The organism is Donghicola sp., assembly GCF_025210255.1.
Taxonomy (GTDB): Bacteria; Pseudomonadota; Alphaproteobacteria; order Rhodobacterales; family Rhodobacteraceae; genus Donghicola; species Donghicola eburneus.
Map to the genome: position 1 here is coordinate 1 of NZ_JAOARZ010000024.1, position 55611 is coordinate 55611.

Consider the following 55611-nt stretch of genomic DNA (forward strand, 5'->3'; position numbering starts at 1 on the left):
ATGAAGGAGAGGCGGTGCCGACAGGCTAAGAAACGTGGTCATGCCACAAGGGTCAGACGTCGTGCACCACCCCGTCGCGGGTCCTGGCCGGGACACGTGACGGGACCACGCTACCAGATCCGGGATACAGAAGGGTCAGGACGCAGGGCAGAGACGACGTCATCGTGGTACACATATATGGCTGCGTAGCCTTCCCATTCCATGCGGTTCCCGACCCGTGTGATGCGGCCATCTCGGATCGCTTCGATGATCTCGATCGGCCGCACTTTCAGGCGCTGCGCCGATTTGGAAATATGCTCCCAGCCATGCTGTGCCTGCCGGAGCTGCTGGGCACCGATCAAGAGACTGTCCAGAAATCTCTGCCCCTGAGCCGGGTGCCAGACCGCTTTCACATCTGTCGCATCGAGGTCGGGCGCCAGAACGCCGTCCTCGACTAACAGGTTGAATTGTGAGCGCGTGGCGTTGATGGCGACAGCCATGTCCTTTGCCGTGATGAGCTCGGTCAAACTTGCCAGAATGGGCTGGGCCGCTATGGCATCGAAGACTTCCCATGCATCAGGTTTCCCCTTGTCTGCTTCAGGCACGATTTGCGCAGCGGCCAAAGCCTTGCGCAGACGCCGCTGGTCGATCCCGATCGCCTGCGCAGCCGTACGAACGGAATGCAACCGGCGCTCTGTGACAGGCTGGCCAAGAAGCTCATCGCCAGGCCCCAGCGGCCATGTCGTGGCCATATGTTCCCGCAGGATATTCTGGTACGGTGCATAGTCTGGATGGTCTTTGTAATCGTAGGCGAGCCGCTCGTAGAGCTTTGGGAAGATGGCCTTCGGTCCATCATGCGGAGAGCCGGGTTTGCGCTGCAGTTCCACGAAGGTGTCCCGGATGGCATCCTCTCCGTGACGGGCGACTTGAAAACCCATTTCGTAGAGGACCGGGCGGTCCTCTGGTGCGATGCGTGACTGGGGAATATCCTCAAGGCGCAATCGTGCCGCACCAAGCAGATGACAGAAATTGGAGGCTGCGTGTAGCGGATGCCCATCCAGCCAACTCGCTGGGAATTCGGTGCCCGCCAATCGGGCCTCGATCCACTGATCGAAATCGAACAGCTTCCGCGGATTGCCGTCGAGACTCCCGGACAAGATATTGTCTTTGATCGCCTCAAGAAGAGGCGCACTGTCGAACCTCTTGAGTGGGCTTGGCTCGCGCCACAACGGAATCAGCGCACTTTGATGGATGAAACAGACCGACACATGCGGGACCAGCCAATGCCCTCGCATCTTCATTTCGCCGGTCTGTTGAAAGTCCTCCCTGAAACACTGCGGGCATCCGCGCATGACTGGCGTTTGAAGATCTTTGGTCGGGAAACTATGCCCCCTAAACACCCTTGTTCCCTTGCCGACCAACTGCGGTGACCAAGCTCGGATGTCCGATGGGAGCTCCTCTCCATGCTCGGCGAGGATTGCGATAGCATCATCCGTATTCTGGAGAACTGCCGTGAGCGACGTGCCCTTGTCCACGCAAAACGTTGTAGCATCCACCCAGAAGTGGGCAGCGCGACGGGAGATCCAGGATGCGACGGTCTCTCTTGAGGGGGGCTGTGCGAGCATGGTCAGTCGATCTTCTGAGGCTTACTCCCAGATATGCCAGAGAAAAACGAATGCAAATGGTCATCCACTTCCTAGGCACTTATTGTCTCATCGCCGGAGTGTGATCCCATCCATTACAACCGGCCCATACGTGCCAGACGTCCGGCGACCAGTCGCGGTGTGCAGCTTCACCAGACCGGACTTTCGAGGCCTCCCGCAGCATTTCTGACAGTCCAAGGTCGGCAATGCGCAGATAGCGCCTTTGCAAAGTCGGGGTGATCGAACGCGACTTCTGGCCTGACCGGCCCTAAAGCGGCGCTGTTGCACAAATCGGGGTCTGAGCGTGGCTCCCCTTTCCCCCGGACGGACCTATCCTACGGGCTCTGTGACGGGTAAGCCGAGGGTGGTGTAGCCATTGAGCACGGCGATACGCACTTGCAGCTCTGCGACCTGGCGGTCGAAGTCTCGGGCCATCAGGGATTGGCCGAGCAGCTTGATGCAATTCATCTTGGCCTCGACGCGACTCCGGCGGTGGTATCCGCTCCACCGTCGCCAGATGGCACGACCCAGATACTTTGAGGCGCGCAGGGCTTCGTTTCGAGCGACGGCACCAGAGCTTGTCGGTTTCCACGCCTTCGCGTTCTTGCGGGGCGGGATGACAGCAGCGGCGTCACGGGCAGCGATTGCCTCGTGGCATTTGCGGGTGTCATAGGCGCCGTCGGCAGTCACGGATCCGATCTCTTCGTCTGCCGGGATCTGATCGAGCAGGTCAGGCAGGACGGGTGCGACACCGATTTTTCTGCCCGTGACCTCGACGGCCCGCACCTCCAGCGTTTCCTCATCAATGGCGATATGTATTTTGCGCCAGATACGTCGTTTGGGGCCTCCGTGCTTGCGAGCGTTCCACTCGCCTTCACCCTCGGCCTTGATGCCGGTGCTATCGATCAGTAGGTTCAGTGGACCTGTACCGCCGCGATAGGGGATGCTGACGTTCAGGGTCTTCTGGCGGCGGCATAGGGTGCTGAAGTCCGGCACGGCCCAGTCCATCCCGACCAGCCGAAGAAGGCTCTGCATGAAGCCTGTCGTCTGTCTCAGCGGCATGCCGAACAGCACCTTCATGGTCAAGCAAGTCTGGATCGCGGCATCGCTGAAACTCGGCTGCCGCCCACGTTTCCCGGTCGGACGGGGCTTCCACACCATGTCGGGATCGAACCAGATCGTCAGCGAACCGCGCCGCCTCAGTTCTTCATTGTAAGCCGACCAATTTGTGGTCTTGTACTTCGTAGGGGTCCAACTGCTCATGCTATCCAGCTATCATGCTGGATTCATGTGGTGAATCCCTCAACCGATTTGCGCAACAAAGCCGATCCTAGGAAAAACTATTTCCTATAGTTTTCGCATTCCAGACCGGAGGCCTTGGAAAAGGTACGGTGGAATTTGGAAAGCTGACGCTATTACCCATCAGAGAAAATCCAATGATTTCAATGGGCCATTTTGGCGCTTTGGAAAAATTAAGGTGTAACTGACACTCCCTCTTGCACCTGATGCGCGATCCAAAGACAAAGAGGGCGGATCAAAAGGCAGGTTGACCGGCATAGACGGCGCTTTGTAACCCGTGCTATCGCTTGGAAAACCAAGAAATCGGGCACTCATGACGGCACTCAAGGAATATCAGCGGCTAGAAGCCGTTGGGATATGGCGTGAAAACCCAAAATCCCAGCGGCACAATGTCGTGGTGTCGTTGGGTGACGCAACTATTGTGATCATGGACATGCAAAGCCGTCCTTTGACTCATTGGTCCATTCCTGCGGTAGAACGCGCCAACCCCGGCGTCTTGCCCGCGGTCTACCATCCCGATGGCGATCCCAGCGAAACGCTCGAAATTGCCGCCGATGAAATCATGATGATCGAGGCGATCGAAAAGTTGCGTAGTGCAATCGATCGGTCCCGCCCGAAACAGGGACGTCTGCGGTGGGGCTTCCTTACCGCGCTTGCTGCGGGGCTGATCGCACTCTCGACGCTCTGGTTGCCGGACGCTTTGCGAGCCCATGCGACCAACGTCGTGCCCCGCGTGAAGCGGGCCGAGATTGGCACCGCTCTGGTTAACCGCGTCATGCGGATCACCGGTCCGGAATGCCGCGACAGCCTTGGGGCACCTGCTCTGAACCGGCTGGGGGCCAAGCTGTTGGACTCTACGCCGCGGCGCAGGCTGATGATCATTCCAGGCGGACCCCGCCGCGCCTTTCACCTACCGGGCGGCGCGATCCTGCTGCACAAAACGCTGGTCGAGGATTACGAAGATCCGAACGTCATGGCAGGCTTTGCTCTGGCAGAAAAGCTGCGCGCAGGACGCAAGGACCCTCTGGCCGCAGTTCTGGAGCACAGCAATCTGCTGGCCGTCACGCAACTGCTGACCACAGGCAGCCTGCCGACCAGCGCGCTGGATGCCTATGCCGAGTATATCCTGAGTGCCGCGCCAGATCCGATTGACGCCGACCGCCTGATCGCAGCCTTCAAGGACAAAGGCGTCGCGACGACACCCTATGCACGTGTTCTGGGATCAGAGGACCCGACGACAGACACGCTGATCGCGCGTGACCCCTATGCAAATGAAATGTCCCCGCAACTGCTAAGCGACGGGGACTGGATAAGCATTCAAGGCATCTGCCAGCGATAAGCTCAGCGGATATAGGCGTCCGAAAAACCTGCTTTGCGTGCGGAGGCGAGTGTCTGTTGTAGCGTGCCGCCGGGGACAGCGCCGACCATCACCACCTGCTGACCATTCCGCATGTTCAACACTCGCACGGGGAACCCTGCAGCTTGGAACCGGCCAGCGGTGCGTTGAGCGTTGGCCGCGACCGAGAATGTCGCCACTTGTACGTAGCGGCCTGCCCCTTGGGGGACAGTAGGCGCAGGCGTTGCGACCTGAACAGCCTGGGCTGTGCGATCAGAGCGCAGGTTACGCGGCGTTTTAGTATCCCAAACCTGATTGCTCTGCGCGTTGCCTTGAGCCGTGCGCGGGCCGCGATACGGGTTCAAGCGGTCATCCTGCCACACGCGGACGTAGCCCTTTGGCGGAGTGGGCAGCGGCTGGTTGGCGCCACCAACGCTTAGAACTTTGACCGGAGCTGCGGATTGCGGGCCGCAGCGCACACCATCGGCGTTGGTGTATTGCGCGCTCACGCCTTGCCGCTCGGGACATACGCTGGTCGCAGCCGTGGGCCGAGGCGCAGGGGCAGCAGCGGTTCTAACCGCCTGCCCCGAAGTGACGGATGTCGGCGCAAGAACCGTCGCTGGCGCAGCAACCGTCGGGCGTGCCACTACCGTGCTGGCAACTGTTGCCATCGGCGCATCACGCGACGTGCGAGTCGTTGTGGCAGGTGCTGTTGTCTTGGGGCCTGAGAAGACCGTGGGCGCAGGCGCTGGGCTCGGCTTGGCGCGCGCCACCTTGGGCGCAGGTGTCGGCGCGGGCTCGGCCACGGCTGCTGCGCGGGCAGGCTGCGGCGCGGGCTTGGCTTGCGTCGGGGTGGGTGTGGGGGCTGCAGGTGCCTCGACCGTTTGGGTCGGCGTGCGGAAAGTTGGCTGAAGCCCGCAAACCTGATCACGGTTGCGGGTCATACGAGGCACCCAGTCCACAGTCGGGCCGACGCCCACGCGAATGTAGGCACAGCCTTTGTTGTCAACGAACTGGCGTCCCTCGAAATCAGAGGGCGGAAAGTTGACGGGTGTCTGCGCCAGAGCAGCACCCGAGGACAGCAAACATGCGGTGGCAGCCGCAAAGAGCTTATTCATTCTAAACCCCCAGTAACACTGTGCACAGATTGCACAGTGGTTGGGGGTAACGCAATAACTACCACATCACTTAGTGCCAAACATCCTGTCTCCGGCGTCGCCAAGACCCGGAACGATGTATCCGTGTTCATTCAGACGCTCATCCAGCGAGGCTGTGACGATCGGAACATCAGGGTGCGCCTTGCGCATTGTTTCCACACCCTCTGGCGCAGCCAAAAGGCACATGAAACGGATGTTCTTGGCCCCTGCCTTCTTTAGCATATCGATGGCGGCGACGGCCGAGTTTCCGGTTGCCAGCATGGGGTCCACGGCAATCACCAGACGTTCGCCCATCGCTTCGGGCACCTTGAAATAGTACTCCACCGGCTCCAGTGTTTCCTCATCGCGATACAGTCCGACAAAGCCGACGCGCGCAGAGGGTACCAGTTCGAGAACGCCGTCCAACAGGCCATTACCTGCCCGCAGGATTGAAATCAGGGCCAGTTTCTTGCCATCCAAAACCGGCGCTTCCATCGGACACAAAGGGGTTTCGATGGTCTCTTTGGTCATCTCCAGATTACGCGTGATCTCGTAGGCCAAGAGCTGGCTGATCTCGCGCAGGAGTTGCCGAAAGACACCTGTGGGTGTTCCCACTTTGCGCATATGGGTCAGCTTGTGCTGGACCAGCGGGTGATCGACGACAGTCAGGTGGGGCGGGTTGGATTGGTCGATCAAAATGCGTCCTCCAGTCGTTTGGTCAGCGCGTCTTTGGTGGCTGCATCGCAGAAAGCAGCCGCAACGGCATTGAGGGTTATTTCTTTGAAATGGCGGGTGTCCCAGCCAAAGGTTTCTGTCAGTCCGGCGTACTCTTGCTGCATCGTTGTGTGGAAGAAAGGCGGATCGTCAGTCGATACCGTGACTTTCACACCATAAGCGCGAAGCCGCTCAATCGGGTGGCTTTTTAGATCGGGGTACACGCCAAGCGCGACATTTGAGCCCGGGCAAACCTCGAGCGTGATTTCCCGTTCGGCCAGATGTTCGACGAGTCGCATATCCTCGATGCAGCGTACGCCGTGGCCGATGCGGGTGACTTTCAGATCGTCGATGGCATCGCGCACCTCTTGGGGGCCGCGCCACTCACCTGCGTGTGTGGTCAGGCCTAACCTAGCCTCGCGGGCGCAGTCATAAGCCCACATAAAGTCCCGCTGGTGGCCCGCGTTTTCATCGCCGCCCATGCCAAAGCCGGTCACGAAATCACCGGCTGTTTCGGCGGCGCAGATCGCGGTTAGCTTGGCTTTGTCCGGTCCGAAATGGCGGATGCAGGTCACGACGCCGCGCATGGCGATCCCATATTTCTTTTCAGCCTCGGCAGCACCGTCCTGAATGGCGTGCAAGTATTCGGTCCACGCGCCCACGTCCGCCCCGCCACAAAATTCGGGCGACAGGAAGCTCTCCATATAGATGACGCCATTCTCAGCAGCATTCTCGAGCACCGACAAGGTCAGGCGGCGAAAATCCTCGGGGGATTTCAGAACCGTGGTCGCAGCCTCGTAGACCTGTAGGAATTCGAGGAACCCTTTGTACTTGTAGGCCCCGCGCGCGTCGAAAATCCCGCTGATGTCAGTTTTCTTTTCGAACGCCAGTTGGCGGATAAAGCCCGGCTGCGCGGCCCCTTCGATGTGGGTGTGCAGTTCGACCTTGGGCAGGTTGACTGGCGGATGTTCCATCTCTTCTTCTGTCATACAAAGCTCCTTCCCGGCCCTTGGGCGGGGACATTCAAATGTGCCGCGATACTGGCAGCCACATCGGCGAAAGCAACCTGTCCGATAGGCTTCGGCCCAAGGCCATAGCCCAGCACCGGCACCCTTTCACGAGTGTGGTCAGTGCCGTGCCATGTTGGATCATTGCCATGATCGGCCGTGATAATCAGCAAGTCGCCCTCGCGCAGGCGCGGCAAGATCGCCCCAATCCGCGCGTCGAACCACTCCAGCGCACGGGCATAGCCGGACACGTCGCGGCGGTGGCCATACAGGCTGTCGAACTCGACAAAGTTAGCAAAGGTCAGACTGCCTTCGGGCGCATCATCAACCAGCCGGTCCAGATGGTCCATCAGCTGCGCATCGCTGCCTTTGTGCAGTTGGGTGATCCCCTGCATTGAAAAGATGTCGCCAATCTTGCCCACGCCGATCACTTCGCGCCCTGCCCCGCTGACCCAATTGCACAGGGTCGGGCTTGGCGGCGCGAGCGCGAAATCCTTGCGGTTGGTCGTGCGGGTGTAGCCTGTTGCGGCATCTCCGATGAACGGCCGCGCAATCACGCGGCCAATCTTCATCTCGTGCAATATCGGCGCGATGTCCGCGCACAGCTTTAGCAGACGTTCTAGACCGAAATGCTCTTCGTGCGCGGCGATTTGGAACACGCTGTCGGCAGAGGTGTAGCAAATCGGCTGTCCGGTTCGGATATGCTCTTCGGCCAGTTTGTCGATGATCGCTGTCCCGCTCGCGTGGCAGTTGCCAAGGATACCATCGGTGCCCGCCGCTTTGGCGACCTCTGCGACCAGATCACTTGGAAACGCAGGAACGGTGTCGGGAAAATACGTCCAGTCCCAAGGCACTGGCACCCCCGCCAACTCCCAGTGGCCGCTCGGGGTATCCTTGCCACGGCTGATCTCGGTCGCCGAACCCCACAGACCAGAAGGCACTGCGCCAAGACCCTCTGCCCGTGCGCCGCTTGCCAATTGAACCGCGGCAGACAAGCCTAGCGCGTCCAGTACGGGCGACGCCAGCGGTCCACTCCGTCCCTCTTCGGCGCGGCCAGCGGCACAGGCTTCGGCGATATGCGCCAGGGTATTCGCGCCGGCATCCGGAAGATCGCCGTTATAGAATTGATCCGCATCCGGCGCGCCGCCGATCCCGACCGAGTCCATTACCACCAGAAATGCGCGGGTCATGCGGTGATCCTCTCGACAACCAAAGGCGCGGGGTCGACCGCTTCGCCGATTTGCACCGCCGCAAGCACAACCTGCGCCGCGCGGTCTGCTTCGGCCTCGGTCCGCGCATGGATGCGAGCGATTGGGGCGCCGCGATCCAGCCGCTGCCCCAACCGCACCATGTCCGATATTCCGACTGATGGGTCGACCTGATCCGTCTCGACCAACCGGCCGCCACCTAATGCGACTACGGCAGACCCCAACGCCTTGCCGTCCATGGCAGTCACAACGCCCGCCTCGGGCGTGTACACCTCTTGGATCACGGTCGCTTCGTGCAACAAGGCAGCCCACTCGCTGGCGAATCGGCGCGGCCCGCCTTGGGCTGCGATCATCCGCTCGAAAACCTCGGCCGCTGCGCCACTGGTGACCACGGTTTGCATCTGGATGATTCCCTGCGCGACAGTCTGTGCCAATCCGCCAGACACCAAAACCTCGGCGCCCAAAGCACAGGACAGATCAAAGAGCGGCCCACGCGCAGCGCCTGTCAAAACCGCCATCGCCTCGGCAATTTCTAAAGCGTTACCCATGGCGGAGGCCAACGGTTGGTTCATGTCAGAGATCAGGGCAGTCGTTGGACACCCAGCCGCATTTGCGGTGCTCACAAGAGACTGCGCTAGGTCTCGCGCGGCCTCGGGCGATGTCATGAACGCGCCCGTGCCCCACTTTACATCCAGCACCAGTGCGCCAAGCCCTGCCGCCAGTTTTTTGGACAGGATCGAGGCCGTGATCAGATCAAGGCTATCCACGGTCGAGGTCACATCCCGTACCGCATAGAGCCGTTTGTCCGCAGGCGCGATGCGCCCCGTTGCCCCGACAATCGCGCAGCCCACTTCTGCGACCTGACGGCGCAATCGCGCCTCGGACAGATCGGTGCGCAGATCGGGGATCGCCTCCAGCTTGTCCAGTGTTCCGCCAGTGTGCCCTAGCCCGCGGCCAGAGATCATTGGCACATACGCCCCGCACGCCACGAGCGCAGGCGCGATGATCAGGCTGGTGCAATCCCCCAGCCCGCCCGTCGAGTGTTTGTCCAGCACCGGCCCGTTCAAATTCCACTGCAGACTGTCGCCGCTGTCACGCATGGCCAAAGTCAGCGCGACGCGCCCCTCTTGCCCCAGCGCGCCAAGACATACGCCCATCGCAAATGCGCCAGCCTGTGCATCGCTGACCTCGCCAGTGCCAAGCCCGAGCGCAAAGGCGCGCAGGTCTTCTGGCGCGGGCACACGGCCCGCCCGCAGGTCAGACAGCAGACCGCGGGTGTCCATCAGGTGCGTTCCATGTGGCTTGCGTCGAACATGCCCGGCAGCAAATCTCCGATCGTGGTTTTGAATTCCGCGCCATCTAGTGTGGCCAGCGTCACCGGCGTATCGACCTTGCCAAACTCGGCCAGTTTCTGACGGCAGCCACCGCAGGGCGGCACGGGCGTCGGGCTGTCCGCGATCACATAAACCTCGGCGATGTCGCGGCTGCCGCCCGCTGCGCACATGGCCGCGATCGCGCCCGCTTCGGCGCAGGTCCCCTCGGGATAGGCGATATTCTCGACGTTGCAGCCTTGATGCACGATGTCATCGTTGGCCCGAACGGCCGCCCCGACCTTGAAATTCGAATAGGGCGCATAGGCATTTTCACGCACTTTCATCGCATCATCGCGCAGGGACATCGGGGCTCTCCACCGTTTGATCAAATGGTCAAAGGCAGTGAACCGTGTCGCACCGAAATTGGCAAGTGCCTGACCGGCGGAACCACGCCACGTCACCGCCTTTTTGCGGCAGTGCGGCGAAGGTTTTACAATTCGCCATCTTTAAACGTGACAGAAAATAGTTTAACGCTAAACAAAAATTCCCAAAGGGGACGCGTCATGTCAGAGCAACAGAATGAAACGCTGCGTCAGGCAGCTCTGTTTTATCACGAACATCCCAAGCCCGGTAAGCTTGAAATTCGCGCAACCAAACCGATGGCCAACGGCCGCGACCTGAGCCGCGCCTACTCGCCCGGCGTCGCCGAAGCCTGCCTCGAGATCAAGGAAGACGCGCAGAACGCCGCCCGCTACACATCCAAGGGCAACCTGGTGGCAGTGATTTCAAACGGCACCGCAGTTCTGGGCCTGGGAAATATCGGCGCGCTGGCATCAAAGCCCGTGATGGAAGGCAAAGCCGTCCTCTTTAAAAAGTTCGCGAACATTGATGCCTTCGACATCGAGGTAAACGAAAGCGACCCCGAGAAGCTGGCTGACATCGTGTGCTCGCTGGAGCCGACGTTTGGCGCCGTGAATCTCGAGGACATCAAAGCCCCCGACTGCTTTATCGTCGAGAAAATCTGCCGCGAGCGGATGAACATCCCCGTCTTCCACGACGACCAGCACGGCACCGCGATCGTTGTCGGTGCAGCCGCCACGAACGCGCTGCACGTGGCGGGCAAGAATTTCGAAGACATCAAGATCGTCTCGACCGGCGGCGGCGCGGCAGGTATAGCTTGTCTGAACATGCTGCTGAAGCTGGGTGTGAAACGCGAGAACGTCTGGCTCTGCGACATTCATGGTCTGGTGTACGAAGGGCGCGATGTGGACATGAACCCACAGAAGGCAGCCTTTGCCCAGAAGTCTGACCTGCGCACTTTGGAAGACGTGATTGATGGCGCGGATATGTTCCTTGGCCTGTCGGGCCCGAACGTGCTGAAGCCCGAGATGGTCTCGAAGATGACCAAGCAGCCGATCATCTTTGCTCTGGCGAACCCCAACCCCGAAATCCTGCCCGATTTGGCACGCGAAGTGGCCCCTGACGCGATCATCGCGACGGGCCGCAGCGACTTCCCCAATCAGGTGAACAACGTCCTGTGTTTCCCGTTCATCTTCCGCGGTGCGCTGGACGTGGGCGCGACCGAGATCAACGACGAGATGCAGCTGGCCTGCATTGACGGCATCGCCGCCCTTGCCCGCGCTACCACCAGCGCAGAGGCTGCCGCCGCCTATCAGGGCGAGCAGCTGACCTTTGGCGCGGACTACCTGATCCCAAAACCGTTCGACCCGCGTTTGGTAGGCGTCGTCTCCAGCTCGGTTGCCAAGGCCGCGATGGCAACCGGCGTAGCGACCCGACCACTGGATGATATTGAGGCCTACAAAGAGCGTCTGAACCAGTCCGTGTTCAAATCCGCTCTGCTAATGCGCCCCGTGTTCGACGCCGCCCGCTCGGCCTCGCGCAGCATCGTCTTTGCCGAGGGCGAGGACGAGCGCGTCTTGCGTGCCGCCCAAGCGATCCTCGAAGAAACCACCGAGAAACCGATCTTGATCGGTCGCCCCGAAGTGGTCGAGATGCGCTGCGAGCGTATGGGCCTGAACATTCGCCACGGACGCGACTTTGATTTGGTGAACCCCGAGAACGACCCGCGCTATCGGGATTACTGGGAGACCTATCACCAGATTATGTGCCGCGACGGCGTCACCCCCGATCTGGCGCGAGCGATCATGCGCACCAACTCCACCGCGATTGCCGCCGTCATGGTGCAGCGCGGCGAAGCAGACAGCATGATCTGCGGCACGTTCGGCGAATACCGCTGGCACCTGAAATACGTGGAGCAGATCCTCGGCAGCAAGAAGCACCGCCCCCACGGTGCCCTGTCGATGATGATCCTAGAGGACGGCCCGCTATTCATCGCGGATACCCACGTCCGCTCGGAGCCCACACCCGAAGAGATCGCGCAGTCCGTCATCGGCGCGGCGCGTCACGTCAAACGCTTTGGCTTGACCCCACGCATCGCGCTCTGCGCCCAGTCACAATTTGGCTCGACCAACTGTGATACTGGCCAGCGCATCCGCGCCGCGATCGACATTCTGGACAGCTTGCCGCGCGACTTCATCTACGAAGGCGAGATGAACATTGACGCCGCGCTGGACCCCGAGCTCTGCGCGCGCGTGTTCCCGCAGAACCGTCTGCAAGGCGCGGCGAACGTGCTGGTCTTTGGCCATGCAGATGCAGCATCAGGCGTGCGCAACATCCTCAAGATGAAGGGCGGCGGACTTGAAGTGGGCCCAATCCTGATGGGCATGGGCAACCGCGCCCATATCGTGAACCACTCGATCAGTTCGCGCGGGTTGCTGAACATGGCTGCGATCGCGGGAACACCTGTAGCGCACTACGGTTAACCCGATAGCCCGAATTCACCAATGGACAGCACCGGCCCGCCGGTGCTGTTCTCGTTTAGGGTCAGGTGATTCTCTGAACACACGCGGATTTGCAGCCCCACGGGGCTGAGGTTTGCAAATTGACAGATTTCTGACCGCACAGCTGAAAAGTTGAAAAGGGTTTGCAAACCACATGATGCTGCACCTGCGGCATTTTGCAAATTCGACCCAATGTTGACGGTAACGCGCTTGCCCAAACGCCCCTCGGTGCCCTAGCACTTTGGCGGAGGAGAATTTGGAGGAGCACGGCATGGGCTATCAGGATATTTACAAGAGCTGGCAGGACGACCCCGAGGGGTTTTGGATGGCTCAGGCCGAGGCGATTGACTGGGACCAGAAGCCCACCAAAGCTTTGCACGACGACAATGCCCCCCTGTACGAGTGGTTTGCGGATGCCAAGGTAAACACCTGTTGGAACGCCGTAGACCGCCACGTCGAGGCAGGCCGTGGCGACCAGACCGCGATCATCTATGACAGCCCCGTCACCCACACCAAGCGCGAGATCAGCTACTTCGAACTGCGCAACCGCGTCGCTGGCTTGGCCGGTGCACTGCGCGCCAAGGGCGTCGAAAAGGGTGATCGCGTCATCATCTACATGCCCATGATCCCCGAGGCGCTCGAGGCCATGCTGGCCTGCGCCCGTATCGGTGCGATCCATTCAGTCGTGTTCGGCGGCTTTGCCGCGAACGAACTGGCGGTCCGGATCGACGATGCAAAACCCAAGGCGATCATCGCAGCGTCCTGCGGGATCGAGCCCGGCCGCGTGGTTCACTACAAGCCCCTGCTCGACGGCGCGATTGAACTGGCGCAGCACAAGCCCGACTTCTGCGTGATTTTCCAGCGCGAACAAGAAGTCGCCCATCTGGAAGAGGGCCGCGACTACAACTGGCACGGCTTCCAATACGGCGTCGAGCCTGCGGAATGCGTTCCGGTCGAGGGCAATCACCCCGCCTATATCCTTTATACGTCGGGCACTACGGGCCAACCCAAAGGCGTGATGCGTCCCACCGCAGGCCATCTGGTCGCGCTGAACTGGACCATGAAGAACATTTATAACGTCGAGCCCGGCGAAGTCTTCTGGGCCGCATCGGACGTGGGTTGGGTCGTGGGTCACAGCTATATCTGCTACGGCCCGCTGATCACCGGCAACACCACCATCGTGTTCGAGGGCAAGCCCATTGGCACCCCAGACGCAGGCACCTTCTGGCGCATCATCGACGAGCATAAGGTCAAATCGTTCTTCACCGCGCCGACCGCCTTCCGCGCCGTGCGCCGCGAAGACCCGACCGGCGAGTTCATCAAGAAGTACGACCTGAGCGGACTGCGCGCCGTATATCTGGCGGGCGAACGCGCGGACCCCGCGACCATCGAATGGGCCCAGGAAAAGCTGAATGTTCCGATCATTGACCACTGGTGGCAGACCGAAACAGGTTGGGCGATCGCCGCGAACCCGCTGGGGATTGAAGAGCTGCCTGTCAAACTCGGCAGCCCCTCGGTTCCGATGCCCGGCTACGATGTGCAAATTCTGGACGAGGCCGGTCATCCGGTCGAGGCAGGCACCCTTGGCGCGATCGCGATCAAGCTGCCCCTGCCCCCCGGTACCCTGCCGAACCTGTGGAACGCCGAAGAGCGCTTCAAGAAGAGCTACCTGAACACCTTCCCCGGCTACTACGAAACCGGCGACGCGGGCATGAAGGACGAGGACGGCTACCTCTATATCATGGCGCGCACCGATGACGTGATCAACGTCGCGGGCCACCGTCTGTCCACCGGCGGCATGGAAGAGGTCCTGGCCAGCCACCCCGACGTCGCCGAATGCGCGGTGATCGGCGTGGCGGACGAACTGAAGGGCCAGCTGCCCCTTGGCTTCCTGTGCCTGAATTCCGGCTGCGACCGCGACCACGCGGATGTGGTCAAGGAATGCGTCAAGCTGGTCCGTGACAAGATCGGCCCCGTGGCTGCCTTCAAACTGGCTGTCGTCGTGGACCGCCTGCCCAAGACCCGCTCGGGCAAGATCCTGCGCGGCACCATGGTCAAGATCGCAGACGGCGAAGAGTTCAAGATGCCCGCCACCATCGACGACCCCGCGATCCTCGACGAGATTGCGACGTCTCTGAAAACGCTCGGCTATCCGGCCAGCTAAGGCATCGAAGATTGGACAAAGGCCACCCCATTACAGGGTGGCCTTTTTCGTTTACCCGTGGGCGCGCTCGCCATGGTGATGCTCATGATGATCCCCGTGATCAGTCATCCGCGGGTCCATCATGCATTCCTTAATGCCGTGACGGATCAGCCAAAGGTTCACCGGCCACGCCGCCACCAGACCGCAACTGAGCGACAATACCAACGAAGACCAGAACAGCGGCTGATGCGGTCCGGCGTTGCCTGCCACCAACAGATCGACAGTGATCGCCACAACCTCCATCACAAAAATACTGGGCGTCTCGGAAATCACTGCGTCCTTCAGCGCCGATTTCAGCCCGACCCCGTCTTGCAACAGCGGCCCAACTGTCAGCGCATAGCCCGCTACATAGGCCAGCATAAATGTCACCAGAACGACCACCCACTGGCTCGCCCCAAAAATGCCGACGGTGATCAGCAGACCCGTCAGTTCCCCCAGCCCGCAACCAGAATAGCAGTGCGCAACCGACCGGAAGGCCCGGCGATAGTCGCCGTCATCCGAAATCTCTTTGCGGCCCGAGAACCAGTAGATCGTCAGACCGATCGGCCCCGAGTACAGCACCGTGAAGCTCCAAACGAGCTTCATCAGGGACATCAGGTGACTGTTGTTCCCATAGAGGTCGATTTGCAGAACGATCTGAGAAACGACCACGAGGCAGCCCCACGTGACGAGAAACGTCGGGGATGACAAAGGCGTCACGAGTCCGTCCAAAATGCTCTCCTGAAAAATATTTCAGGAAGCCGACGGAAGCCTTAGACGAATTGTTCCCGGATCAGGCGCTCTTCCAGACCATGGCCCGGATCGAACAGGATCTTGTGTTTGATTTCTGGCGCGACGTGGATCTCGACCGAGGCGACGTTGGTGACGGACGCCGAATCTGCATCCGCCATGACCGGACGTTTCCCCGAATCAATTACATCGAACCGGACGACGGCCCGCTTGGGCAGGAGCGCCCCGCGCCACCGCCTGGGACGAAACGGCGCAATCGCCGTCAGCGCCAAAACGTCTGCGCCAATCGGCAGGATCGGACCATGCGCCGAATAGTTGTACGCGGTCGACCCCGCTGGCGTGGCGACCAGCGCGCCATCGCAGACCAATTCTTTCATCCGCAACCGTCCGTCGATCGTGATTCGCAACTTGGCCGCCTGAGGACCATTCCGGATCAAAGAGACCTCGTTGATGGCCAAAGCCTCGTGCTCTTCTCCGTCAACGGTCACAGCTTTCATGGCCAAGGGATTGATGATCTCTTCTTCGGCGCGCGCCAGACGGCCGGGCAAATCCGCCTCGGAATATTCGTTCATCAGAAAGCCAACCGTGCCGCGGTTCATCCCGTAAACAGGCGCGGGCAGGTCTTGGGTCGCGTGCAAGGTCTGCAGCATAAACCCGTCGCCTCCCAAGGCGACGATCACATCGGCCTCTTCCAAAGGGACCTCTCCATAACGGCGCACCAAAGCCTCTTTGGCGGATTGCGCAATCGGGGCGGAACTGGCGCTAAAAGCAATTCGGATCGTCATACCCTGTTTCCTGAAGGAGAGGTCGGTTCCGAAACAACCACAAGTTTCCCCGAAGTGCCAGCATTGCCGCGGCCAAGATGCACTAGGTCGTTTTACGATCTTTGCCTTCGTGACACTTTCCTATAGGAACAGCGCCAATCACATCCTTTGGCTTCGGAGGCACCCATGAACGCCCCTCACCGTGACAATGGCTTTTTCACTGAATCGCTGGAATCCCGCGACGCTGACCTGTTCGGCGCGATCCGTCAGGAACTGGGTCGCCAGCGCGACGAGATCGAACTGATCGCGTCCGAGAACATCGTATCGGCTGCTGTGCTCGAAGCACAGGGTTCGGTCATGACCAACAAGTACGCCGAAGGCTACCCGGGTCGCCGCTACTACGGTGGCTGCCAATACGTCGACATCGCCGAAAACCTGGCGATCGACCGCGCCAAGCAGCTGTTCGGCTGTGAGTTCGCCAACGTCCAGCCCAACTCGGGCTCGCAGGCCAACCAAGGCGTGTTCCAAGCGCTGATCAAACCCGGCGACACCATTCTGGGCATGAGCCTTGATGCCGGTGGTCACCTGACCCACGGCGCCAAGCCGAACCAGTCGGGCAAGTGGTTCAACGCAGTCCAGTACGGTGTAACCCGTCAGACCCTCGACGTGGACTACGACCAGATCCAGGAACTGGCCAACGAGCACAAGCCCGCCCTGATCGTGGCTGGTGGCTCGGCGATCCCCCGTCAGCTGGACTTCGCGAAATTCCGTGAAATCGCGGACAGCGTTGGCGCCTACCTGATGGCAGACATCGCGCACTTTGCGGGTCTTGTGGCTGCAGGCGAATACCCCAACCCCTTCCCCCACGTGCACGTTGCGACCACCACCACCCACAAGACCCTGCGCGGTCCCCGTGGCGGCATGATCCTGACCAACGACGAAGCCATCGCCAAGAAAGTGAACTCGGCGATCTTCCCCGGCATTCAGGGCGGCCCCCTGATGCACGTGATCGCGGCCAAAGCGGTCGCCTTCGGCGAAGCGCTGCGTCCCGACTTCAAAGAGTACCAGAAGCAGGTCATCAAGAACGCTCAGGCATTGGCTGACGAGCTGCACAAGGGCGGCGTGGACACCGTGACCCACGGCACCGACACGCACCTGTTGCTCGTTGACCTGCGCCCCAAAGGCGTGAAGGGCAACGCGACCGAGGCCGCTCTGGGCCGCGCGCACATCACATGCAACAAGAACGGTGTTCCATTCGACGACGAAAAGCCCACCATCACCAGCGGCATCCGTCTGGGCTCGCCCGCCGGCACGACCCGTGGCTTCGGTGAGGAAGAGTTCCGTCAGATCGGCAAATGGATCATTGAAGTTGTCGACGGTCTGGCTGCAAACGGCGAAGAGGGCAACGGCGAAGTCGAAGCCAAGGTCCGCGGCGAAGTCGCAGAACTCTGCGCACGCTTCCCGATGTACCCGAACCTCTAATCTAGCGGAGCGCGGGCACGCCCGCGCGCTCGATTGGTTTTCAGGCCGCCTTACGGGGCGGCCTTTTTATTTAAGTATTTGAAGGCAAAAAGACGCGAAAACCCGCCCTTCTTTTTGCGATAAATACTCAAGTCACGACCGTGGTTTCACGCGCAACGTCGGATCAGCTTGGCGCGGATCGTCGGGCCAAGGGTGTTTGGGATAGCGCCCGCGCATGTCTTTCCGCACATCTTCGTAGGAGGAATCCCAGAAGCCGGGGATATCCATCGTCGTTTGAACGGGACGCCGGGCGGGAGAGAGCAGCGTCACGCGCAAAGGCTGCCCTGCCACTGTCGGATGGGTCGTTTGGCCGAACATCTCTTGCAGGCGCAATTCGATTGCAGGGTGCTCTCCGCTATAGTCGATCGGAATTTGTCGACCGAGGGGCGTGGTGAAATGGGCTGGCGTCTTTTGATCCAGCGCCTGCATCTGAGCATAGTCGAGCCGCGCTCGCAGCGCGGGGAGCATGTCGAAGTTCTTCCACGCGCCGGACGTTTTCACACCTGTCAGATAGGGTAGCAACCACTCTTCAGCATCGGCCAATAGGTCGGCATCCTTCATCGAGGGCAGGCTCGGGTCCTGAGGGCGAGCGAGTTCCACGCGGGCGGCGAACCGACGGGCAGCGTCGGTCCATGGCAGGGGCAGTTGGCGCACACCATCCAGCATAGCGCGGGCGACTAGGGCGGGGTCCGGGTTCTGCCAGATGCGGTCGTCCAGCGCGATGGCGCCGAGGCGTTCTTGCTTCCGGGCGATCACGCGGCCCTCTCGGGGGGACCATTCGCAAATGTCTTGCCACGCGATGCGGTCTGCGAACAGGGCACGCAGGTCTGATTGGCGGATCTCAATGGCTTGTCGGATGCGAGCTTCGCGGCGGTCTCCGTCCACATCGGTGATCACGAGAAAGGGCGCGTTGGCGGATGGGTCGGCTTCGTCATGGACCGATCCGTTGCCGCCGGACATCAGGTAACGCGGGGCGCTGCCTTTACGGCGGGCGCCGATGCGGTCAGGATAGGCCAGTGCAGCCATCTCGGGCAGGCTGAGGCCGCGAGCTTCGGGAGCGTCTTTGGCCAGACGTTTGGCCTCTTGCTTGATGCGCTCCAGCGTTGGGCGGTGGGGCCGATAATTGCGCTCTTCCATGAACCGGCGTGTGTCGCGGATGGCCTCGACGCGCAGGGACAGGTCCACCGGGGCGCCGCGCAGGGGGTCTCGGTCCGCCAGCAGTGCGGCCAAAGGCGCTGCATCGCGCCCGGCGACCATCAGCATATGGGCCAGTCGCGGGTGCAGCGGCAGACGGGTGATTTTCTGGCCATGCTCCGTGATCCGCCCGTTGTCATCCAAAGCACCCAGCAATTTCAGCAGCGCGGTCGCTTCGGCATAGGAGCCCGCGTTGGGCTGGGTCAGCAGGGGCAGATCGGCGGGGTCCGCGCCCCATTGGGCCAACTCCAACACCAACCCTGAAAGATCAGCGCTTTCTATCTCGGCAGGGGGGAAGGGGTGCAGTCCCCCCTCTTGGCCGCGCGTCCAGAGGCGGTAGCAGGTACCCTCGGCGACGCGACCCGCACGGCCAGCGCGTTGGGTGGCTTCGGCTTTGGTGACACGTTCGGTCACCAGGCGGGACATGCCAGAGGCTGGATCGAAGCGCGACCGGCGGGCGCGGCCCGCGTCGACCACCACGCTGATGTCCTGAATGGTCAGCGAGGTTTCGGCGATAGACGTGGCCAGCACGATCTTGCGGCCCGACGTGGCAGGCTGGATCGCCGCACGTTGGGCGGCAAAGTCCATGGCCCCGAAAAGGGGGCGCACGACGCAGCCGTCCGGTAGACGACCGTTCAGCAGCCCTTCGACGCGGCGGATTTCCCCTTCGCCGGGCAGAAAGACCAGAACGCCGCCTTCGGTTTCGCGGACCGCTTGGACGACCAGATCGGCGGTGGCTTCGGGAATGCGGGCTTTGGGGCCAAGGGGACGGTCCAGCCAGCGGGTTTCCACCGGATAACTGCGGCCTTCGGAGGTGATCATAGGCGCATCCATCAGGGCCGCTACGGGTTCGGCGTCCAAGGTTGCGGACATGGCGACCAGCATCAGGTCATCGCGCAGGGCACCTGCGACTTCCAAACACAAAGCCAGTCCCAGATCGGCGTTCAGCGACCGTTCGTGGAATTCGTCAAAGATCACCGCGCCCACGCCTGCCAGTTCGGGGTCATGCTGAATGCGGCGGGTCAGGATGCCTTCGGTCACGACCTCTATTCGGGTCGATTTCGACACCTTTGATTCGCCGCGCACGCGGTAGCCCACGGTTTGGCCCACAGGTTCACCCAAGGTCTCTGCAATACGCTCGGCAGCAGCGCGAGCGGCAAGGCGGCGCGGTTCCAGCATCACGATGCGCCCGCCTGTCAGGCCCGCCTGCATCATCGCCAACGGCACCACGGTCGTCTTGCCCGCGCCGGGGGGCGATTGCAGCACGACACGGCCGCGCGCACGCAAGGCTTGGATCAGGTCATCGAGGGCGGCGTGAATGGGCAATTCGGTCATATAGTGCTTATGACGCAGGTGTTAGCGCCCGTCCACGGGTGGACAGCACCCTGCCCCCTTGGCACAAACGCCAGCGAGACGGAGGAAGGGTTTGGCAATGAACATCACCGACATGGGCGATCGCATTCTGGCAGGCGACCGGCGGGCTTTGGCACGGGCCATCACGCTGGTGGAAAGCGGACGGGCGGATCACCGCGCCCAAGCCACCGAATTGCTGGAGTATCTGCGCCCCTCGGGACGTCAGGGCCTGCGCGTCGGCCTGTCGGGCACGCCCGGTGTAGGGAAGTCCACGTTCATTGAAAGCTTCGGCATGATGCTGACCGCCATGGGGCTGCGCGTCGCGGTGCTGGCGGTGGACCCCAGCTCGGCGCGTTCCGGCGGGTCCATTCTAGGGGACAAGACGCGGATGGAACGGCTCAGCCGCGACCCCATGGCCTTTATCCGCCCCTCTCCCAGCCAATCGCACCTTGGCGGTGTGGCCCGTCGCACGCGCGAGGCTGTCGCCCTGTGCGAAGCCAGCGGCTTTGACATCATCCTGATCGAGACCGTAGGCGTCGGCCAGTCCGAGACCGTCGTGGCCGAGATGTCCGACCTGTTCATCCTGCTGATGGCACCTGCGGGGGGCGACGAACTTCAGGGTGTCAAACGCGGGATTATGGAGATTGCTGACATTATCTTGGTGAACAAGGCCGACGGCGATCTGAAACCCGTCGCGACCCGCACCCAAGCCGATTACGCCGGTGCCCTGCGCTTGCTGCGAAAGCGCCCGCAAGACCCCGAAGGCTTTCCCAAAGCGATGTGCGTCTCCGCGCTCGAGGAAAACGGCCTGCAAACCGCATGGGACGAGATGCAGACCCTGTCCGGTTGGCGCCGCGACCAGGGGTTCTTTGATCAGCGCCGCGCAGATCAGGCCCGCTACTGGTTCGAAGAAGAGGTCCGCCAAACCCTGCTCGCGCAGTTGACGGCCCCCGGCCCCTTGCGCGATAAAATGCAGGTCCTTGGCACAGAGGTCGCGGCAGGCGAGACGACGCCGAGCCTTGCAGCGCAAGAAATGTTGAAAACATTGGGCCTAAGTGACGGGTGAATCGCTTGACGTTCCCCTGAATCTCACCTACACGACCGCGATACGGATTCCGGGGGCGTAGGTATTTGCGCCCCTTTGATATTCGAGGGCGCAGTGGCGCCCAGCCACTGACATCGAGATCGAAACGAGGAAAGTAACATGTCGCGCCGCTGCGAACTGACCGGTAAAGGCCCCATGACTGGCAACAATGTCAGCCACGCAAACAACAAAACCCGCCGTCGTTACCTGCCCAACCTGAACGACGTGACCCTGCAGTCTGAGACTCTGGGTCGTGGCGTGAAGCTGCGCATTTCGGCTGCTGCTCTGCGGAGCGTCGACCACCGCGGTGGTCTGGACGCGTTCCTGGCAAAAGCAAAAGACACCGAGCTGTCGTCGACCGCTCTGAAGGTGAAAAAAGAGATCGCAAAAGCACAGGCTGCAAACGCCTAATCTGCTTTTAAGCGCTCGAGTAAAAGGGACCCTGCGGCCATTGGCGCAGGGTCTTTTTTATGCCCCGCCTTGTGGCGGCTTCACGGTCTGCGTAAATCTTTGGCGATGAGAAAACTCAGTCTCCATATCTTCAGCCTGCTGCTGGCCTGTCTCATGGCGTTCACCGCCGTGCACATGGGCTATATTCGCGGGCAGGCCCCCGCTGTGGGGCAGATGGAGCTGTGTACCGGCACGGGCCCAGTAACTGTTGGCGTTGATGCCGATGGCAAACCTGCCAGCCTGCACTACTGCCCGGACTGTGCGCTGACCCTGCTGGCCGCGGTCGCTCCGTGGCAGCCCGAGACCTACGCGCCCTCTCATCGAAGCATCGCCTATTTCCCTGTCGAGACGTGGAATGCCCACAGCGCAGCCGCCCCGCAAGCCTGCGCCCGTGGACCGCCTGTTCTGGCCTGATCCCAACCTCAGACCAAAACACCCCATACTCTAACAAGGAAAATCCTTATGACTTTCGCACTCAAGGCGATTGCCGCTCTGTCTGTCTGCGCCCTGCCCCTGACCGCTGGCGCTGAAATCTCGATCAAAGACGCCTATGCGCGCTCGGCCTCTCCGGTCGCAAAATCCGGCGCTGCGTTTTTTGTGATTGAAAACACCGGCACCGAAGACGATCAGCTGATCGACGCGCGCTCGGACGCCGCGAAAAAGGTTGAGCTTCACACCCATATCGATGCGGGCAACGGTGTCATGCAGATGCGACAGGATGAAGACGGCTTCCCCGTCCCCGGTGGCGCCTCACACGCGCTGGCGCGCGGGGGTGATCACGTCATGTTCATGGGCCTCAATGCACCTTTTGAACAGGGGAACATGCTGAACGTCACCCTCGTCTTTGAAAAGGCTGGCGAGATTGAGGTCCAAATCCCCGTCGATCTGGAGCGTCAGGACGCTCACGGCGCCATGCAGCACGGCAAAATGGACCATGGTAAGATGAACAGCAACTAAGGCTAACCTTCTGCTAGGTCACAAAGGGCGGCGCCGGAAACGGCCCGCCCTTATTTTCTGACGGACAGCATTTTCTCGACCCACTCGGGCACGATGTCGCTGGCCTTGCCGCAATGGCTTTCGGCGAAATCAGACACCACAGCAGAGGGCTCTAGGTTCAGCTCGATCGTGATGGCCCCATGGCGCGCTGCGTCTTGTACAAAGGCAGCGGCAGGATAGACATTCCCGCTGGTTCCGACAGACACGAAGTAATCGCAACTGCGCAGGTGATCCCAGATCTCTTCCATGTCGTAGGGCATTTCCCCGAACCAGACGATGTCAGGGCGCGTGGCGACCTCTTTGCACTTGGGGCAGCGGTCGGTGATCTTCATGTTTAACGGCGCGGGCCAGCGGTGTCCGCATCCGGCACAAAGCGCCCCTTCGAGGAAGCCGTGCATGTGAATCACGTTCTGGCTTCCGGCGCGCTCGTGCAGACCGTCCACGTTCTGTGTGACGATGATGACTTCGCCCGTGAACTCTTGCTCCAGCTTGGCCAAGGCGTAGTGGGCAGCATTCGGTTCTGCCTTGCGCGCTTGGGCACGGCGCATGTTGTAGAAGTTCTGGACCAGCTTGGGATCGCGGGCAAACCCTTCGGGAGTGGCGACGTCCTCAATGCGGTGTGCCGCCCACAATCCGCCCTCGTCGCGGAATGTGCCTAGCCCGCTTTCGGCTGAAATCCCTGCACCCGTGAGAATCACGATCTTTTCCATTGCCCTGCCCTCTGTAAGCCCGTTTTTATTCAACCCTGACAAAGGAAACCCGCCATGACCAGCATCCTCTTCGTCTGCCTTGGAAACATCTGCCGCTCTCCGTCGGCAGAGGGCGTTGTACGGGCGATGGCAGCGGATTTGGAGCTTACATTAGACAGCGCAGGCACCGGCCCATGGCATGTGGGCGAAGCCCCGTACGGTCCCATGCAAACGGTCGCCAACTCGCGCGGCTATGACCTGAGTACCCTGCGAGCTCACCAGATTACCCGAGACGATTTCGACCGGTTCGACCTGATCATCACGATGGACAAGAACAACCAGCGCGATGTGCAGGCCATGCGCCCCAAGGGAAACAAGACGCCGGTGCGCATGCTGTCGGACTACAGCAAAAAGCCCGGCGCAGATGTACCGGACCCTTATTACAGCCGCGATTTCGACGGCACGCTGGATATGATCGAGGATGCTGCGCGTGGCCTAATCACCGCGCTTCGCGATCAGGAGCAGTAAAGCTCTGCGGTTTGGCCGAAACGCTTGTAACGGTCCCAGAATTCCTTGTGGCTGCGGCGGTCAGACATTTTGACCTCCTGCGCCTTGTCCGAATCCTTGAAGAAGTCTGCAGCCTGGCGCTGATCCGCGCGGGACAGCGTCTGGTCGGCGACACGGCCGATGCAGCCACAGAGCGAGGCCGAGGCCTGAGGGCGGTCGGATTGGCGGCATGCGCGTTCGACGGGGCCTGCCAACGTGGCGGTTGCTGTTGCGCTGGCCAGAAGACCGGCGGTGCACAGAAGTGTAACGGTTTTGCGGATCATCACTGCTCGTCCCTAGCTATAAACTGCTATTTGCAAGGAGCATGCCGTAAGCGCCGCTTTCTTTCAATAAACGCTACCCGTTTGTTCCATGGAATTGTTGTCATCGGCATTGATTTGCCGATGAACCCATCCTTTCGGACGTCAGATCAAGCGCAGAAATGGGCAGCGGGATCGCAACAACCGTGTGATGTGGCGCGATGAACGAATCTGTTAGGTGTGCTCGGTCGATCAAAAAGCTGCAAAACAGGGGCTCTGGCCCCATCGAGTCGCTTGACCAAACCTGTTTTCCACCGCATATCGCCGTGCATGACAGAGCTCTCGAACATCCGCAATTTCTCGATCGTTGCCCACATCGACCACGGTAAATCCACCCTGGCCGACCGGCTGATTCAATTGACTGGCACCGTCGCCGAACGTGACATGAAGGCCCAGCTTCTGGACTCCATGGACATCGAGCGCGAGCGCGGGATCACCATCAAGGCGAACACCGTCCGGATCGACTATCCGGCCAAGGACGGTCAGACCTATGTGCTGAACCTGATCGACACCCCCGGCCACGTGGACTTCTCGTATGAGGTCAGCCGCTCGATGCAGGCGGTCGAGGGATCACTCTTGGTTGTCGACTCGACCCAAGGCGTCGAGGCGCAGACTCTGGCCAACGTGTATCAGGCGATCGACGCGGACCACGAGATCGTGCCCGTCCTGAACAAGGTCGACCTGCCCGCATCCGATTGCGAACGAGTAGCCGAGCAGATCGAAGACGTGATCGGTATCGACGCGTCAGACTCCGTTCATATCTCGGCCAAGACCGGTGTCGGGATCCCCGACGTGCTCGAAGCCATCGTCACCCGCCTGCCTGCGCCCAAAGGCGACCGCAATGCACCGCTCAAGGCGATGCTGGTGGACAGCTACTATGACCCCTACCTCGGTGTTGTGGTCATTATCCGCGTGGTCGACGGTGTCATCAAAAAAGGCGACCGGATCAAAATGATGAAAACCGGCGGCCAGTACCCCGTTGAAAAGCTGGGTGTCTTCCGTCCGCAGATGCAAGACATCGCAGAGCTTGGACCGGGCGAGATCGGCTTCTTGACCGCATCGATCAAACAGGTCCGCGACACCCGTGTCGGTGACACAATCACCACCGAGAAGAAGGGCTGCGAAACCGCCCTGCCCGGCTTCAAACCTTCGATCCCCGTGGTCTTCTGTGGTCTGTTCCCCGTGGACAGCGCCGAATTCGATGACCTGCGCAACGCGATCGAAAAGCTGGCTCTGAACGACGCGTCCTTCAGCTACGAGATGGAAAGCTCGGCCGCTCTGGGCTTTGGCTTCCGCTGCGGCTTCCTTGGTCTGTTGCACCTTGAGGTGATCCGCGACCGGATCGAGCGCGAATACAACATCGAGCTGATCACCACCGCGCCGAGCGTGGTCTACCACATCTACATGCGCGACGGTGAGCTGATCGAGCTGCACAACCCGGCTGATATGCCCGACCCGTCGAAGGTTGACCGCATTGAGGAACCGCGCATCAAAGCGACGATCATGGTCCCCGACGAATACCTAGGTGACGTTCTGAAGCTTTGTCAGGACCGCCGCGGCATCCAAGAGGACCTGACCTACGCGGGCAGCCGCGCGATGGCGGTCTATGACCTGCCGCTGAACGAGGTTGTCTTCGACTTCTACGACCGCCTGAAATCGGTGACCAAGGGCTATGCGTCCTTTGACTACCAGATGACTGGTTACCGCGAAGACACGCTGGTGAAGATGCAGATCCTCGTGAATGACGAGCCCGTGGACGCGCTGTCGATCATGGTGCACCGCACCCGCGCCGAGATGCGCGGCCGTGCCATGTGCGAGAAGCTGAAAGAGCTGATCCCCCGCCACATGTTCAAAATCCCGATCCAAGCGGCGATCGGCGGCAAGGTGATTGCCCGCGAAACACTGGCCGCGCTGCGCAAAGACGTGACCGCGAAGTGTTACGGCGGTGACGCCACTCGTAAGCGGAAACTTCTGGAAAAGCAGAAGGCCGGTAAGAAGAAGATGCGCCAGTTTGGCCGCGTAGAAATCCCACAAGAGGCATTCATCAACGCCCTCAAAATGGACGACTAAGTCAGAAGCGCCTTCGGGCGCTTTTGTTTTGAGCAGATCTCGGGGGCTCTGCCCCCGCCCGCGTGCCGCGGACTCCCCCAGAGTATTTGGGCAAAGGTGAAATGCACAGGCGAGATGCATGTTTTCGCCGTTCGCTCGTTGTCCTAAGGGAGGGCACCGAGACCCAACCGAAAGTTTGCCGATGCCCTGCGCCCTGTGTTCTGCCGAAACCGAGACCTCTGCCTACGCCGTGACCGGCGGCCCCGAAGGCGCCACAACCGAAATTTGCGATGTCTGCGCGGCCCAGATCGCCGAAACGACCGAGCCTGATCACTGGCGCTGCCTTGGTTCGGCCATGTGGTCCGAGGATGCAGCCACTCAGGTTCTGGCAGTACGTCTGCTGGAGCGCCTGTCAGACCATGACTGGGCCCGTGATCTCAGCGATCAGGTCTGGCTGGATGACGAGCGCCGCGCTTGGGTCGAGAACGAGATCAAGGAAACCATTCATCGCGACTCAAACGGCGTGCAATTGGCTTCTGGTGACACGGTCGTATTGATCAAGGATCTGCCCGTCAAAGGTGGCGGCTTCACGGCCAAGCGCGGCACTTCTGTCCCCCGCATTTCACTGGTTCAAGACAATGCAGAGCACATTGAGGGCCGCGTCGAGGGGCAGCGGATCGTCATCTTGACCAAGTATGTGAAGAAACGCTGATCCAGATCAAATATCACATTCTGAATACCGCATATCAATATCCTCGGGTGACGCGCAAATGCCCGAGGAGGCCATAATGTTCCGACTAGCCACAACCCTGTTTTCTCTGATCTCCACCACACTGATGGGCACGTTTATCGTGGTCGTTCTAGTGATGGGCTATGACACGTTGGTACCGATCCTGATCGCCGCTGCCGTCGGCTTTGTCGCGGCGCTGCCCATCAGTTGGTTTATCGCCAAGCAGATTTATGAGAACGCCTGAGCGTCAATCCACGTTTTCACGGCGGCTTCGAATTCGCGTGGCTTCTCAGCGTGCAGCCAATGGCCTGCACCCGGAATCTTGAAAAATTTCGCTGTGGGGAAATGGCCCTTGGCCGCCTCACGACCCTCGGGACTGAAATAATCGCTGTTCGCGCCAGAGATAAACACCGCGGGCCCCGCATAGGTGCGCCCCTGCATCTCTGCTTCTGGCCAGCCCGTTACTGTCGCCATTTCCCTAGCCAGAACCTCCAGATTCAGACGCCACCGCCGTGCCTTGACGTCCAAAGACTGCAGAAGAAATGCCCGCACACCATCATCGGGCACCGTCTCTTGCATCACCCGGTTCGCGTCCCCACGCGTGGTCACTTGCGACAGGTCCAACGCTTGCATCGCCTCGACAAACTGGATCTGCGAGTGGGTATACGTCACCGGCGCAATATCTGCGACCAACAGCCCCTTAACCAACTCTGGTCGTGTCAGGGCCAAAACCATTGCAGCTTTGCCCCCCATAGAGTGCCCAAGGACGATGGCGCCGTCGGGCATCTCTGCCTCGATCACCTGTGCCAAATCCTGCGCCATATCGTGATAGGTATGCGCGTCATACCAAGGGCTCTCTCCATGGTTCCGTTGATCCACGGCAATCACCTTGCGGTCTTCGGACAGGCGGCGCGAAATCACCCCCCAATTCCGTGCAGAGCCATACAGGCCATGAACGATCATCAGGGGCGGCTCGCCCGCGCCGTACGTGTCAAAATTCAACATCTTTGTGTAAATATCCAAAGCTCGGTTGCATTCCAGTCAGTCTCATCCCCTGATAAACCATCTTACGCCACGGATGGCGAGAAGGATGACCCATGGACCCGCGCGAAATCGTGACACTCGAGGCTGATCTGTCCAGCCAGATGCAATCCCGCCTTGGGATCAAGGGCAGTTCGCTTGATGTCCAAGCCGCCAAAGCGGGTCGTAAGCTGCCACGCAAAGCCAAACGCGCCGCGACTGAACTCGCCGAAGCGAGCCGCCTCGCGGGCCATCCGAAACTTGCGCTACAAGTGGATACAGAGAATGCTGCGCAAAATGTGGCCCTTCTGAAGAAGTATATTGGCCGCGGCACCGCCCCAGACCGCAGGAACAAACGCATCCAAATCCTGCGCGGCATCGCGATGAACCTCATCGTCATACTCGCGATCTACCTGCTCGTCGTGCTCTCGCGCGGGCTCATCTGACGAAAAATGCCGCCCTGAAAACCAAGGCGGCATAATCGTTGTCTTTGTAAAACTCTGTGGGACTCTGCCTGCAGCAGGCGCGGGAGCAACGCCCCCAGACCTAGAATTACATTCCGTGACCAGCCCAAGGACCGTGCAGACCGGCTTCGTCGCTATCCACACGCTCGAACCCGTGGGCGCCAAAATAGTCACGCTGCGCTTGGATAAGGTTCGTGGTGCCACGTCCATGACGCATGGTGTCGATGAACGACAGGGCGCTTGCCAATGCTGGAGCGGGCTGGCCCGAAATGGCGGCAGCGGCCACAACACGGCGCAGGGCGGGCAGTCCGCCGGTGACTTTCTGCAGCAGGCCATCCGCCAGATAAAGCTGACCGCTCGGCAGACCTGCGCGATGGGCGCTGCTGATCTCGTCCAGCAGGACACTGCGGATGATACAGCCTGCGCGCCAGACCTCGGCGACGCGGGCCATGTCCAGATCCCACTCATAGGTGTCCGATGCGGCCTGCAGGACACGGAAGCCCTGCGCGTAGGCCAGGATCCGGGCCGCAAGGAACGCGTTCTTCAGATCTTCGGGCTCGACGATCACAGCCTCGGTGCCGGCAGGGTGCAGAGCTGCCTCACCTGCGTTGCGGACCTCGGGCTCTGACGACCAAGAGCGCGCCGCGACGGCCGCTTCGATGGTGCTGGCGGATTGGCCAAGCTTCAGAGCTTCGATCACGGTCCAACGGCCTGTGCCCTTCTGTCCCGCCTTATCTGCGATCACGTCCACCATGGCCGCTCCGCTCTCGGGATCGGTGGCTGTGAGAACAGCTTCGGTAACTTCGACCAAGTAGGAACCCAGATCACCTTTGCCCCAATCGCCAAACAGTCCGCCGATTTTGGCTGCATCCCAGCCAGCGTCCCGCAGCAGACCGTAGACTTCGGCGATCATCTGCATGTCAGCGTATTCGATGCCGTTGTGCACGGTTTTCACAAAGTGGCCCGCACCATCGGGGCCCAGATGTGCAGCGCAAGGAGCGCCTTCGAACTTGGCCGAGATCGCTTCGATGATGTCTTTGACGGGCGCATAGGCATCTTCGGTGCCGCCGACCATGATGCTGGGACCGTGGCGCGCACCCTCTTCGCCGCCCGACACGCCCATACCGAGGAACTTGAAGCCAGCGGCTTCCATGTCCGCAGTGCGGCGACGGGTGTCGTGGAAGTCGGAGTTGCCCGCGTCGATCAGCGTGTCACCTTGCGCCAGCAACGGCTTCAGGTCTTCGATCATAGCGTCGGTGGGGCCGCCTGCGGGGGTCATCAGAATGATGAACCGCGGCTGGGGCAGACGTGCGACCAGATCGGCGAGATCGCCTGCACCCTCTAGGTTCGAGGCCAGATCACCAGCCTCGGAGATGAATTCGGGAACGCGTGCGTGGGTCCGGTTCTGGACAACGACATGCGCGCCTTTTTCCGCCAGGTTCAGCGCCAGCGCGCTGCCCATGGTTCCCAAGCCGATCAAACCGATCTTCTGTGCCTCAGCCATCAATCACTCCTATCATAACTGGTGTGATATCTAACGGTGTTAGCGCGAACATCAAGCGGTTTTAAGCGAAGATGGCCTGTGCAGACGCGCAGAGGATCAGAGCCCGAGGCACCAGCGCACGACAGCTTTCTGCGCATGCAGACGGTTTTCCGCCTCGTCGAAAATCACGCTTTGGGGACCGTCCATGACGCTGCTGGTCACTTCTTCGCCGCGGTGTGCGGGCAGGCAGTGCATGAACAGAGCGTCGTCTTTGGCGGCTGCCATGAGATCGTCATTGACCTGATAGGGGCGCAGCAGATTATGCCTGCGTTCTTTGGTCGATTGGCTATCGTGCATGGACACCCACGTGTCTGTCACAACCAAATCGGCACCTTCGACCGCCTTGAACGGATCACGCTCAATCGACACCTGAACGCCTTTGGAACGGGCATAGCCAATGAACTCTGCCTCGGGGTCCAGCTTTTCGGGGCCGGTAAAGGTGAAGTCGAAACCGAACTGTCCAGCCGCGTGCAGGAAGGACGCGCAGACGTTGTTGCCGTCGCCGGACCAGACCACTTTCTTGCCCGCGATATTACCGCGGTGCTCTTGGTAGGTCAGAAGGTCCGCCATGATCTGGCAGGGGTGCGTGCGGTCAGTCAGGCCGTTGATCACGGGCACGTCCGAGTACTCTGCCAGTTCCAGCAGAACCGATTCGTCAAAGGTCCGAATCATGATCGCATCGACATAGCGCGACAGTACCCGCGCGGTGTCCGCGATGGTTTCCCCATGGCCTAGCTGCATATCCTTGCCCGACAGAAGCATCGTCTGACCCCCCATCTGACGAATACCGACGTCAAAGCTCACGCGTGTGCGGGTCGAAGGCTTTTCAAAGATCAGAGCGACCATACGGCCATCCAGCGCATTGTCCGCGTCCAGGCGACCTTTGGGCAGGCCCGCGCGGTCCGCTTTCATACGCGCCGCGAGGTCGATCATGTTATGAAGGTCGGCTTGATCCGTTTTATGGATGTCGAGAAAATGGTTCATGTCGGTGTCTTTCTTTGGGGCCGGGGTCCGGGGGCGCTGCCCCCGTCCGCGTATCGCGGACTCCCCCGGGGTATTTTCACAAAGATGAAGTCAGGAAGGTTGCAGTTCGGTTGCGACCTTCTCAAAGCGGTTGAGGGCTTCGGCAATGTCTTCGTCAGGGATGTTCAGGGCAGGCAGCAGGCGCACAACATTGTCACCTGCGGGCACGGTCAGCAGGCCCGCGTCGTAGGCGGCTTTGACCACGTCGACGTTGGTGACCTTGCATTTGATGCCCAGCATGAGACCAAGGCCGCGAACGGACTCGAACACATCGGGGAAGCGCGCAACGAGAGATTCCAGTCCCTGCCGCAGCAGGCCTGCCTTGCGGTTCACATCCTCGAGGAAGGCGGGATCGCTGACGATCTCCATGACCTTGTTGCCTACGGCGCATCCGAGGGGGTTGCCGCCATAGGTCGAGCCATGGGTGCCTGCGGTCATGCCGCTGGCGGCGTCTTCGGTTGCGAGGACCGCGCCAAGGGGGAAGCCGCCGCCGATGCCTTTGGCGACCATCATGATGTCAGGGCTCACGCCGGCCCATTCATGGGCAAAGAGTTTGCCGGTCCGCGAGACGCCACACTGCACTTCGTCCAGCATCATCAGAGCGCCGGTTTCATCGCACAGCGCGCGAATGCCTTTGAGGCAGACATCGGGGAGCGGGCGAATGCCGCCCTCGCCCTGCACAGGCTCGATCAAGATGCCAGCCACGTCGGGCTGTTTCATCGCCTCTTTGATCGCGTCGTGATCGCCGAAGGGCAGATGCCGAAAACCGGGAAGCAAAGGCGCGAAACCTTTGGTCATTTTCTCACTGCCTGCGGCGGCGATACCGGCCGAGGAGCGGCCATGGAAGCTGCCGTCGAAAGTTATGATCACATGCCGCTCAGGCTGGCCTTTGTCATACCAATACTTGCGCGCCATCTTGACCGCCAGTTCGCAGCTTTCGGTGCCCGAGTTGGTGAAAAACACGGTGTCGGCAAAGGTGGCATCGACCAGCTTGTCCGCCAGCTGTTGCTGCTGCGGGATCTGGTAGAGGTTCGACACATGCCACAGGTTCTGGGCTTGGGAGGTCAGCGCCTCGGTCAGGGCGGGGTTAGCATGGCCAAGGGCGTTTACCGCGATCCCCGCACCGAGGTCGAGAAAACGTCGGCCATCAGCCTCGATCAACCAGCTGCCTTCGCCTTTGACGAAGGAAAGCGGAGCGCGATTGTAAGTGGGCAGAACCGAAGGGATCATGGCATTCTTCCTTGTGGATGAAGGCTTTGGTGGCCTGACAGGCCGCTCAAGTCAACGATTACGGGTATTTTGCAAAAAGAGGCGTGCGAGAAAAGCACAAGATGACAGCTGTCGTTACGCGAAGTAGGCGCGTCGACGTCGCAGGGCTGTTGCAGCACGAGTGATCGTTTGGGTCATCATGCCCTGCGCATAGCGTGGCGCAGGGCAAAAATAAAGAAGATTCGTTCAGGCTTTGAGGCGGTAGCCTGTGCGGAACATCCACCATGCCAGCATGTTTACCGCGATCGCCGCGATCAGGCCAAAGAAGAAGCCAAAGACCGGATTGCTGTCCGACACACCGAGCACGGACCAGCGCACCCCGTCGATAAAATAGAAAATCGGATTCAGGTGGGTGATTTGGTAGAGGCCGACGGGCATGGCCTCGACCGAGTAGAAGGTGCCCGACAGGAAGGCGAGCGGCGTGACGACGAAGTTTGTGATCGCGGCAATTTGATCAAACTTCTGCGCGTAGACCGCTGCGACCATACCCAAACCGCCCATGAAGGCCGAGCCTACGATGATAAATGCCAGCGCGACGAACGGGTGTTTGAGGCCAGTTCCGAGGAACAAGAGAATCGCTAGGGCGATCACGATAGCCACCAGCACGCCGCGTACGATCCCGCCCGCCAGATATCCCAGCACCATTTCACCCGCCGAGAGGGGCGGCATCAGGGTGTCTACGATGTTGCCCTGCACTTTTGCACTCACGATAGAGGAGGACACATTGGCAAAGGCGTTCTGGATCACTGTCATCATCAGGATGCCCGGCGCGATGAAGTTCACAAAGGGAACGCCCATAACGTCGCCACGGGTTGGGCCAATTGCGATCGCAAAAATCGTTAGAAATAGGCCTGCGGTGACGATGGGCGCGGCCAGAGTCTGGTTCCAGACCGCCAGAAAGCGGCGGCATTCGCGTTCGGCCAGCGTCATCAGGCCCAGCCAGTTCACGCGTCCGAAGCGTCTTTCGCCCATATCGTTCATGTGTGACATCGTCCGAATTCCCTAGAATGCTTTGCGTGCCTTGTAACGCGCCACGGGATGATTAGAATAGGGCCTCGACCAAATTCTATAAGGCTGTCCCCCTCCGGACGCCTGTGACCATCAAGGAAAGCTGTATGTCCTGGACCGACGAACGCGTTGAGCTTCTGAAAAAGATGTGGGGCGAAGGCCAATCGGCAAGCCAGATCGCCAAGGAGCTTGGTGGCGTGACCCGTAACGCGGTGATCGGCAAGGTGCACCGCCTGGGTCTGTCGAACCGCAACGCAGGCACCTCTGCCGCGTCGGCGCCTGCTGCGGCAGCAGAGCCCAAGCCTGCGCCCAAGCCCAAGGCGGAAGCCAAGCCCAAACCCGCGCCCAAGCCCGAGCCCGCCCCTGCGGCAGCCGCGCCTGCGCCCGAACCGCGCCCTGTGCCGGTGACCACCCCTGCCCGCAAGGCGATCATCCCCGCTGGCCAGCCCCTGCCCCCGCAGCCTTCGGCCAACGAGATCCCCGCCGAGGCACTGGCCAAGGTAAGCGAAGTCGAGAAGAAGGCGAAGAAGCTGTCGCTGATGGAACTGACCGAGCGGACCTGCAAATGGCCTGTGGGCGATCCGGCGACTCCGGACTTCTGGTTCTGCGGCCACCCCGTGCAGCAGGGCAAACCCTACTGCGAGGCCCATGTGGGCGTGGCGTTCCAGCCTGTGAACAACAAGCGGGACCGTCGCCGCTGATCATTGCGCGTCGGTGTCCTGTGGGTGGCGGCGTGTTTATGAGTATTTAGAGCAAAAAGAAGCAGGGGGCTGGATCAGGCCCCTTTCGTCGTTTTTGGTTGCAAGGTCGTGATGCCTTGTGGCCGCTAGCCGGTGGACCAACCATGAGCCAGAACCCCCCGAACCTGCGACCTGACATTGCCCCCCGCGCGCAGATCCGCGACGAGGCCCGCCCCGGCCAGCCGACCATCGGTATGGTGTCCTTGGGCTGTCCCAAGGCCCTAGTGGACAGTGAGCGCATTCTGACCCGTCTGCGGGCCGAGGGTTATGCGATTAGCCCCGACTATTCCGGCGCGGATGCGGTGATCGTCAACACCTGCGGGTTTCTGGATTCGGCCAAGGCGGAGTCCTTAGAAGCGATCGGCGAGGCGTTGAACGAAAACGGCCGCGTGATCGTGACCGGCTGTCTGGGGGCAGAACCTGAATACATCACCGGCCACCACCCCAAGGTTCTAGCCGTCACCGGCCCTCACCAATACGAGCAGGTGCTAGATGCTGTCCACGGGGCAGTACCGCCAAGCCCCGATCCGTTCATCGACCTGCTGCCTGCCAGCGGGGTCAGCCTGACGCCCCGCCACTACAGCTACCTCAAGATTTCCGAGGGCTGTAACCACAAGTGCAAATTCTGCATCATTCCCGACATGCGCGGTCGCTTAGTCAGCCGCCCTGCCCATGCCATCGTCCGAGAGGCGGAAAAGCTGGTCGAGAATGGCGTCAAGGAACTGCTGGTGATCAGCCAAGACACCAGCGCCTATGGTGTCGATATCAAACACGCCGAGGACCGCGGCCACCGAGCACACATCACCGATCTGGCGCGCGATCTGGGGTCCTTGGGCGCGTGGGTCCGACTGCACTACGTCTACCCCTACCCCCATGTGCGCAACCTGATCCCGCTGATGGCTGACGGGCTGATCCTGCCCTATCTGGACATCCCCTTCCAGCACGCGCACCCCGACACGCTCAAGCGGATGGCGCGCCCTGCCGCAGCCACCAAAACGCTGGACGAGATCAACGCTTGGCGCGATGTATGCCCCGACATCACCCTGCGCTCGACCTTTATCGTCGGCTACCCTGGCGAAACCGAAGCAGAGTTCCAAACGCTGTTGGATTGGTTAGACGAAGCACAATTGGATCGCGTCGGCTGCTTCCAGTACGAGAACGTGGATGGCGCGCGCTCGAACGAATTGCCTGACCACGTGCCGGACGAAATCAAACAGGACCGTTGGGAACGCTTCATGGAAAAAGCGCAGGCCATTTCCGAGGCCAAGCTGGCGGCCAAGGTTGGAAAAACGCTGGAAGCGATTGTTGACGATATCGACGAAGATGGCATCGCATCCTGCCGCACTTGGGCGGATGCACCTGAAATCGACGGCAACCTCTTCATCGACGAAGGCACAGGCGATCTGTCAGTTGGAGACATCGTCAAAGTCGAGATCGACGAGGCCGGTGACTACGATCTTTGGGGAAAACTCTCTGTCTGAGAGGCACTTACCCCCATCGGTGAATCACGGAAAGGCGGCGCTTCGGTGCCGTTTTTTCATTTTACCCGTTAGTTTCTGCGTAATTGATAGAAACGCCCGATTGTTGCCACAACGGAGACAAACATAACTTCAAACAGAGATCATACTTTTGCTCAAAAGTTCGAAGATTTCCTGTTTCTTTTCAAACACGTGAATTCATCCCAAATACCGCGAGAACGCCTGCCAGATAATTTTTCGTAAAATCTTTAAATTCCGTAAAGACGTGACGGGAATTGATGGCACAATAAATTGGTCCTGAAATGTACGGGGCGTTCCAATTTGAGGATTTAATTATGCTAAAGTTTCTGAGTGCTGCTGGAATGTGCCTTCTTCTGGCAACCGGCGCGCAGGCGGGCACCGTTGATTTCGATGGTCCGTTTGGCTCGACCGGTACGTTCGACGACGGTGGTGGCAATGGTACCTTCATCGACAAGACCCACACCATGCCCGCCTTCGACTTCTATTATAAGCTGATGGGGTCCACCAAAAACAGTGGTACGAACACAGTGACCTCGCTGTCTTTTACCGGTTTTGAAGGCATCGTGAAGTTCTCGACCACTTGGGTCTACAACAGCTTTGACAATCGTGGCCCCTCGTTCGACCCGTTTGGTCTGATCTTGAACGGCACCGAAATTCAACTGACCGACAACAACGATGACGGTGCGCAGAGCGGTTTCTACGAATTCACCGTATCGCCGTCCGACAGCTTTGCGTTCTACATCGATGCGATTGATGACAAATTTGGTAAAGCCAAGGCTCTGATCTTTGGCGAAGGCGCTCTGGCTCCGATCCCCGTCCCTACGGCGCTGCCCATGGCGGCGGCTGGTCTGATGCTGCTGGGGGGCCTCGCCTCCCGCCGGAAAAAGCGCAAGCTGGCGTAAGCTGCAGCGCAAGCTTGCTCTCTGGCGATCCGGCCCCCACCGGGTCGCCTTGGGGCATTGTTACCCTGCGTAGGCGTCGATCCATTCCCGCACGCAGGTTTGGACGTGGCGGAACCTGTCGCCCCCCAGATGCTTGCCACCATACCAGCGCGTGACCACGATCACCGTGTCGCGGATGTCATCACGCTCTAGCATCCGCAGGATCACCATTCCCGCGCCGCTCTCGCCATCATCATTTTTCAGAGGTTCGCCGTCAGACGGCAAAAGCGCCCACGTGTTGTGGGTCGCCTTCGCGTACTTCTTGTCGCGCTTCAGCTCCTTGAGCAGCGCGTCGGCTTCGGCCTTGTTGCGGGCAGGCCCACCCGTGACCGCGTATTTCGACCCACGATCAGAGACAACATTTTCCAGTTTGTTCATACCCTTGCCTTTAGCAGGCAGGGCACCGAAACCCTAGCCCTTCATCTGCTCAAAGGTGTCAGCGTTCCGGCAGTAGCTTGGCGCGACTTCGGAACCTTGGGCATTCGCATCCAGCCAATTCGCGCAATCGCAGGGGCTGGTGCATCCGGTGCACTTGTGAACCATCTGGCGCAGATCTTCACCATCCAGTTCACCGCGCTGCATGCGCTCTAGTAGGTCCACACCCAACGTATCAGCCATATTGGCAACCAGTTTGGCGTGGTGGTCGTAGCGTTCAGAAACAGACATTTTGGGCCTCCGGTCCATGTGGTTTAACCGAAGTGCACCATTAGTTGCCCCTGCCTACGTTGACACAGATCAATAACCCACAGCCGCAGCGGTTTCCCGCACAACCTGAAGGCGCTGAGCATTCGGCGGGTGCGACCCCAAGAACCGGTCACCGGGGTCGGGAATGCGGGTAAAGAACTGCGCACCACGGATGGGGTTGTAGCCCGCCTCGACAGTGATCAGCGTGCCCAAGCGGTCTGCCTCTAGCTCGTAACGTTTCGCGTAATAGCGGGACCCGACCATCGCGCCCAAATTGACCGCCTCTTCCAGCGCTTGATCCTGCAACCCACTGGCACTGGCCAGATTTCCAAAGATCACAGCACCAGCCTTGGCCCCCTCGGAGCTTTTCTTGATGTGCCCCAGCAAGTGGTGCGACGCTTCGTGTCCCAGCACGAAAGCCAGCTCATCTTCGTTCTGGGCATCGGCAATCAGCGCCACGGTAAAGATGATGATTGGACGACCCCAGCGATCCTGCGTCTGATAGGCGTTCGCAGGCGCATCGGGATCGGCATCGACCATGATGTGAAAATCACAGAGCAAACGCTCCGTTTCCTCGCGGCAGATCGATTCCGCGACGGGTTCGACCTGATTCACCACCCGAACGAATCGGTTGGCGACCAGATCGGCACGGGCCGAAATTTCGGGGCTCACGGTCGAGACGCCGCTCGCGGGGGGCGGCATCTGGGCCATTGGTACAGCGCATCCAGCCAACAGGGCCAGTGCAGCAATCAAAATAAAATGTCTCATGTCAGTGAAAGAATGGCGTGGCCGAAGCGTTTGTTCCAGCGCGTTTAATCTTACCGATACTTCTGGGTAGATTTCCGCACGAATGGAAAATTAACGCAAAATGCATCTTTAGAGCAGATAGTTGCATCGCAGCCGCAGCATGGCGCTTATGCGCTTTTGCAAAGGTGAATTTTCCTCGTTTTGCCAAACACTTGAGCAGATTTGCATCAATTTGCATCCTGTTCTGCCCAAGAACTGTTCATCTAAATGTCATGGAAGACTTGATTGCTGCCACATGCTGGATAGCATTACCTCATGTTTTCGATTGAGCACGAGTTTGACGCGACTGTTGTAACCTTGGTCGACGAGGGCCCCTCCCCCCTGGCCGAGGACGTAACCATCAACGCCTTCGAGGATTGCGTCACACTAGAACAATATGACCAGCGAACCGATCAGGTGATGAAAGTCACCTTTAGCCTGAGCCAACTGCGCGACCTTGGTGCCGCGCTCGACCTACCCGAAGGGGTCTATACGTTGCGCCGGGCCGAGGCCTGATCACAGGACGCGAAACACCTTGTCTCGACTGGTATGCCCTCTTACCAGCTCCAGTCGCGACTTCGGTACGCCAACCGCTTTGGAGAGCAGCTTCACCACAGCGGCATTCGCCTTGCCGTCTTCTGGCACGGTGGTCACGTAGACTCGCAATGCGCCATCTTCGGATTTGATCGTGTTGCGCGATGCCTTGGGCGTCACACGCACAGGGATTTCGGTGCCCACTTGGGCCAGATGGGTCAGGTCGGGATCAGCCATATTTGCCCTCTAGCACTCTGCAGCGCCCACGCCTAGTCTGACCGAAATTTTCAGGGGTTAGACCGATGGCGACAGGATTTTTCTGGGACGAAGCATGTTTCTGGCACGGGGGCGGGCACTATGCCTTTACCCATCCGGTCGGCGGCTGGGTACAGCCCCTTGTCGCTGGTGGTTTGCCCGAAGCGCCCGAAACAAAACGCCGCCTGAAAAACCTGATCGACCGCTCTGGCCTGTCCAAAGAGCTACGGATGTCCGGTGCCGATCCGGTCACATGGTCCGACATGCGGCAAGTCCACCCCGAACATTTCCTGCAGGAATTCAAGCGCCTGTCCGACAGCGGCGGCGGCGAGATTGGGGATCAGGCCCCCTTTGGTCCCGGCGGTTTTGAAATCTGCGCCCAAAGCGCAGGCCTCGTCAAAGGGGCGCTGTTCTCGGTCCTGACGGGCCAAACCGCCAATGCTTATGCGCTGTCCCGCCCGCCGGGCCACCACGCCCTGCCAGACCATCCCAACGGCTTCTGCATCTTGGCCAACGTGGCCATCGCAGCCGAGTGCGCCATGGCCGAAGGTTTGGCGGGCCGCGTGGCCATCATCGACTGGGACGTGCACCACGGCAACGGGACTGAGGCGATCTTTTACGACCGCCCTGATGTCCTGACCATCAGCCTGCACCAAGACCGCAACTACCCCGAGGACACCGGCGCCTATACCGATCGCGGCGCAGGCCCGGGCGAAGGCTTCAACATCAACATCCCCTTGCCCCCGGGCACTGGCCACCACGGGTATCTCTATGCGTTCGAGCAGATCGTCCGCCCCGCCCTGGATGATTTCCGCCCTGACGTAATCATCGTCGCCTGCGGGTTTGACGCGGCCATCGTGGACCCCCTCTCGCGCATGATGTGTACCGCCGAGACCTATCGCCAAATGACCCGCGGCCTGATGGAAGCCGCCGAGGAACATTGCGAGGGCCGCCTCGTCATGGCCCACGAAGGCGGCTACTCGGAATTCTACGTCCCCTTCTGCGGCCACGCGGTCCTAGAGGAGATGTCAGGCAGCACAATCACCGTTCCCGACCCCTTGGGCGAAACCTATGACGCGCGCCAGCCCGGCCCCCGTCATGACGCCATGGTCGAGGCGGAAATCAACGATATCGCCGCGCATGTGCTGCCTCAGGGTTGAACTGCTGCGCGACCTTGCCGACATAGACCCTGACAAGTTTAGGACGTTAACATGACCGAAAAGAACCAAGCCGCCCTCGATTTCCTGCTATCCCGACGCAGCACGCCGATCCCCGCGCTCAAGGCCCCCGCGCCCACTCGCGAAGAGCTGACCACCATCCTGACCGCCGCCGCGCGCAGCCCCGACCACGGCAAGCTAGAGCCCTGGCGCTTTGTCGTGCTGGAAAAGCCCGCGCTGGAGCGTGTGGCCCAAGCCATCGCAAAGCGCGGCCCCGAACTGGGGATCGAGCAAGCCAAGATCGACAAACCCGTCGGCGTTTACGGCAACAGCCCCCTCGCGGTGGTTGTGGTCCAGAACACCAAAGAAAGCGACAAGGTCCCCGCGATCGAGCAGACCTATTCGGCAGGCGCTGTCTGCCTGTCGCTGGTGAACGCTGCGATGGCCATGGGCTTTGGCGCGAACTGGGTGTCCAACTGGTTCAGCCACGACAAACAGTTCCGCGAAGAGGTGTTCGGCCTGACCGCAGACGAAACGGTCGCGGGGATCATTCACCTTGGTACGCCCTCGGCAACCACGCCGGACCGCCCGCGCCCTGATCTTGACCAGATCACCACTTGGGTTGCTGAATGACCCAGATCCTCAAGGCCCTGTCGCTGAGCCTCGCACAGCTAAGCGATCCGCGCTTCCGGTCGGTCCTCCTCAAGGGGATCGGCCTTGCCATCGCCCTACTGGCGGGCATCTACGCCATCGTCATGTGGATCGTCGGCTGGCTGCTGGGGGACTCGGTGACGCTGCCGTTTATTGGCGAGGTCACATGGGTCGACAACGTGGTGTCGTGGGGCTCGATCCCGCTGATGCTCCTACTCTCGACCTTCCTGATGGTGCCCGTAGCCTCGGCAATGACCGGCATCTTTCTGGACGATGTCGCCGACGCGGTCGAGGACAAGCACTACACCGGCCTGCCTGCCGCCAAGCGGATCTCTCTGGCGACCAACATCACCGACTCGTTCCGCTTTCTCGGCGTGATCGTGGTCGCGAACCTGCTGGCGCTGGTGCTCTATCTGATTTTTGCGCCCTTTGCGCCACTGATCTTCTGGGCCCTGAACGGCTTCTTGCTGGCGCGGGAATATTTCCAGATGGTCGCGATCCGACGCACCGACCGCGCGGGTGTCAAAAAGCAGCGTCGCCGCAATGCCCTGACCCTGTGGATCGCGGGCGGACTGATGGCCCTGCCCCTGTCGATCCCGCTGGTGAACCTACTGGTTCCAGTGGTGGGCTGCGCGATGTTCACCCACCTGTACCATCGTCTGCCGCGCTGACCGCGGCAGACCGCTTTATTGCTGATCTGTCAAGATCGGCTGCGGGCGCACACTCTTCCACGGATCCAGATCCCGGATCGACAGCCCACCAAAGATAATCACCGCTGCCAGAATCGCCCAAATCGACGTGCCCCAGATCGTCGTGATCAAAGCCACGCGCTTGGGGCGAAAGTCCGCAGGGGCGCCAGCCGGCGTTCCGGGCACAACCTCGCCTTCGTCGCCTTGGGTCCGCAAATTCAGCGGCAGAACGACAAACAGGGTCATGAACCAGCATACCGCGTATAGAACGATGGCGGCGGTGATTGTCATCAGACTTGCTCCAATTCCACGAGGCAGCCGTTAAAGTCCTTGGGGTGCAAGAACAGTACGGGCTTGCCGTGGGCGCCGATCTTGGGCTCGCCAGAACCCAGAACCCGTGCGCCGGTTTCTTTCAGGTGATCGCGGGCTGCGATAATATCGTCCACCTCATAACAGACATGGTGAATGCCGCCAGAGGGGTTCTTTTCCAAGAAGCCGTTGATCGGGCTATCGTCGCCCAGCGGGTAGAGTAGTTCGATCTTGGTGTTCGGCAATTCGATAAAGATCACGGTCACGCCGTGGTCGGGCTCGTCTTGGGGGGCGCCAACCTTGGCCCCCAAGGCATTCCGGTACTGGTCTGCGGCGGCCTGCAAATCCGGCACTGCAATAGCGACGTGGTTCAAACGTCCGATCATACTGTCGTCTCCTCCTGTTGGGTCGCGGGTAGTTATCGCGCCGCAGCGCAGCACATTGCAAGCGCCGCCAAGGTCGCAGGCCATTAACCATGCGTTATCCATGCGCTCGCTATTCTGACCCAGACCCGCCCGAGTCGAGGAGAAGCCCGATGAACGACGATGACCTGACCTACCGAATGACCCGCCCCACCCCTGCGCGCCCCCTGACCGGCCTCAGCCTGCTACTGGTCGAGGACAGCCGCTTCACCTGCGAGGCCCTGCGCCTGATGTGTATGCGCTCTGGTGCGCGCATCCGCCGCGCTGATTCCCTGCGCTCGGCCCGCCGCCACCTCAGCATCTATCGTCCCGACTGCCTGATGGTGGATCTTGGCCTGCCCGACGGCAATGGCTGCGACCTGATCTCTGAACTGACGGACACCGCCATGCGCCCACCCGTCCTGATCGCGATTTCCGGCGACCAAGGGCTCGAGGCCCCCGCGCTCCAAGCCGGTGCCAATGCCTTTATCCCCAAACCGCTGCAATCCCTGTCAGTGTTTCAGGAGACGATTCTGTCCTTCCTGCCCGTGAACCGGCACCCCACAGGACCGCGCATGATCAACGAAGAGCGGATCAACCCTGACCGCTTGGCCTATTACGATGACCTCAGCCATGTGGTGCACATGCTGGACGAGGATCGCGATCAAACCTGCTCCAAGCTCGGGTATGCGTTGCAGTTCCTACGAGGTGTCGCGATCAGCGCCGATGACACACCAGTGATGGATGCGGTCGAGTCGCTGTCCCAAGCGATCCAAGGCGGCCAACCCGCGGCTCCAGCGCGCGCCAATCTGGCCGCCCTCCTGCAACAGCGGATGAATGCGCTGGCTGTCGCCTGATTACAGCACCAGCCGCGGATCACCGCCCATGTCGAGACCGGGGAACACCTTGGTCTCGAGCACACTCTGTTCGATTCCAAACAGCGACCGCAGCGTCCACGCCGCGTGGGCGCGCACATCGCGGGTCGGCATCAGGTCGCGACGCGCATACAAGTCAGCATCCCCCAGCCCCGGCCAATCGGCCCAGACCTGACCACCGCGCAGAGCACCGCCCGCCATGACCATCGCGCTGCCCGTCCCGTGGTCCGTTCCGGCAGAGCCATTCAGCCGCGCCGTCCGCCCGAACTCGGTCATCGCCAGCACAACCGTCTTACCCCAGATGTCAGGGCCCAGATTGTCATGCAGACCGCCAATCACCTCGGCCAATTGCGTGCCCGCGCGGTTGATCGCGTTCTTCTGCCCCTTGTGCGTATCCCAGCCGTTCAAGGAAAAGGCCGCGATCCGCGCTTCTTCCTTCAACCGCGCCGCCGCGAAATCGGCCAGCAGCACATGCCCGTTGGCCGCCTGCTTGCGGTTATCCTTCATCCGCTGGGTCACCATGTCCTGCGCGTCCAGCGCGGTTTCAGGCACGTCAATCAGCCCCAAACTTTCCGCAATCTGCACTGCATCCGTAACTGCCCCGCTGAACAGCGGATCATCATGGCTGACCATCTCCAGCAAGAGCCGTGCCTGCGGGCTCAGGTTCAGATCCGACTCGGGCGCCCACGTACTCACCGGCGCATCGCCCCGCATCAGCAGCATCTGGTCACGCCCCAAGGCAAAGGACGTCTCGCCACTCACCCCCGGCACGCTCTGCAGCAGCCGATTCAGCCAGCCGTCCCGCGACCTGCCTGTGTCCAGCCCCACGGTCCCCGCCTCCAGCAGGTCCTGCCCGTCAAAGTGGCTGCGCTGATCGCGATAGGGCGTGCTGACCGCATGGGCAAAGCCCAAGGCCCCCTGCTGCCACAACGGGCGCAACGGCTCCATCGACGGGTGCAGCGCAAAAAAGCCATTCAAGTCGGCTTCGCCCACGCCGCCGCCCGTCAACCCGCCGCGCAGGCCCGCATAATCGGGGTCACCATAGGGCCGCACCATGTCCAAACCATCCATCGCGCCGCGTAGAATAATCACCACCAGCCGCGCATCCCAAGTCGCCGAGGCCAAGGCCACCGGCGTCATGAAAGGCGAGGCCGCCGCAGAACAGCCCAGCAGCGTGGACCGGATCAGGAAATCACGTCTTTTCATCGCCTTATCTCCTCTGGAACGCGGGCGAGGACAGGATGAGCCCAATGCCTTCCCAATCGGTTTCTGCTGCTTTGGCTGCAAATTTCACCGGCTCGGGCGCACGTCCCGCCAGTGCGGTCTCGACGAAACTGCGCGGGTCCGGCAGCTTGGTCGTCAGGGCCTGAGGCGCAGTCATCGACCATTGAATACGCTCTGCCAAACCTTGGGGGCTGACCCAGCGATAGTCCGCTTCGGGCAGACCATCGGGCCCATTCGGATCGAACCAAGGCTGCCCCATCAAGGACATCGGCACGAGGAACCGCGCCTTGGTGTTGCTGTCATTCATCCGCTCCAGCATCGCCGGATGAATATCCAGTGCGCGGCAGGCCGAGACCATGAAATCAATCGGCGGCTTTACGTTCGACGGCGCGGGCGCCCAAGAGGCCGGATGCTCTAGCATCGCGCGGTAGCCCGCCACCAGATCCCCGTTCGCCCCAATCATCGCTGCGGCCATATGTTCGACCAAGCCTTCGTCCGGCGCATCCGCCACGAAATAAACCGCCAGCTTGTACGCCAGATGGCGCAGGGTGACGGGGTTCACGGACAGCGCCTCGACAAACTCTCGCAGGTCGCGCTCGCGATCCCCCGGTGCGCCGCCCCAATACTGCCCGAGGATCATGAATGGCCCCGGCTCGGCGGCATTCGGCTTGAACACAGCACGGGTGTTCTTCTCGACCTTCAGGCCCGTCAGCAGCCCGGCCAGAGCAGTCACATCCGCCTGCGTATACCCGCCGCCCACGCCCAGCGTGTGCAGCTCAAGCATTTCACGGCCAAGGTTTTCGTTCAGACCGATCTTGCGCTTGGACTTCTGCGCGGCGACGCTGTTCGGGCCATAATTCTTTTGCTGGTCCAGATAGACCTGCATGATCGGATGGGTCTCTGCCGCCCACAGCATATCGGCAAAGCGCCCCGCCACATGGGACCGGATCGCATCCTCGACATAGGATGCCATGCTCGCACGATGCAATTGGCTGCGCGGCCCCGTGGCGAAGTGGTCGGTCCAGAACCACACCAGCCGCTCGCGGAAACCATCTTCGGACATGATCCCGCGCAGCAGGATATGACGGGCGCTCCGCATTTCGGCTGCGCGCAGCTTCTTGCGGTGCTTGCTGAGTTGACGGCGCGCGGGAGTCTCGGCCTCCGTGCCACGTACCTTTTTGCGGGCCTGCAACAAGCGGTGAAATTCGCGAATATCCTCGCCTGCTTCGCCGTCAAAGCGCGGCACCGGATATGTCTCGGCCATGCGGTCGGGACCGGTTAGGCGGCGCAACATATCCTCAACGCCGGTTGGGCGCGCAAAGCGGGGTGACACGCCCGTTCCGAAACGGATGTCAGCCAAGGCAGGGTCGAACACCATGCAGAACCTCGAAGCAGTGGACTCACTGTTCCAACAATGAACAAAGGCAGCGCGATTCGCATCGCACTGCCTCGTGAACGTTTCCAAATTCGGCACAATAGTGCCGAGGTCGGCTTACTCTTGCGGAATAACGCGCAGGTTCAGCTCCATCAGCTGCTCTGCGGTGGGCTCCGACGGAGCATCCATCATCAGATCTTCTGCACGCTGGTTCATCGGGAACATGATAACCTCGCGGATGTTCTGCTCTTCGGCCAGCAGCATCACGATACGGTCGATGCCCGCAGCACAGCCACCGTGGGGCGGTGCGCCGTATTTGAACGCGTTAACCATACCACCGAAACGCTTGTTCACCTCGTCCGCACCGTAACCGGCGATTTCGAACGCTTTGTACATGATCTCGGGCTTGTGGTTCCGGATCGCGCCCGACACCAGCTCGTAGCCGTTACATGCCAGATCGTACTGGAAGCCCAACACCTTCAGCGGATCGCCATTCAGCGCGTCCATACCGCCCTGCGGCATCGAGAACGGGTTGTGTTCAAAGTCGATCTTGCCGGTCTCTTCGTCCTGCTCGTAGATCGGGAAGTCCACGATCCAAGCGAACGCGAAACGGTCCTTGTCGGTCAGGTTCAGCTCTTCGCCGATCACGTCGCGCGCCTTGCCGGCCACACGCTGGAACGACGCGGGCTTGCCGCCAAGGAAAAACGCCGCATCGCCGACGCCCAGACCCAGCTGCTGGCGGATCGCCTCAGTGCGCTCGGGGCCGATATTCTTCGCCAAGGGACCTGCCGCTTCCATGCCATCCGCGCCGTCACGCCAGAAGATATAGCCCATGCCGGGCAGACCCTCTTTCTGGGCGAACGCGTTCATGCGGTCACAGAACTTGCGGCTGCCGCCGGTGGGTGCGGGGATCGCACGGATTTCGGTGCCTTCCTGCTCCAGCAGCTTAGCAAAGATCGCGAAACCGGAACCGGCAAAGTGCTCGGACACAACCTGCATCTTGATCGGGTTGCGCAGGTCGGGCTTGTCGGTGCCGTACCACAGGGCCGCATCACGATAGCTGATCTGCGCCCACTCGGCGGGGGCGTCCACTTTCTTGCCGCCGCCGAACTCTTCGAACACGCCAGCGATCACGGGCGAGATGGTGTCGAACACATCTTGCTGGGTGACGAACGACATTTCCATGTCGAGCTGGTAGAAGTCGGTGGGCGAACGGTCTGCGCGGGGATCCTCGTCGCGGAAACAGGGCGCGATCTGGAAATACTTGTCAAAGCCCGACACCATGATCAGCTGCTTGAACTGCTGGGGGGCCTGCGGCAGCGCATAGAACTTGCCGGGGTGCAGACGCGACGGCACTAGGAAGTCGCGCGCGCCTTCGGGCGACGATGCGGTGATGATCGGGGTCTGGTACTCGCGGAAGCCCTTGTCCCACATGCGGCGACGGATCGAGGACACCACATCAGAGCGCATGGTCATGTTGCGCTGCAGCTTCTCGCGGCGCAGGTCGAGGTAACGGTACCGCAGGCGAGTTTCCTCGGGATACTCCTGATCACCGAACACCATCAGGGGCAGCTCGTCGGATTTGCCCAGAACTTCGATGTCACGGACAAAGACTTCGACTTCGCCAGTCGGAATCTTGGGGTTCACCAGCTCGGGGTCACGCGCTTTGACGTTGCCGTCGATGCGGATACACCATTCGCTCCGGACCTTCTCGACGTCCTTGAAAACAGGGCTGTCGGGGTCGCACAAAACCTGTGTCACGCCAAAGTGGTCGCGCAGGTCGATAAACAGAATGCCGCCGTGGTCGCGGACACGGTGCACCCAGCCCGACAGGCGGACGGTTTCACCAACGTTGTCTTTGTTCAGGTCAGCGCAGGTGTGGCTGCGATAGGTGTGCATCAGGCTCTCCGGACGGGTGGTATCAAGTTGACGCCGATACACATGCCCACGCCCCAGAAGTCAAGAGAAGCCGCCAATTTCGGGCCCCAAGGCCCCCTTTGGCGGCCTTGTTTCACGCCTCGATCGGGGTTCGCGTGGCGTCAGCCCAACTCTGGGCTGTGATCGTATAGCATTTATAGGGCACCGGACCTTGCCCCATATCCAGATCAGCGTCGTACTGGTGCACCGCCCCGACCCGCCCGCTGGCGATCTGCGACCGAACGTTGTCCGGCGCAATGTGCAGCCAGACCTCGGGGCGGCTTTGCAGCACATGGCCAACCATCAGCGCCTTCATCCGGCGGTTCCACGCCCCGCCCCAGTGCGCGCACCCCAAAAAGGTGAACCCGATCGCGATCCCGTCTGGCTGGTCCGGCACATCGTAGAACCGCGAACAGCCCAAGATCGTGCCCGTCGCGACCTCTATCGCGACCAGAGTGCCCCCTGCCCCCAGCAAAAAGTCGAAATACGGGTCGAACACGGGCCGCTCTGCCCGCCCCTTGGCCGGATGCTGCGCCCACGTCGCGGGATCAGAGGCCGCCGCGTACAATCCCTCACGATCACTTGACCGCAGGGGGCGCAATTCCAGAACCCCGTCGGTCAACACCACATCTGTTGCAAAATCCCGCATGATCAGGGCCCTTTCTCTCGCACATGGAAACGCAAGCAGGCTCTAGCAGCCGATTGGTCCTATCGCCATATCCACATTTCCGGCAGCCCACAGAACCAATTCAACGCTCGTCTTTGTCACAGAAACCTCACGTCAAGGTGACTGAAACTTACGGCGGGGTCTCTGCGTTATATTCCCAGACCACGATATAATCGAGCGCGCAGCCCTAAATTTGCGCGTGATGCTTTTCACCAGCGGCACCGACCGCCGCCAAAACAGGACAAAGTCTGACTTACATATTCCTCTAGAGTTTCGCCGCTGTTTTGGCATCAGACCCAGGTTATCGACATGCTTCATACGAACTTTCAGAAGACCACCGAGAATTTCATCGAACCGGCCCGCGCCCAGTCGCAGCCCCGCGCCATCGCGATCATCGCAGGCGCCGACGGGCAACCGCCACTGCCCGCACATGTGCTAGAGTTGGTCTCTGACCGGCTAGAGGCGCCGGTGCAGCTTTATTTCTCGTCTGCTCGTCAATTGCGTGCCTACAAAACCTCTGACAGCGACGCGGCAGAGATCGCTCTGGTCATTTGCGACCGTCCGATCACCGGCCCGCTGGCCACCCTGCCTGCGCTCTATGCATCCGAAGTCACCGACGGCATCCCCCTGCGCACCCTGATGCGCCAGATCGACGCCATCACCGAAAATGCGGTACGCCCCCGCGCGGCATAACCCGCCGCCCCCAGCGACATTCAAACCCTCTGGCCGCCAAGCCAGAGGGTTTCCTTTTGTCCAAACAATCGCGCCCATAAAAAAGGGCCCCGCAGGGCCCAAATCTGTCGCAGTCCTAAGAAGCCTTAGGAGAAATCCTCGCGGATGATCGCCTTCTCCGGCACGCCCAGATTTTTCAGAGTCTCTTCCAACTCGTCGACCATCTCGTCGGGACCGCACAGGTAAAAGGGCGCGTGCTTGGGGTTCGCATAATCATACAAGAAATCCTTGTTGATCGCGCCGCCATACATGCCATGGGGCAAAGTGCCTTGCTCGGTCAGGACAAAAATCGTCTTCAGGCCGGGCATCTCTTCGAACTCTTCGCGCAGGATAATGTCGTCCTCGGTCTTGTTCGAGAATATCAGCGTCGCGCCGCCCATGGTGCCTTTGTCCTTCACGCGCTGGCGCATGATCGCGATAAAGGGCGTAATGCCTGCGCCGCCCGCGATAAAGGTGCCGGGGCCTTCGTCATGGATTGCCCCCCACGGGTCCGAAACCTCGACCTGTTCGCCGACCTCAAGCGTACGGATCTGGTCGGTCACGCCGTCATGCTCGGGATAGGTCTTGATCACAAATTCGATCTTCGACGCATCCTCGGTCATCACGGGGGTAAAGGGACGCGCCTCGTCGCGCCAGCCGTCGCGCATCAGCGTCAGGTCCACGGCCTGACCGGGCTCGATGTCGAAATCTTCGGGACGGGTGAACACCAGATGACGGGTGTCATGCGTGACTTCTTCGTTCTTTTCCAATGTCAGGATCGTACCCATAACTCGCAATTCCTTTCCTAAATCTCGTTGGAAAGGCAACGCACTGGGCCCCGCTCGCGTTCCCTAGGCGCCTTGTAAAACAGACGTTATCAGACCGCGCAGCGAGTTTCCGACGTAAATCGCCCGCGCATTCAGCAGATCATCCAGCGTCAGGTGCTGTATCCGCACCTTGCCCGCGCAAATCAGACTGGACCGCAGCACACCGGGCAGCAAACCGTCCGAGATGGGCGGTGTCACCAGCCCCTGCCCCAAGTCGGCAAAGACATTGGTGATTGTCCCCTCGCACACATGGCCCGCGCCGTTCAGATAGATCAACTCGTCCACATCCGCAGGCATCGCGGCGCGGTCGCGGTCATAAAGCTGTCTTTGGGTGGTCTTCACGCCCAGCCACGGGTCATCGGCATCCAGCCGCGTCTCGGCAACAGCCAGTCGCCACACCGTCCCCTCGGGCAGGGGCGTGTAGGGCGCATGGGTGATCTCTGGCCGACCGCCTGCATCCACAGTCAGCCGCACGCGCTGCGGCCCATCAGCCTCAAACGCAGCTAGCGCCGCCTCGACCCCGATGGGCGCAATCCCCAGCCGCCGCGCGGCAAAGGCCAGACGTTTGCGGTGAACATCCCCGCGCTCGAAACCGCCCTCAGGCGTCCAGAGCATGGTTTCGATCAGGCGGAAACCTTGGTCGGCAGGCGGGCGTAGCGGGCTTTCCATAGGGCTTCCTCGTATTCGCTGTCGGCGGTAGAGTCCCACACGACCCCGCCCCCCACGTTCAAGGTCACATCCGCGCCGTCCACCAGCAGGGTCCGGATCGCCACGTTGAACTCGGACCGCCCGTCGGGGGCCATCCAGCCGATCGACCCACAGTAGATGTCGCGGGGACCGTGTTCCAGTTCGTGAATGATCTCCATCGCGCGGACCTTGGGCGCGCCGGTGATCGATCCGCAAGGGAATAGCGCCGTCATGATCTCGGCAAAGCCGACACCTTTGGCCAGCTGTGCCCGCACCAGCGATGTCATCTGGTGCACGGTCGCGTAACTCTCGACATGGAACAGCTCGGGCACTTTGACAGAGCCGGGCACTGCCACGCGGCTGACGTCATTGCGCAGCAAGTCCACGATCATCAGATTTTCGGCGCGGTTCTTTTCATCCTGCGCCAACCACGCCTTGCGGCGCGCATCCTCGGCGGGGTCATCGCTGCGGGGCTGGGTGCCCTTCATCGGGCGAGTCTCGATCACGCAATCCGCAGAGGTGCGGAAAAACAGCTCGGGACTGCGGGACAGCATCGCGGGCAACCCGTCCTGCAGAACCAAAGCCCCATGCTTCACCGGCTGCACCCGCGACAGACCCTCGTACAGCGCCTCGGGCGATCCCGAGCAGCGCGCGGTCATCGGAAAGGTCAGGTTCACCTGATAAATGTCGCCCGCCCCGATATAGGCGTGCAAACGGTCGAACGCATCCTCGTACCGATCCGCCGACCATACAGGGGCCACATCGGACAATTCCGCAGCACCGCCCGACAAATCGCGCACCACAGGCGCGTCATACACGCCAAATCGCAACAGCGGCACACGCCGCCCCTCTGGCATCAAGGGCATCAGCCGCGGCTCCAAAGCATAGCCGAGCTCATAGCTGGCATACCCAGCAACCCACGCACCGCCCGCCAAAGCGTCATCCACCGCAGCCAAAGCCGCAGCCACCTGATCCGCCGACCACGCCTCGATCACGCGGCGCGCGCCCTGAAAACAGGTGCCCTCACCCATGGGGCCATGATCGAAACGAATCTCCAAAACGGTCTCCTGTGCCATCCGTAGGCGGGACTTAGGGGATTACACGCGCAAGGACAGAAAAGAAAACGCCCCCTGCGGGATTTTTTCCGTCCTTTTTCCGGATAACTGCGGCTGCTACGCCATGTGCTCTTTACCGAGGCGCATCTTAGGCCCTATCCCCCCTTGCAGATGGGTCGCCGATGTCTATAACGCACGACAATTTGCGCACCCTCCGCGCCCGAACTGCCAGCCTGGGGATTACCGATATGCCGAAAAGAACCGATATCAACTCGATCATGATCATCGGAGCCGGACCGATCATTATCGGTCAGGCCTGCGAGTTCGACTACTCTGGCGCACAAGCCTGTAAGGCCCTGCGCGAAGAAGGCTACCGCGTCATTCTGGTGAACTCGAACCCCGCGACGATCATGACCGACCCCGGTCTGGCCGACGCCACCTATATCGAGCCCATCACCCCCGAGGTCGTTGCCAAGATCATCGAAAAAGAGAAACCCGACGCCCTTCTGCCCACCATGGGCGGTCAGACCGGCCTGAACACCGCGCTGTCCCTCGCGGACATGGGTGTTCTCGAAGAGCACGGCGTCGAACTGATCGGTGCCAACCGCGAAGCCATTGAAAAGGCCGAAGACCGCGCCCTGTTCCGCGACGCCATGGACAAGATCGGTCTGGAAAACCCCCGCGCGACCATCGTGACCGCGCCCAAGAATGAAAAGGGTCACTATGACCTAGAGGCTGGCGTCGCCATCGCGCTCGAAGCGCTGGAAGACATCGGCCTGCCCGCGATCATCCGTCCTGCCTTTACACTTGGCGGCACCGGCGGCGGCGTGGCGTACAACCGCGAAGACTACATCCACTACTGCCGCACCGGCATGGACGCCTCGCCCGTAGGTCAGATCCTTGTCGATGAATCGCTGCTGGGCTGGAAAGAATACGAGATGGAAGTGGTCCGCGACAAAGCGGATAACGCGATCATCGTCTGCTCGATCGAAAACGTCGATCCCATGGGTGTGCACACCGGCGACTCGATCACCGTGGCGCCTGCGTTGACCCTGACCGACAAAGAATACCAGATGATGCGCACCGCCTCGATCGCGGTTCTGCGCGAGATCGGCGTAGAAACCGGCGGCTCGAACGTTCAGTGGGCCGTGAACCCCAAGGACGGCCGCATGGTCGTCATCGAAATGAACCCCCGCGTGTCGCGCTCGTCCGCTCTGGCGTCCAAGGCCACCGGCTTCCCCATCGCGAAGATCGCGGCCAAGCTGGCGGTTGGCTACACGCTCGACGAACTGGACAACGACATCACCAAGGTGACGCCCGCGTCGTTCGAACCCACCATCGACTACGTCGTCACCAAGATCCCGCGCTTTGCGTTCGAGAAATTCGCAGGCTCCGAGCCGCACCTGACCACCGCGATGAAGTCGGTCGGTGAAGCCATGGCCATCGGCCGTACCATCCACGAGTCGATGCAGAAAGCACTGGCCTCGCTGGAAACCGGTCTGACCGGCTTTGACGAGATCGAAATCCCCGGCGCGCCTGATGTCGCCGCCGTGACCAAGAAACTGGCCGAACAGACCCCCGACCGTATCCGCGTCATTGCGCAGGCCATGCGCGAAGGTCTGACCAACGACCAGATCCAGGCCGCAACCGCCTTTGATCCTTGGTTCCTCGACCGTATCCGCGAAATCGTGGAGGTCGAGAACGAACTGAAGAAAGACGGCCTGCCCGTCACCGAAGAGGGCCTGCGCCGCGTCAAGATGTTCGGCTTCTCGGATGCCCGTCTGGCCAAACTGACCGGCCGCGACGAAGCTCAAGTGCGCCGCGCCCGCCAGAACCTGAACGTCGTCGCGCAGTTCAAGCGTATCGACACCTGCGCCGCGGAATTCGAAGCGCAGACCCCCTATATGTATTCGACCTACGAAAGCCCCGTCATGGGCGAGCCCGAGTGCGAAGCGCGTCCCAGCGACCGCAAGAAGGTCGTGATCCTTGGCGGTGGCCCCAACCGCATCGGTCAGGGCATCGAGTTCGACTACTGCTGCTGTCACGCCTGCTACGCGCTGACCGACGCAGGGTTCGAAACCATCATGATCAACTGCAACCCCGAGACCGTGTCGACCGACTACGACACCTCGGACCGTCTGTATTTCGAGCCCCTGACGCTGGAGCACGTGCTGGAAATCCTGCGCGTTGAAATGTCGAACGGCACCCTGCAGGGCGTCATCGTTCAGTTCGGCGGCCAGACCCCGCTGAAACTGGCCAACGCGCTGGAAGAAGAGGGCATCCCGATCCTCGGCACCTCGCCCGACGCGATCGACCTTGCCGAAGACCGCGAGCGTTTCCAGGATCTGGTCAACCGTCTCGGCCTCAAGCAGCCCCACAACGGCATCGCGTCCACCGACGAAGAAGCCTTCAAGATCGCAGAGCAGATCGGCTACCCGCTGGTGATCCGCCCCTCCTATGTTCTGGGTGGCCGCGCCATGGAAATCGTCCGCGACCTGCCCCAGCTCGAGCGTTACATCGCCGAAGCCGTGGTCGTGTCCGGCGACAGCCCCGTCCTTCTCGACAGCTACCTCTCCGGCGCGACCGAGATCGACGTTGACGCCCTGTCCGACGGCAAGGATGTCCACGTTACCGGCATCATGCAGCACATCGAAGAGGCTGGCGTGCACTCGGGCGACTCCGCCTGTTCGCTGCCCCCCTACTCGCTGCCCAAAGACATCATCGAAGAGATCAAGCGCCAGACCGTCGCGCTCGCCCTCGAACTGAACGTCGTCGGCCTGATGAACGTCCAGTTCGCGGTCAAGGACGGCGACGTCTACCTGATCGAGGTGAACCCCCGCGCCTCCCGCACCGTGCCCTTCGTGGCCAAGGCAACCGACAGCGCCATCGCGTCCATCGCGGCCCGCGTCATGTCCGGCGAGCCCCTCTCGAACTTCCCGCTCCGCCCCTCGTATCCCGAAGGCTCGGACATGGACACCGAGATGCCCATCGCCGACCCCATGACCCTCGCGGACCCGAACATGCCGTGGTTCTCGGTCAAAGAGGCCGTGCTGCCCTTCGCCCGCTTCCCCGGTGTGGACACCATCCTCGGGCCGGAAATGCGCTCGACCGGCGAAGTCATGGGCTGGGATCGCAGCTTCCCCCGCGCCTTCCTCAAGGCCCAGCTTGGCGCAGGCACCATCCTGCCCCGCGAAGGCCGCGTCTTTGTCTCCATCAAGACAGAGGACAAGACCGCCCAGATGCTCGAAGCCGCCCAGCTTCTGGCCACAATGGGCTTCGAGATTGTCGCGACCAAAGGCACCGCGGACTGGCTCACCGGACATGACGTGCCCGCCACCTTGGTGAACAAGGTCTACGAGGGCCGCCCGAACATCGTCGACATCATGAAGGACGGCGGCATCGATCTGGTCTTCAACACCACCGAAGGCGCGCAGTCCGTGGCCGACAGCCGCGAAATCCGCTCGGTGGCGCTCTATGACAAGATCCCCTACTTCACCACCGCCGCCGGCGCCCACGCCGCCGTGCTGGCCATGCAGGCCCGCGAAGAAGGCGATATCGAAGTGAGATCGCTTCAGGGGTAACCCTGAAGCACATCGCTAGAAACAACGAAGGGCGCCAATCGGCGCCCTTTTGCTTAGAAGTCAGACGCCTCATTAGCCGTCGGTCCTAGAGTTAAAAGCAACTCGTCGAGTACTTCGTCAGCACCACTTTCCTTTCGAATTAATTCATCCATGAAGTCGTCCAAAATCTTAAAGTAGGACGCCCCAGACACAAAGTGATCTCGGTCCAGATCTTCGTCATCAAATGAATCGACAAGCTTTCCCGCGGAATCATTGATAAAGATTACGTACTTGTACGGGAAATTATCCGTCTGAGAAGACCTAGCGAAGACAATCGTTTTTCCCGAGATCGACGTTACAAAACACGCCTCTTCAGCAGTAGACTTCCACAGAATATCGCCAGATCGACTGCTAGAAACTAGTCTATTGGTAAGTGTGCGCCACTTATCCTTCGTCTTCTCAGATGTTTTCGTTTCCATCGTGGTCCCCTAGTAACCTCTTTACCTCCGCCAATGCGACCGCCAAACTCTCCTTTTGGTCGTCAAGCATACTCAAAGTCTTTGCTTTCTCCATAGCTTTTTCTCTATCCGTCGCGCAAACGTTCGCTATTCTTCCT

56 protein-coding genes and 1 pseudogene (1 of these 57 only partly in view) are annotated in these 55611 nt (G+C 60.8%); 23 read left to right on the plus strand and 34 right to left on the minus strand.

Features of this window, described 5'->3' with window-relative positions; all coding sequences use genetic code 11:
- Window positions 1-110 precede the first annotated feature (110 nt).
- From N4A58_RS10790 to N4A58_RS10795, 3 genes and pseudogenes are all read right to left on the minus strand, one after another.
- A complete protein-coding gene (locus N4A58_RS10790; RefSeq protein WP_293709479.1) occupies window positions 111-1136 on the minus strand; it encodes a hypothetical protein in 1026 nt (341 codons plus the stop codon).
- A gap of 90 nt (window positions 1137-1226) precedes the next feature.
- Window positions 1227-1604, minus strand: a pseudogene (locus N4A58_RS20935) (TniQ family protein); the annotation flags it as partial.
- A 348-nt stretch (window positions 1605-1952) separates the two neighbouring features.
- On the minus strand, window positions 1953-2885 hold the full coding sequence (locus tag N4A58_RS10795) for an IS5 family transposase (protein WP_293709481.1): 933 nt from the start codon (window positions 2883-2885) through the stop codon (window positions 1953-1955).
- A 349-nt stretch (window positions 2886-3234) separates the two neighbouring features.
- Between N4A58_RS10795 and N4A58_RS10800 the strand changes: the two genes are divergently transcribed.
- The gene (locus tag N4A58_RS10800) at window positions 3235-4260 is read left to right on the plus strand and encodes a hypothetical protein (protein ID WP_293709482.1); all 1026 of its coding nucleotides are present in this window, start codon (window positions 3235-3237) and stop codon (window positions 4258-4260) included.
- A 2-nt stretch (window positions 4261-4262) separates the two neighbouring features.
- Here N4A58_RS10800 and N4A58_RS10805 read toward each other — a convergent pair whose 3' ends face one another.
- From N4A58_RS10805 to N4A58_RS10830, 6 genes are all read right to left on the minus strand, one after another.
- Window positions 4263-5375, minus strand: a complete 1113-nt coding sequence (locus tag N4A58_RS10805; protein WP_293709483.1) for an SPOR domain-containing protein — start codon at window positions 5373-5375, stop codon at window positions 4263-4265.
- 66 nt (window positions 5376-5441) lie between these two features.
- A complete protein-coding gene (gene upp / locus N4A58_RS10810) occupies window positions 5442-6089 on the minus strand; it encodes a uracil phosphoribosyltransferase (protein ID WP_293709484.1) in 648 nt (215 codons plus the stop codon).
- Window positions 6086-7096, minus strand: coding sequence for an adenosine deaminase (locus N4A58_RS10815; protein ID WP_293709485.1), 1011 nt, complete (start codon window positions 7094-7096; stop codon window positions 6086-6088). The genes upp and N4A58_RS10815 overlap by 4 nt, the downstream gene beginning before the upstream one ends.
- Window positions 7093-8304 (minus strand): phosphopentomutase, encoded by a 1212-nt coding sequence (locus tag N4A58_RS10820; protein WP_293709487.1) that lies wholly within the window; start codon window positions 8302-8304, stop codon window positions 7093-7095. Before N4A58_RS10820 ends, N4A58_RS10815 begins: the two co-directional genes overlap by 4 nt.
- Entirely contained in the window at window positions 8301-9605 is a 1305-nt protein-coding gene (locus N4A58_RS10825) for a thymidine phosphorylase (protein WP_293709489.1), read from the minus strand. Before N4A58_RS10825 ends, N4A58_RS10820 begins: the two co-directional genes overlap by 4 nt.
- On the minus strand, window positions 9605-10000 hold the full coding sequence (locus N4A58_RS10830; protein WP_293709491.1) for a cytidine deaminase: 396 nt from the start codon (window positions 9998-10000) through the stop codon (window positions 9605-9607). The genes N4A58_RS10825 and N4A58_RS10830 overlap by 1 nt, the downstream gene beginning before the upstream one ends.
- Window positions 10001-10198: 198 nt before the next feature.
- Here N4A58_RS10830 and N4A58_RS10835 point away from each other — a divergent pair, with 198 nt between their 5' ends.
- Entirely contained in the window at window positions 10199-12478 is a 2280-nt protein-coding gene (locus tag N4A58_RS10835) for an NADP-dependent malic enzyme (RefSeq protein ID WP_293709493.1), read from the plus strand.
- 289 nt (window positions 12479-12767) lie between these two features.
- Complete coding sequence (gene prpE / locus N4A58_RS10840) at window positions 12768-14660, plus strand: propionate-CoA ligase PrpE (protein WP_293709495.1); 1893 nt, start codon at window positions 12768-12770, stop codon at window positions 14658-14660.
- 51 nt (window positions 14661-14711) lie between these two features.
- On the opposite strand, the gene N4A58_RS10845 is transcribed toward prpE, so the two are convergent.
- Together N4A58_RS10845 and N4A58_RS10850 are read right to left on the minus strand one after the other, a co-directional pair.
- Window positions 14712-15410 carry a DUF4396 domain-containing protein gene (locus tag N4A58_RS10845; RefSeq protein ID WP_293709497.1) on the minus strand — a complete coding sequence of 233 codons (699 nt, stop codon included), beginning with the start codon at window positions 15408-15410 and terminating at the stop codon, window positions 14712-14714.
- Window positions 15411-15451: 41 nt separating this feature from the next.
- Window positions 15452-16213: an NAD kinase gene (locus tag N4A58_RS10850; protein ID WP_072705126.1), complete on the minus strand. Its 762-nt coding sequence runs from the start codon at window positions 16211-16213 to the stop codon at window positions 15452-15454.
- A gap of 165 nt (window positions 16214-16378) precedes the next feature.
- On the opposite strand from N4A58_RS10850, the gene glyA reads away from it, so the two are divergent.
- Entirely contained in the window at window positions 16379-17674 is a 1296-nt protein-coding gene (gene glyA, locus N4A58_RS10855; protein ID WP_072705123.1) for a serine hydroxymethyltransferase, read from the plus strand.
- Between the two features lie 132 nt (window positions 17675-17806).
- Here the strand turns inward: glyA and hrpB are convergent, their stop codons facing one another.
- Window positions 17807-20242, minus strand: coding sequence for an ATP-dependent helicase HrpB (gene hrpB, locus N4A58_RS10860; protein WP_293709499.1), 2436 nt, complete (start codon window positions 20240-20242; stop codon window positions 17807-17809).
- A gap of 97 nt (window positions 20243-20339) precedes the next feature.
- Between hrpB and meaB the strand changes: the two genes are divergently transcribed.
- The 4 genes from meaB (at window position 20340) to N4A58_RS10880 (ending at window position 22751) form a co-directional block, all read left to right on the plus strand.
- Entirely contained in the window at window positions 20340-21326 is a 987-nt protein-coding gene (meaB, locus tag N4A58_RS10865) for a methylmalonyl Co-A mutase-associated GTPase MeaB (RefSeq protein WP_293709501.1), read from the plus strand.
- Window positions 21327-21464: 138 nt separating this feature from the next.
- Complete coding sequence (gene rpmB / locus N4A58_RS10870; RefSeq protein WP_072705113.1) at window positions 21465-21755, plus strand: 50S ribosomal protein L28; 291 nt, start codon at window positions 21465-21467, stop codon at window positions 21753-21755.
- Between the two features lie 105 nt (window positions 21756-21860).
- Window positions 21861-22208 carry a hypothetical protein gene (locus N4A58_RS10875; protein ID WP_293709504.1) on the plus strand — a complete coding sequence of 116 codons (348 nt, stop codon included), beginning with the start codon at window positions 21861-21863 and terminating at the stop codon, window positions 22206-22208.
- Between the two features lie 48 nt (window positions 22209-22256).
- Window positions 22257-22751: a copper chaperone PCu(A)C gene (locus N4A58_RS10880; RefSeq protein ID WP_293709506.1), complete on the plus strand. Its 495-nt coding sequence runs from the start codon at window positions 22257-22259 to the stop codon at window positions 22749-22751.
- Between the two features lie 50 nt (window positions 22752-22801).
- On the opposite strand, the gene N4A58_RS10885 is transcribed toward N4A58_RS10880, so the two are convergent.
- A complete protein-coding gene (locus N4A58_RS10885) occupies window positions 22802-23500 on the minus strand; it encodes an NAD-dependent deacylase (protein WP_293709508.1) in 699 nt (232 codons plus the stop codon).
- Between the two features lie 54 nt (window positions 23501-23554).
- On the opposite strand from N4A58_RS10885, the gene N4A58_RS10890 reads away from it, so the two are divergent.
- Window positions 23555-24007 (plus strand): low molecular weight protein-tyrosine-phosphatase, encoded by a 453-nt coding sequence (locus tag N4A58_RS10890; RefSeq protein WP_293709510.1) that lies wholly within the window; start codon window positions 23555-23557, stop codon window positions 24005-24007.
- On the opposite strand, the gene N4A58_RS10895 is transcribed toward N4A58_RS10890, so the two are convergent.
- Complete coding sequence (locus N4A58_RS10895; RefSeq protein WP_072705103.1) at window positions 23995-24309, minus strand: hypothetical protein; 315 nt, start codon at window positions 24307-24309, stop codon at window positions 23995-23997. The genes N4A58_RS10890 and N4A58_RS10895 overlap by 13 nt on opposite strands.
- Window positions 24310-24615: 306 nt before the next feature.
- Here N4A58_RS10895 and lepA point away from each other — a divergent pair, with 306 nt between their 5' ends.
- The 3 genes from lepA (at window position 24616) to N4A58_RS10910 (ending at window position 27368) form a co-directional block, all read left to right on the plus strand.
- Entirely contained in the window at window positions 24616-26415 is a 1800-nt protein-coding gene (gene lepA, locus N4A58_RS10900; RefSeq protein WP_072705100.1) for a translation elongation factor 4, read from the plus strand.
- Window positions 26416-26596: 181 nt separating this feature from the next.
- The gene (locus tag N4A58_RS10905) at window positions 26597-27106 is read left to right on the plus strand and encodes an alkylphosphonate utilization protein (RefSeq protein ID WP_293709514.1); all 510 of its coding nucleotides are present in this window, start codon (window positions 26597-26599) and stop codon (window positions 27104-27106) included.
- 76 nt (window positions 27107-27182) lie between these two features.
- Window positions 27183-27368, plus strand: coding sequence for a CTP synthetase (locus tag N4A58_RS10910; protein ID WP_293709516.1), 186 nt, complete (start codon window positions 27183-27185; stop codon window positions 27366-27368).
- On the opposite strand, the gene N4A58_RS10915 is transcribed toward N4A58_RS10910, so the two are convergent.
- Window positions 27353-28129, minus strand: coding sequence for an alpha/beta fold hydrolase (locus tag N4A58_RS10915; RefSeq protein ID WP_293709518.1), 777 nt, complete (start codon window positions 28127-28129; stop codon window positions 27353-27355). The genes N4A58_RS10910 and N4A58_RS10915 overlap by 16 nt on opposite strands.
- 92 nt (window positions 28130-28221) lie before the next feature.
- Here N4A58_RS10915 and N4A58_RS10920 point away from each other — a divergent pair, with 92 nt between their 5' ends.
- Complete coding sequence (locus N4A58_RS10920; protein ID WP_293709520.1) at window positions 28222-28590, plus strand: hypothetical protein; 369 nt, start codon at window positions 28222-28224, stop codon at window positions 28588-28590.
- Window positions 28591-28696: 106 nt separating this feature from the next.
- Here the strand turns inward: N4A58_RS10920 and gndA are convergent, their stop codons facing one another.
- The 4 genes from gndA to N4A58_RS10940 all read right to left on the minus strand — a co-directional run bounded on the left by gndA (window position 28697) and on the right by N4A58_RS10940 (window position 33433).
- Complete coding sequence (gene gndA / locus N4A58_RS10925; protein ID WP_293709522.1) at window positions 28697-30112, minus strand: NADP-dependent phosphogluconate dehydrogenase; 1416 nt, start codon at window positions 30110-30112, stop codon at window positions 28697-28699.
- A 96-nt stretch (window positions 30113-30208) separates the two neighbouring features.
- Window positions 30209-31135 (minus strand): ornithine carbamoyltransferase, encoded by a 927-nt coding sequence (gene argF, locus N4A58_RS10930; RefSeq protein ID WP_293709524.1) that lies wholly within the window; start codon window positions 31133-31135, stop codon window positions 30209-30211.
- A 90-nt stretch (window positions 31136-31225) separates the two neighbouring features.
- The gene (locus N4A58_RS10935; protein WP_293709526.1) at window positions 31226-32404 is read right to left on the minus strand and encodes an aspartate aminotransferase family protein; all 1179 of its coding nucleotides are present in this window, start codon (window positions 32402-32404) and stop codon (window positions 31226-31228) included.
- 225 nt (window positions 32405-32629) lie between these two features.
- Complete coding sequence (locus tag N4A58_RS10940) at window positions 32630-33433, minus strand: ABC transporter permease (protein ID WP_293709527.1); 804 nt, start codon at window positions 33431-33433, stop codon at window positions 32630-32632.
- A gap of 125 nt (window positions 33434-33558) precedes the next feature.
- On the opposite strand from N4A58_RS10940, the gene N4A58_RS10945 reads away from it, so the two are divergent.
- From N4A58_RS10945 to N4A58_RS10955, 3 genes are all read left to right on the plus strand, one after another.
- Window positions 33559-34152 carry a GcrA family cell cycle regulator gene (locus tag N4A58_RS10945; protein ID WP_293709529.1) on the plus strand — a complete coding sequence of 198 codons (594 nt, stop codon included), beginning with the start codon at window positions 33559-33561 and terminating at the stop codon, window positions 34150-34152.
- Window positions 34153-34295: 143 nt separating this feature from the next.
- Window positions 34296-35672, plus strand: a complete 1377-nt coding sequence (gene rimO, locus N4A58_RS10950; RefSeq protein WP_293709531.1) for a 30S ribosomal protein S12 methylthiotransferase RimO — start codon at window positions 34296-34298, stop codon at window positions 35670-35672.
- Window positions 35673-36004: 332 nt separating this feature from the next.
- On the plus strand, window positions 36005-36592 hold the full coding sequence (locus N4A58_RS10955; RefSeq protein WP_293709566.1) for a hypothetical protein: 588 nt from the start codon (window positions 36005-36007) through the stop codon (window positions 36590-36592).
- A gap of 60 nt (window positions 36593-36652) precedes the next feature.
- Here N4A58_RS10955 and N4A58_RS10960 read toward each other — a convergent pair whose 3' ends face one another.
- The 3 genes from N4A58_RS10960 to N4A58_RS10970 all read right to left on the minus strand — a co-directional run bounded on the left by N4A58_RS10960 (window position 36653) and on the right by N4A58_RS10970 (window position 38026).
- Window positions 36653-37009, minus strand: a complete 357-nt coding sequence (locus N4A58_RS10960; RefSeq protein ID WP_293709568.1) for a YigZ family protein — start codon at window positions 37007-37009, stop codon at window positions 36653-36655.
- 33 nt (window positions 37010-37042) lie between these two features.
- Complete coding sequence (locus N4A58_RS10965; RefSeq protein ID WP_072705065.1) at window positions 37043-37297, minus strand: DUF6455 family protein; 255 nt, start codon at window positions 37295-37297, stop codon at window positions 37043-37045.
- 69 nt (window positions 37298-37366) lie between these two features.
- A complete protein-coding gene (locus tag N4A58_RS10970) occupies window positions 37367-38026 on the minus strand; it encodes a M48 family metallopeptidase (protein WP_293709570.1) in 660 nt (219 codons plus the stop codon).
- A 351-nt stretch (window positions 38027-38377) separates the two neighbouring features.
- Here N4A58_RS10970 and N4A58_RS10975 point away from each other — a divergent pair, with 351 nt between their 5' ends.
- Window positions 38378-38617: a hypothetical protein gene (locus N4A58_RS10975; protein WP_072705059.1), complete on the plus strand. Its 240-nt coding sequence runs from the start codon at window positions 38378-38380 to the stop codon at window positions 38615-38617.
- Here N4A58_RS10975 and N4A58_RS10980 read toward each other — a convergent pair whose 3' ends face one another.
- Entirely contained in the window at window positions 38618-38872 is a 255-nt protein-coding gene (locus tag N4A58_RS10980; protein WP_293709573.1) for a DUF167 domain-containing protein, read from the minus strand.
- Window positions 38873-38937: 65 nt separating this feature from the next.
- Here N4A58_RS10980 and N4A58_RS10985 point away from each other — a divergent pair, with 65 nt between their 5' ends.
- The 3 genes from N4A58_RS10985 to N4A58_RS10995 are packed head-to-tail and all read left to right on the plus strand — an operon-like array spanning window position 38938 to window position 41369.
- Entirely contained in the window at window positions 38938-40050 is a 1113-nt protein-coding gene (locus N4A58_RS10985) for a class II histone deacetylase (RefSeq protein ID WP_293709575.1), read from the plus strand.
- Between the two features lie 51 nt (window positions 40051-40101).
- Complete coding sequence (locus N4A58_RS10990; protein ID WP_293709577.1) at window positions 40102-40680, plus strand: nitroreductase; 579 nt, start codon at window positions 40102-40104, stop codon at window positions 40678-40680.
- Window positions 40677-41369 (plus strand): EI24 domain-containing protein, encoded by a 693-nt coding sequence (locus N4A58_RS10995; RefSeq protein WP_072705048.1) that lies wholly within the window; start codon window positions 40677-40679, stop codon window positions 41367-41369. The genes N4A58_RS10990 and N4A58_RS10995 overlap by 4 nt, the downstream gene beginning before the upstream one ends.
- A 15-nt stretch (window positions 41370-41384) precedes the next feature.
- Here the strand turns inward: N4A58_RS10995 and N4A58_RS11000 are convergent, their stop codons facing one another.
- Window positions 41385-41678, minus strand: coding sequence for a DUF1467 family protein (locus N4A58_RS11000; protein ID WP_072705045.1), 294 nt, complete (start codon window positions 41676-41678; stop codon window positions 41385-41387).
- On the minus strand, window positions 41678-42082 hold the full coding sequence (gene mce, locus N4A58_RS11005) for a methylmalonyl-CoA epimerase (RefSeq protein WP_072705042.1): 405 nt from the start codon (window positions 42080-42082) through the stop codon (window positions 41678-41680). Before mce ends, N4A58_RS11000 begins: the two co-directional genes overlap by 1 nt.
- Before the next feature lie 149 nt (window positions 42083-42231).
- Between mce and N4A58_RS11010 the strand changes: the two genes are divergently transcribed.
- Complete coding sequence (locus tag N4A58_RS11010) at window positions 42232-42954, plus strand: response regulator (RefSeq protein ID WP_293709579.1); 723 nt, start codon at window positions 42232-42234, stop codon at window positions 42952-42954.
- Here N4A58_RS11010 and N4A58_RS11015 read toward each other — a convergent pair whose 3' ends face one another.
- From N4A58_RS11015 to N4A58_RS11030, 4 genes are all read right to left on the minus strand, one after another.
- Window positions 42955-44178 (minus strand): DUF1501 domain-containing protein, encoded by a 1224-nt coding sequence (locus N4A58_RS11015; protein WP_293709581.1) that lies wholly within the window; start codon window positions 44176-44178, stop codon window positions 42955-42957.
- A 4-nt stretch (window positions 44179-44182) separates the two neighbouring features.
- Complete coding sequence (locus N4A58_RS11020) at window positions 44183-45574, minus strand: DUF1800 domain-containing protein (protein WP_293709583.1); 1392 nt, start codon at window positions 45572-45574, stop codon at window positions 44183-44185.
- A 114-nt stretch (window positions 45575-45688) separates the two neighbouring features.
- A complete protein-coding gene (gene aspS / locus N4A58_RS11025) occupies window positions 45689-47470 on the minus strand; it encodes an aspartate--tRNA ligase (RefSeq protein ID WP_293709585.1) in 1782 nt (593 codons plus the stop codon).
- 112 nt (window positions 47471-47582) lie between these two features.
- A complete protein-coding gene (locus tag N4A58_RS11030) occupies window positions 47583-48137 on the minus strand; it encodes a GNAT family N-acetyltransferase (protein ID WP_293709587.1) in 555 nt (184 codons plus the stop codon).
- Between the two features lie 327 nt (window positions 48138-48464).
- Between N4A58_RS11030 and N4A58_RS11035 the strand changes: the two genes are divergently transcribed.
- A complete protein-coding gene (locus tag N4A58_RS11035) occupies window positions 48465-48848 on the plus strand; it encodes a hypothetical protein (protein WP_293709589.1) in 384 nt (127 codons plus the stop codon).
- Between the two features lie 125 nt (window positions 48849-48973).
- On the opposite strand, the gene N4A58_RS11040 is transcribed toward N4A58_RS11035, so the two are convergent.
- From N4A58_RS11040 to N4A58_RS11050, 3 genes are all read right to left on the minus strand, one after another.
- Complete coding sequence (locus N4A58_RS11040) at window positions 48974-49654, minus strand: FAD-binding oxidoreductase (protein WP_293709591.1); 681 nt, start codon at window positions 49652-49654, stop codon at window positions 48974-48976.
- Between the two features lie 63 nt (window positions 49655-49717).
- Entirely contained in the window at window positions 49718-50362 is a 645-nt protein-coding gene (locus N4A58_RS11045; protein ID WP_293709593.1) for an aminotransferase class IV family protein, read from the minus strand.
- The gene (locus N4A58_RS11050) at window positions 50317-51438 is read right to left on the minus strand and encodes an aminodeoxychorismate synthase component I (RefSeq protein ID WP_293709595.1); all 1122 of its coding nucleotides are present in this window, start codon (window positions 51436-51438) and stop codon (window positions 50317-50319) included. Before N4A58_RS11050 ends, N4A58_RS11045 begins: the two co-directional genes overlap by 46 nt.
- Window positions 51439-51683: 245 nt before the next feature.
- Here N4A58_RS11050 and carB point away from each other — a divergent pair, with 245 nt between their 5' ends.
- A complete protein-coding gene (gene carB / locus N4A58_RS11055) occupies window positions 51684-55016 on the plus strand; it encodes a carbamoyl-phosphate synthase large subunit (RefSeq protein ID WP_293709597.1) in 3333 nt (1110 codons plus the stop codon).
- A gap of 53 nt (window positions 55017-55069) precedes the next feature.
- Here carB and N4A58_RS11060 read toward each other — a convergent pair whose 3' ends face one another.
- Window positions 55070-55474 (minus strand): hypothetical protein, encoded by a 405-nt coding sequence (locus N4A58_RS11060; protein ID WP_293709599.1) that lies wholly within the window; start codon window positions 55472-55474, stop codon window positions 55070-55072.
- Window positions 55455-55611 carry the 3' portion of a hypothetical protein gene (locus tag N4A58_RS11065; protein ID WP_293709601.1) on the minus strand. Its footprint extends 398 nt past the window's final position, so the window shows 157 of its 555 coding nt (coding positions 399-555); the start codon falls outside the window, past its right edge; it ends in the stop codon at window positions 55455-55457. The genes N4A58_RS11060 and N4A58_RS11065 overlap by 20 nt, the downstream gene beginning before the upstream one ends.

What these genes read in the sequence shown, in the direction of transcription:
- N4A58_RS11015 (WP_293709581.1), bottom strand. Translation starts at nt 44,178, where the DNA reads ATGAAAAGACGTGATTTCCTGATCCGGTCCACGCTGCTGGGCTGTTCT.
- hrpB (WP_293709499.1), bottom strand. Translation starts at nt 20,242, where the DNA reads ATGACCGAATTGCCCATTCACGCCGCCCTCGATGACCTGATCCAAGCC.
- gndA (WP_293709522.1), bottom strand. Translation starts at nt 30,112, where the DNA reads ATGGCTGAGGCACAGAAGATCGGTTTGATCGGCTTGGGAACCATGGGC.
- N4A58_RS10990 (WP_293709577.1), top strand. Translation starts at nt 40,102, where the DNA reads ATGACCGAAAAGAACCAAGCCGCCCTCGATTTCCTGCTATCCCGACGC.
- N4A58_RS10905 (WP_293709514.1), top strand. Translation starts at nt 26,597, where the DNA reads ATGCCCTGCGCCCTGTGTTCTGCCGAAACCGAGACCTCTGCCTACGCC.
- N4A58_RS10880 (WP_293709506.1), top strand. Translation starts at nt 22,257, where the DNA reads ATGACTTTCGCACTCAAGGCGATTGCCGCTCTGTCTGTCTGCGCCCTG.
- N4A58_RS10820 (WP_293709487.1), bottom strand. Translation starts at nt 8,304, where the DNA reads ATGACCCGCGCATTTCTGGTGGTAATGGACTCGGTCGGGATCGGCGGC.
- N4A58_RS10835 (WP_293709493.1), top strand. Translation starts at nt 10,199, where the DNA reads ATGTCAGAGCAACAGAATGAAACGCTGCGTCAGGCAGCTCTGTTTTAT.
- N4A58_RS10885 (WP_293709508.1), bottom strand. Translation starts at nt 23,500, where the DNA reads ATGGAAAAGATCGTGATTCTCACGGGTGCAGGGATTTCAGCCGAAAGC.
- mce (WP_072705042.1), bottom strand. Translation starts at nt 42,082, where the DNA reads ATGATCGGACGTTTGAACCACGTCGCTATTGCAGTGCCGGATTTGCAG.
- N4A58_RS10795 (WP_293709481.1), bottom strand. Translation starts at nt 2,885, where the DNA reads ATGAGCAGTTGGACCCCTACGAAGTACAAGACCACAAATTGGTCGGCT.
- N4A58_RS10955 (WP_293709566.1), top strand. Translation starts at nt 36,005, where the DNA reads ATGCTAAAGTTTCTGAGTGCTGCTGGAATGTGCCTTCTTCTGGCAACC.
- N4A58_RS11045 (WP_293709593.1), bottom strand. Translation starts at nt 50,362, where the DNA reads ATGGAAAGCCCGCTACGCCCGCCTGCCGACCAAGGTTTCCGCCTGATC.
- N4A58_RS10825 (WP_293709489.1), bottom strand. Translation starts at nt 9,605, where the DNA reads ATGGACACCCGCGGTCTGCTGTCTGACCTGCGGGCGGGCCGTGTGCCC.
- N4A58_RS10915 (WP_293709518.1), bottom strand. Translation starts at nt 28,129, where the DNA reads ATGTTGAATTTTGACACGTACGGCGCGGGCGAGCCGCCCCTGATGATC.
- N4A58_RS10890 (WP_293709510.1), top strand. Translation starts at nt 23,555, where the DNA reads ATGACCAGCATCCTCTTCGTCTGCCTTGGAAACATCTGCCGCTCTCCG.
- carB (WP_293709597.1), top strand. Translation starts at nt 51,684, where the DNA reads ATGCCGAAAAGAACCGATATCAACTCGATCATGATCATCGGAGCCGGA.
- N4A58_RS10830 (WP_293709491.1), bottom strand. Translation starts at nt 10,000, where the DNA reads ATGTCCCTGCGCGATGATGCGATGAAAGTGCGTGAAAATGCCTATGCG.
- argF (WP_293709524.1), bottom strand. Translation starts at nt 31,135, where the DNA reads ATGAACCATTTTCTCGACATCCATAAAACGGATCAAGCCGACCTTCAT.
- N4A58_RS10805 (WP_293709483.1), bottom strand. Translation starts at nt 5,375, where the DNA reads ATGAATAAGCTCTTTGCGGCTGCCACCGCATGTTTGCTGTCCTCGGGT.
- N4A58_RS11060 (WP_293709599.1), bottom strand. Translation starts at nt 55,474, where the DNA reads ATGGAAACGAAAACATCTGAGAAGACGAAGGATAAGTGGCGCACACTT.
- prpE (WP_293709495.1), top strand. Translation starts at nt 12,768, where the DNA reads ATGGGCTATCAGGATATTTACAAGAGCTGGCAGGACGACCCCGAGGGG.
- N4A58_RS10800 (WP_293709482.1), top strand. Translation starts at nt 3,235, where the DNA reads ATGACGGCACTCAAGGAATATCAGCGGCTAGAAGCCGTTGGGATATGG.
- lepA (WP_072705100.1), top strand. Translation starts at nt 24,616, where the DNA reads ATGACAGAGCTCTCGAACATCCGCAATTTCTCGATCGTTGCCCACATC.
- aspS (WP_293709585.1), bottom strand. Translation starts at nt 47,470, where the DNA reads ATGCACACCTATCGCAGCCACACCTGCGCTGACCTGAACAAAGACAAC.
- N4A58_RS10910 (WP_293709516.1), top strand. Translation starts at nt 27,183, where the DNA reads ATGTTCCGACTAGCCACAACCCTGTTTTCTCTGATCTCCACCACACTG.
- N4A58_RS10920 (WP_293709520.1), top strand. Translation starts at nt 28,222, where the DNA reads ATGGACCCGCGCGAAATCGTGACACTCGAGGCTGATCTGTCCAGCCAG.
- meaB (WP_293709501.1), top strand. Translation starts at nt 20,340, where the DNA reads ATGAACATCACCGACATGGGCGATCGCATTCTGGCAGGCGACCGGCGG.
- N4A58_RS10995 (WP_072705048.1), top strand. Translation starts at nt 40,677, where the DNA reads ATGACCCAGATCCTCAAGGCCCTGTCGCTGAGCCTCGCACAGCTAAGC.
- N4A58_RS11030 (WP_293709587.1), bottom strand. Translation starts at nt 48,137, where the DNA reads ATGCGGGATTTTGCAACAGATGTGGTGTTGACCGACGGGGTTCTGGAA.
- N4A58_RS10935 (WP_293709526.1), bottom strand. Translation starts at nt 32,404, where the DNA reads ATGATCCCTTCGGTTCTGCCCACTTACAATCGCGCTCCGCTTTCCTTC.
- N4A58_RS11010 (WP_293709579.1), top strand. Translation starts at nt 42,232, where the DNA reads ATGAACGACGATGACCTGACCTACCGAATGACCCGCCCCACCCCTGCG.
- N4A58_RS10960 (WP_293709568.1), bottom strand. Translation starts at nt 37,009, where the DNA reads ATGAACAAACTGGAAAATGTTGTCTCTGATCGTGGGTCGAAATACGCG.
- N4A58_RS11040 (WP_293709591.1), bottom strand. Translation starts at nt 49,654, where the DNA reads ATGGGTACGATCCTGACATTGGAAAAGAACGAAGAAGTCACGCATGAC.
- N4A58_RS10970 (WP_293709570.1), bottom strand. Translation starts at nt 38,026, where the DNA reads ATGGCCCAGATGCCGCCCCCCGCGAGCGGCGTCTCGACCGTGAGCCCC.
- N4A58_RS10945 (WP_293709529.1), top strand. Translation starts at nt 33,559, where the DNA reads ATGTCCTGGACCGACGAACGCGTTGAGCTTCTGAAAAAGATGTGGGGC.
- N4A58_RS11035 (WP_293709589.1), top strand. Translation starts at nt 48,465, where the DNA reads ATGCTTCATACGAACTTTCAGAAGACCACCGAGAATTTCATCGAACCG.
- N4A58_RS10980 (WP_293709573.1), bottom strand. Translation starts at nt 38,872, where the DNA reads ATGGCTGATCCCGACCTGACCCATCTGGCCCAAGTGGGCACCGAAATC.
- N4A58_RS10975 (WP_072705059.1), top strand. Translation starts at nt 38,378, where the DNA reads ATGTTTTCGATTGAGCACGAGTTTGACGCGACTGTTGTAACCTTGGTC.
- N4A58_RS10940 (WP_293709527.1), bottom strand. Translation starts at nt 33,433, where the DNA reads ATGTCACACATGAACGATATGGGCGAAAGACGCTTCGGACGCGTGAAC.
- rpmB (WP_072705113.1), top strand. Translation starts at nt 21,465, where the DNA reads ATGTCGCGCCGCTGCGAACTGACCGGTAAAGGCCCCATGACTGGCAAC.
- N4A58_RS10850 (WP_072705126.1), bottom strand. Translation starts at nt 16,213, where the DNA reads ATGACGATCCGAATTGCTTTTAGCGCCAGTTCCGCCCCGATTGCGCAA.
- N4A58_RS11000 (WP_072705045.1), bottom strand. Translation starts at nt 41,678, where the DNA reads ATGACAATCACCGCCGCCATCGTTCTATACGCGGTATGCTGGTTCATG.
- N4A58_RS10815 (WP_293709485.1), bottom strand. Translation starts at nt 7,096, where the DNA reads ATGACAGAAGAAGAGATGGAACATCCGCCAGTCAACCTGCCCAAGGTC.
- N4A58_RS10965 (WP_072705065.1), bottom strand. Translation starts at nt 37,297, where the DNA reads ATGTCTGTTTCTGAACGCTACGACCACCACGCCAAACTGGTTGCCAAT.
- N4A58_RS10875 (WP_293709504.1), top strand. Translation starts at nt 21,861, where the DNA reads ATGAGAAAACTCAGTCTCCATATCTTCAGCCTGCTGCTGGCCTGTCTC.
- glyA (WP_072705123.1), top strand. Translation starts at nt 16,379, where the DNA reads ATGAACGCCCCTCACCGTGACAATGGCTTTTTCACTGAATCGCTGGAA.
- N4A58_RS10985 (WP_293709575.1), top strand. Translation starts at nt 38,938, where the DNA reads ATGGCGACAGGATTTTTCTGGGACGAAGCATGTTTCTGGCACGGGGGC.
- N4A58_RS10895 (WP_072705103.1), bottom strand. Translation starts at nt 24,309, where the DNA reads ATGATCCGCAAAACCGTTACACTTCTGTGCACCGCCGGTCTTCTGGCC.
- N4A58_RS11020 (WP_293709583.1), bottom strand. Translation starts at nt 45,574, where the DNA reads ATGGTGTTCGACCCTGCCTTGGCTGACATCCGTTTCGGAACGGGCGTG.
- rimO (WP_293709531.1), top strand. Translation starts at nt 34,296, where the DNA reads ATGAGCCAGAACCCCCCGAACCTGCGACCTGACATTGCCCCCCGCGCG.